Raw genomic sequence first — 57671 nt, forward strand, 5'->3', positions numbered from 1 at the left:
AAGAAACCATGAAACGCCGAACGACAGAATGACCAGCGGCAAAACGACTAAGGGGACAAACACCGCGGTCCATTGCAGAAATCCGTTGAAAATCACGAATGCCAGCAAAAGAACCACCATGCTGACAGCCGCATGAAACAAGGCAACGCAGATGCTCACCGCAGGAAGCACCTCCACCGGGAATACCACCTTCTTCACATAATTGACGTTATCAATGATCAACCGCGGCGCACGATTGAGAATTTCGGCAAAGACCCCATGAATGATCATGCCTACGAACAATATGACCGCAAACTCGGTCTTGCTATCCGACCCAGCCGTTCCCCAGCGTGATTTGAAAACCACCGCAAAGAAAAAGGTATAGACGGTGAGCATCAGCACCGGATTGAAGAAGCTCCATGCCAGTCCCAGCGCCGATCCCTTGTAACGCCCCAGGACCTCGCGCTTGGCCAACGAGTAAATGAGGCTTCTGTTGCCAACGATGGAACGCAGCGCGGACAGCGGCGATATCGGTTGTCGTGCGTGCGGGTTCATGCGTATCCTTGCGGATTGTTCATCTGCCAGCGCCAGTGGTCACGGCACATTTCGGCCAGGCCACGCGTCGCGCTCCAGTGGAGCATCTGCTGTGCCTGTGCCGTGCTCGCATAGCAGGCGGCAACATCGCCGGCGCGGCGCGGCACGATCTTGTAAGGGATGGGGCGACCGCTGGCCTCCTCGAACGCCTTGAGCACATCAAGTACGCTGTAGCCCACACCCGTGCCCAGGTTGACGGCAAAGCATTGCGCCTGGTCGAGGCTCTCCAAGGCATTGAGGTGGCCCAGCGCCAGATCGACCACATGGATGTAGTCGCGCACCCCGGTGCCATCGGCGGTGTCGTAATCGTTGCCCAGCACGCTGAGGTGCTCGCGCCGGCCCACCGCAACCTGTGCCAGATAGGGCATCAGATTGTTGGGCATGCCTTGCGGGTCTTCGCCTATCAGGCCGCTGGAGTGCGCGCCCACGGGATTGAAATAACGCAGAATGCCAATGCGCCACGAAGGTTCGGCACGGTACAGGTCGCGCAGAATATCTTCCACCATCAACTTGGTGCGGCCGTAAGGATTCGTCGTGGAAAGAGGATGGCTCTCGGTCAGCGGCAATTGTTGCGGCTCGCCATAGACTGTGGCCGATGAACTGAAAACCAAGGTCTTCACGCCCGTGGATTGCATCGCACGCAGCAGCGACAGCGTGCCGACGACATTGTTCTCGAAATAATCGAGCGGTTTCTCCACCGATTCGCCTACCGCCTTGAGGCCGGCAAAATGGATGACTGCACCGCAGGAATATTGCCTGATGGTTTCTTCCAGCGCCGCTTGGTCACGGACATCTCCCTTGACTATGGGAAAAGTCTTCTTTGTTATCTGCGATACTCGTTTCAAAGCCTCGGGATGGCTATTGGCAAAGTTATCGAAGACAACTATATCGTGCCCCGCATTGAGCAATTCAACGCAAGTATGCGAACCGATGTAACCGGCTCCACCAGTGATCAAAATATTCATGCGGCTTTCTACTCAAAAATTACCGGCCCTGCACAGAAAATTGATATTAATTTTCCGACGCAATCAGCAAGTTCGCAATTTTCAAACCGTCTGATACCGGGAAAACGCGCAGAAGCCACGCTTTGAGGGCAAATTTCAGGGGCTGCGTTGCTCGGAACCACATGTCATCGCCCGGCATGCGGAAAAACGCAGAATTTTAACATTTGCCCCAGCACGTTCTCAACACCGCAGCCTCTGGCGTGAAAAATTGAAGTGCAGCATGGACACACCTGATGACGGGCCGGCAATTTTTAGTGATGCCCGGTCTTTTCAAGCGTAGAGGGAGCTGTCGGCCTGCGGCTGCAGGCCCCCGCAAGGTCAAAGCGTTGTGCCGCGCCTGCATCGGCAGACCGCGCTCCTGCGCCTGGCGCGGCGAAATGAATTGAAGCTGCGACGCCAGGGCCGTTGCAAGGCACTGCCCGCCTCAGCCAGCGGGGCCTGTGGGTGTCAGGCGGTCACGCTTCCCGCGACATCGCGCACCACGCTGGTACCCGCCGCGCTGCTGCTGGGCGCCAATGCCGGCGTCTTGACCGCCGAGCCGGCTTCGATCTGGCCCGTGAGTTCACCGCCTTCTTCGATCACGACCTTGCCATAGCGGATCTTGCCGCTGACCTTGCCCGTGCCATAGATGACCAGTTTTTGGCGCACGATCAGCGTGCCGTCGAACACTCCGCGGATTTCAGCGACATCAATCTCGGCCGTGCCATGGAAAGCGCCTTGCTCGGCAATTTCGATCACGCGCGAATCCATCGTCGCTTCTACCGTTCCTTCGACTACCAGCGTGTCGCAATCGGTGATTTCCACGCCCTTGAGCTTGATGTTGGGGCCCACGATCAACCGGCTGCCGCCCTGGCTTTGCGCCACCGCAGCGGCGCTGGCGGGCGTCGACACCGCACTCGTGCCGGCTTGGCCAGCCGCCTGGCTGGCGCCAAAACTGCTGCTGGTCGATGCCACGCCTACGGCGGGGCTGCGGGGAGTGAAAGTGTCGCTTTCACGCTTGCCAAAAAACGGGTTCTGCACGGCCATGGTCTCTCCTTGGAAAGCGTCCATGCTAGAACGTCATCCGGGCAACAAACGCCCTCATCTCGCAAGAAAAGTAACCAATCGCCTCGAATGATGCATATGCTTGCAAGCGTTTCTTGATCACACAGGTGCGAGGGTTTTGCGGAAAAGCAACAGGCACCTTTCATCCCGACGGAAAACACATGCCGGTCGCGCAGCGCAGCCGACAACCGTCAGTGGGCGCCGGCAATGCGCCGCCATGCGCAGCGTCCTGCCAGCTCCAGGCTTCAATTGAGTCGACCGCGAATCAGCTCAAACCTTGCTGAAGTCGGGATGGCGCTTTTCCATGAATGCAGATACCGCTTCGCGCGCCGCGGGTTCGTGCAGCATGCGGCCGAAGCTCTCGCCTTCCTGGGCCATGCGCGTGCGCACCGTGGCTGCCTGGCCCGACTTCATCAAGCGTTTCGATTCCATCAGCGCCGACAGCGGCTTGGCCGCAAGCTTGCGCGCCTGGCGCTGGGCCAGTGCATTGCATTCGCTGGGCGGCACCACGCGGTTGACCAGGCCGACTTCGAGCGCGGCTTCGGCGAGGAAAGGCTCGCCCAGCAGCAGGGCTTCGGCCGCGCGGTGGTAGCCCATGAGCTGGGGCAGCAGCAGGCTGGAGCTGAACTCGGGGCACAGGCCCAGGTTGACGAAAGGCAGCGAGAACGCCGCGTTGTCGCCGGCGTAGACCAGGTCGCAATGCAGCAGCAGCGTCGTGCCAATGCCCACGGCCGGGCCGCAGACCGCGGCGATCACGGGCTTGGGGAAGTCGGCGAGCTGGAACATGAAGCGCATCACGGGCGTTTCGCCGCCGAGGCTGTTGGCCGAGGCATTGAGGAAGTCGCCCAGATCGTTGCCCGCGCTGAAGATCGCCAGATCGCCCTGGAACACCACCACGCGCACCGCGGCGTCGTCACGCGCCGCGGTCAGCGCGTCGGCCATGGCGCCATACATCGCCTGGGTGATCGAGTTCTTCTTTGCAACCCGATTGAAGGTGAGCGTGCAGACACCGTCTTCGGTGTGCACCAGGATATCGTTGGAGGTGGTAACTGTCATGGTGTCATTTTCCCTTGCGCGGCGCGCTTTTCATTCCTTGAAATAGACAATCTGGTGGCTGGTTGCAAGCAGGTAGCCGGCCTCGTTCCACAGCTGGGCTGTCTGGTCGAAAAAGCCGTTGCGAAATTCCTGGCCCCTGGCCTGGCCCAGTACATAGCCCGTGCCCGTGGTCTGCAGCTGGGCCTGGCTGGCATGAAAGTAGACCGTGATCGACACCGTGCCCGCGGGCACCTGGCGCGCGCGCCGCAACCAGACGCGGGGGAAGAATACATCCGCCAGAGCGGCCAGCGCGCAAAAATCCAGCGGCCGCGGCGGATCGTCGCGCATCCACAGCTGCGACAGGCTGGGGGCTTCGGCGCCATCCCAGTCCCGGGGCAGCGCGCCCTGCACGGGCCGCATCTCGTAGCGCGACAGCCATTCGACGCCAAAGCCCGGCGCAATGCGCTGCAGGTCGCCGGGTGCGGCCACTTCGGGCATGGGTTCGTCGGAGATGCTCCAGGTCTCGCGGCGCACCGCCGTCACTACGGTGGCCGTGGTCGTGACCACGAGCTCGCCTTCGGCATCGGTCTGCAGCACCGACAGCGTCCAGTGCTGGGTGGAACGGTTGGTGCGCACCGGTGTCACCTGCAGCGTGAACGCGCCGGCCGTGAGCGCGCCCGCGTAGTTCACCGTCAGCGACAGCGGCTCGCCCAGCCGCTGCGGGTGGTCCATCACGGCCTTGACCAAGGTCGCTGCCGTGATGCCGCCAAACGGCCCCACCATGTTCCAGTAATCGGGGCTGGTCTGCCCTTCGAGCTGCCCCGGGGATACCGGCTGCAGTTGCAATGCCAAATCAAGAGGATGGGTCATGGTCATGGAGCCAGTGTGATGTGCAAACCGCGCGAAGGCGGTCGTTTGGGTGACTTGCCACCCGCCTAGTGCCCTGGGCCCTTCGACAGGCTCAGGGCGAACGGGCGGATCACAATCTTTCGAAGATACCCGCAGCGCCCTGTCCCATGCCCACGCACATCGTCACCATGCCGTATTTGAGATTGTTGCGGCGCAGCGCATGCACCACGGTGGCGGCACGGATGGCGCCGGTCGCGCCCAGCGGATGGCCCAGCGCGATCGCGCCGCCCATGGGGTTGACCTTGGATGCATCCAGGCCCAGCGTGTTGATCACGGCCAGCGACTGCGCGGCAAAGGCTTCGTTGAGCTCGAACCAGTCGATGTCCTGCTGGTTCAGGCCGGCGTAGCGCAGCGCCGCGGGAATCGCCTCGATGGGGCCTATGCCCATGATCGCCGGCGGCACGCCCTTGCTGGCAAAGCTCACGAAGCGCGCCAGCGGCGTCAGACCGTAGCGCTTGATGGCCGATTCGCTGGCCAGGATCAGCGCGCCCGCGCCGTCGCTGGTCTGCGAGCTGTTGCCGGCCGTCACCGAGCCGCGCGCCGCAAACACCGTGCGCAGCTTGGCCAGGCCTTCAAGGCTGGTGTCGGGGCGCGCGCCTTCATCAAGCGATACCGTGCGCGTGTTGAGCGCGATTTCGCCGGTCGCCAGGTCGAGCGCGCGATCGGTGACGTCGATGGGCGTGATCTCGTCGGCAAACGCGCCCGCGGCCTGGGCCGCGAGCGCCTTCTGGTGCGAGGCCAGAGCAAACGCGTCCTGGGCCTCACGGCTCACTTTCCACTGCTGGGCAACCTTCTCGGCCGTCAGGCCCATGCCGTAGGCAATGCCCACGTCGCCCTCGCGCTCGAAGATGCTGGGCGACAGGCTGGGCGCATTGCCCATCATCGGCACCATGCTCATGCTTTCCACGCCCGCGGCAATCATCACATCGGCTTCGCCCACGCGTATGCGGTCGGCGGCCATCTGCACCGCCGACAGACCCGAGGCGCAGAAGCGGTTGACGGTGATGCCGCCGACGCTGGTCGGCAGGCCGGCAAGCACGGCCGCGATGCGCGCCACGTTGAGGCCCTGCTGGGCTTCGGGAATCGCGCAGCCGCAGATGATGTCCTCGATGCTGGCCGGGTCCAGCCCCGGCACCTGGGCCAGCGCGCTCTGCAGCGTGCGGGCCAGCAGGTCGTCGGGCCGGTAGTTGCGGAAAAAGCCCTTGTGCGAGCGGCCAATGGGCGTGCGCGTCGCGGCAACGATATAGGCGTCCTGGATCTGTTTCATGTTCTGTTCCTTCAGTTCCGCAGCGGCTTGCCGGTCGAGAGCATCCCCAGGATGCGCTCCTGGCTCTTGGGGTGGGCGATCAGCCCGCAGAACGCCTTGCGCTCGAGCTGCATCAGGTATTCCTCGCTGACCAGCGTGCCCGCGTCGACGTCGCCGCCGCAGACCACTTCGGCGATCAGCGTCGCGATGTATTGGTCGTGGTCGCTGATGAAGCCGCCGTCGCGCATGTTGACCAGCGAGCCGCGTATCGTCGCAATGCCGCTGCGCCCGGCGACCGGGAACAGCCGCTTGTGCGGCGCGCGCCAGCCGCCCGCGGCCAGCGCCCGGGCTTCATTGAGCGCGACAAACAGCACTTCGTCCTTGTGCGCGACGATAAGGTCGCTGTCGAGCAGATAGCCCAGCTGGCGCGATTCCAGCGCGCTGGTTCCCACCTTGGCCATGGCCGCGGCCGTGAAGCCTTCGGTCAGGAACGGCAGCAGGTCCTTGCCCGTGGAAGTGGCCGCGTTCTCGGCCGCGCGCCGCGCGATGTAGGTCAGGCCGCCCGCGCCCGGCACCAGGCCCACGCCGACTTCGACCAGGCCGATATAGCTTTCCATGTGCGCCACGCGGCGCGCGCAATGCACGGCCAGCTCGCAGCCACCGCCCAGCGCCATGCCGTGAATGCCCGCGACCACGGGCACCTGCGCATAGCGCAGGCGCAGCATCAACTGCTGCAGTTCCTGCTCTATGCTTTCAACGGCGTCGGCGCCACCGACCACAAAGGCCGGCATCGTTGCCTGCAGGTCGGCGCCCACGCTGAACGGCGCGTCGCCCGACCAGATGACAATGGCCGCGTATTCGGCTTCGGCGAGTTCCAGCGCTTCCATCAGCCCTTCCATCACGGCCGGGCTGATCGCGTGCATCTTGTTCTTGATGCTGGCAATCAGCACCTTGCCTTCGCCTTCGCCATCCAGCGTCCAGACGCGCAATGCATCGGTTTCGCTGAGCGTCGTGCCCGCGGTCTCGAAGCCCTCGCCGGCCTCGCCCAGCAGGCGCTCGGGAAACAGCTGGCGCGCATAGACCGGCAGCGCGCGGCGCGCGACAAAGGCCTTGCGCGCCGGGCTCCACGAACCTTCGGCGGTGTGCACGCCGCCGGCTTCGGCCACCGGACCTTCGAACACCCAGGCCGGCAGCGGCGCGCGGCTCAGCGCCTTGCCCGCATCGATGTCTTCCTGCACCATCTTCGCGACTTCAAGCCAGCCGGCTTCCTGCCACAGCTCGAACGGCCCCTGGCGCATGCCAAAGCCCCAGCGCATCGCCTGGTCGACGTCGCGCGCGCTTTCGGCAATGCTCTCGAGATGCACGGCCGCGTAGTGGAAGCTGTTGCGCAGAATGGCCCAGAGGAACTGACCGGCCGCGCCTTCGGCGTTGCGCAAGAGCTGGAGCCGCTGGGCCGCGGGTTTTTTCAGCATGCGCGCATAGACCTCGTCGGCCTTCTGCCCGCCTGGCACATAGTCTTCGCTTTCGAGCTCGAAGCGCAGGATGTCGCGGCCGACCTTCTTGTAGAAACCCGCGCCCGACTTCTGGCCCAGCTGGCCCAGCGCCAGCAGCTTCTCCAGCACCGCAGGCGTCGCATAGCTGGCATAGAACGGGTCGGTGTCGGCGTTGAGGTTGTCCTGCAGCGTCCTGACCACATGCGCCATGGTGTCCAGGCCCACCACGTCGGCCGTGCGGAACGTGCCGCTGGACGCGCGGCCCAGCTTCTTGCCCGTGAGGTCGTCGACCACGTCATAGGTCAGGCCGTAGTTCTCGACTTCCTTCATCGTTGCGAGCATGCCCGCGATGCCTATGCGGTTGGCAATGAAGTTGGGCGTGTCCTTGGCACGCACCACGCCCTTGCCCAGCGTGCTGGTCACAAAGGCTTCGAGCTGGTCGACCACGTGAGCGTCCGTGCCCGGCGTGGCGATCAGTTCCACCAGCTGCATGTAGCGCGGCGGGTTGAAGAAGTGGATGCCGCAAAAGCGCGCGCGCATGGCTTCGGGCAGGGCTTCGCTGAGCTGCGTGATCGACAGGCCCGAGGTGTTGCTGGCGACGATGGCGTGCTTGGCGACGAAAGGCGCGATCTTGTGATACAGGTCGGTCTTCCAGTCCATGCGCTCGGCAATGGCCTCGATGATCAGATCGCAGCCCTTGAGCAGCTTCATGTGCTCTTCGTAGTTCGCGGGCTGGATCAGGTCGGCGTCGGCGGCCACGCCCAGCGGCGAGGGCTTGAGCTTCTTCAGATTGGCGATGGCCTTTTCGGCAATGCCGCTCTTGGCGCCCTCCTTGGCGGGCAGGTCGAACAAAATGACCGGCACCTTGACGTTGACCAGATGGGCGGCGATCTGCGCGCCCATCACTCCGGCGCCGAGCACGGCGACTTTCTTCACAGGAAATCGTGACATCTTGGGTTCCATGTAATGCACCGGCCCGCAGCGCGGGCGGGTGGAAGCAGGTGGCTTATTGAACGCGGACCCAGGTCTGGGTACGGCCGAACGGCCCTATCGAGCCGCGCGCATCGAGCTTGCTGCCGCTGTCGGTGGGGGTGAGGCGCAGCGTGTACGACTTGCCGGATTCGGGGTCGAGGATCTTGCCGCCCTCCCACACATCCTTGCCTTCGGCCTTCGTCGCGCCGCGGATGATTTCCAGGCCGACCATGGGCTGGTCCTTGCGCTCGTCGGTGCAGGCCGTGCACAGCGCCGCGGGGTCGGCGCCCTTGCGCAGCAGCTTCTCGACGCGCCCGCTGAGCACCCCGCCCTGCTCGGTGATGCGGATCTCCGACTTGGGCTCGCCGGTCTTGTCGTCGACACTTTTCCACAGGCCCACGGGCGTCATCTGCGCCCAGGCGGGCGCGGTGATTGCCATGCAGACCATGGCGGCGAAAGCTTTGAACATAGGCACCTCCTCGAAGAAAAAGGCAAGAGTCCGCAGCGCCGCCTCAGGCCAGCGCGGCGTCGGTGTCCATCAGCACGCGGCTGCCGGCGCGCGCGGTGCGCATCAGCGTCGCGGTCTCGGGGAACAGCTTGGCGAAGTAGAAGCGCGCGGTCTGCAGCTTCGCGAGGTAGAACGGGTCGGCATTGCCCTTGGCAATTTCGCGCAGCGCGACCTGGGCCATGCGCGCGAACAGGTAGCCGAACACCAGATGGCCGGCAACGCGCAGGTAGTCGACCGAAGCCGCGCCCACTTCGTCGGGGTTCTGCATGCCCTTGAAGCCGATCTCGGTGGTGAACTTGGTCATCTGCTCGCCGAGCAGCGCGATCGGGTTGATGAATTCGGCCATCTTCTCGCTGACGCCCTCTTCCTCGACCAGCCGCCCCACGAGCTTGCCGAGTTTCTTCAGCGTCGCGCCCTGGTTGCCCAGCACCTTGCGGCCCAGCAGGTCCAGCGCCTGGATGCCGTTCGTGCCTTCATAGATCATGTTGATGCGCGCATCGCGCACGAACTGCTCCATGCCCCATTCCTTGATGAAGCCATGGCCGCCGTAGACCTGCTGGCTCAGCGTGGTCGCGGTCCAGCCGTTGTCGGTGATGAAGGCCTTGACGATGGGCGTGAGCAGCGCGACGAGTTCGGCGCTGTCCTTGCGCACTTTCTCATCGGGGTGGTGCAGCTCCTTGTCGATCAGCACCGAGCAGAAAGTGGACAGCGCGCGCCCGCCTTCGGCATAGGCCTTGGCCGTGAGCAGCATGCGGCGCACGTCGGGGTGGACGATGATGGGATCGGCGGGCTTGTCCTTGGCCTTGGTGCCCGACAGGCTGCGCATCTGCAGCCGGTCCTTGGCATAGGCCAGCGCGTTCTGGAACGCGACTTCGGTCAGGCCCAGCGACTGGTTGCCCACGCCCAGGCGCGCGGCATTCATCATCACGAACATCGCCGCCAGGCCCTTGTTGGGCTGGCCGACCATGGTGCCCACGGCGCCGTCGAGGTTGAGCTGGGCCGTGGCATTGCCATGGATGCCCATCTTGTGCTCCAGCCCGCCGCAGAAGATCGGATTGCGCTCGCCCAGGCTGCCGTCGGCGTTGACCAGGAACTTGGGTACGACGAAGAGGCTGATGCCCTTGGAGCCCACGGGCGCATCGGGCAGGCGCGCGAGCACCAGGTGCACGATGTTGCTCGTGAAGTCATGCTCGCCGGCGCTGATGAAGATCTTGTTGCCCGTGAGCTTGTAGCTGCCGTCGGGCAGGGGCTCGGCCTTGGTGCGCAGCAGGCCCAGGTCGGTGCCGCAGTGGGCTTCGGTCAGGCACATCGAGCCGGTCCACTCGCCGCTGGTCAGCTTGGGCAGGTAAAGCTGCTTTTGCGCGTCCGTGCCATGCGCATGCAGGGCTTCGTAGGCGCCATGCGACAGGCCCGGGTACATGGTCCAGGCCTGGTTGGCGCTGTTGAGCATCTCATACAGGCATTGGTTGACGACAAATGGCAGGCCCTGGCCGCCGTAGTCGGGATCGCAGCTCAGCGAGGCCCAGCCGCCTTCTACATATTGGGCATAGGCCTGCTTGAAGCCCTTGGGCGTGGTGACTTCGTGGGTGTCGCGGTTGAGCGTGCAGCCTTCTTCGTCGCCGCTGATGTTCAGCGGAAAGATCACATCGCTGGCGAACTTGCCCGCCTCTTCGAGCACCGCATTGACGGTCTCGGCGTCGACCTCGGCATGCCGGGGCATGGCCTTGAACTCCTGCGTGACCTCGAACACTTCGTGCAACAGGAACTGCATGTCACGCAGAGGCGGTTGATAGCTGGGCATGTATCGTCTCCTTTTATCGATGGTGATGTGATCGGTCCGCGACGCGCGCTTCAGGTGCTGAAGCGCGCCAGAATGTTCTCGAAGCCCTGGTGCGCACGCTGCAGCGCGCCCTGGGCGCGCAGGAAGCGGGCTTCGTAATGCAACGCCAGAATGAGCCCATGGACTTCAAAAAGCAATTGGGCTTCATCCGCATCTGCGCGTAAGTCGCCATGCTCCCGGCATTGCAAGATGGTGCGGCGCATGGCCGCATGCCAGGTGCGGACCGAGTCGGCGAGCGCGTCGCGCACCGGGCCGGTACGGTCATCGAACTCGACCGCGCCGCTGATGTAAATGCAGCCCGAGTCCAGCTCGACCGAAGTGCGTTTCATCCACAGGTCGAATAGCGCACGCAGGCGCGGCAGGCCGCGCGGCGCCTGCATCGCGGGGTAGAACACTTCCTGCTCAAAGCGCAGGTGGTATTCGCGGACCACGGAAATCTGCAATTCCTCGCGCGAGCCGAAGTGGGCAAAGACGCCCGATTTGCTCATGCCCGTGGCCGCGGCCAGCGCACCTATGGACAGCCCTTCGAGCCCGGCCTGCGACGCCAGATGCAGCGCCGCATCGAGGATATGGGCCTTGGTCTGCTGGCCTTTGTGCAGTCCGCGCACTTCGCTGCGTGCGCTGGGAGAAGGGTCCGACAGGGTGGAAGAAGAAGGCATGGAAAAAAATAAAACGAACGTTCGTACTATTTTGCACCACAATCGCCTGACCTCAATGCACCACAGGGGAAAGTACTTAGGCGCTTGACCTGGCCACCCCCTGCAGCGCTTGCCATGCCGCCGCGATGCCGACCGCAGCGGCAAGGTCAAAGCCCGGGCCCCGGTCCCATCCCATGCTGAAATATTTTCACACCATCCGGTGCACCGCCCGTATGAGCATGAAAGGAGTGCCATGACACGCCATCTTCCACTTGCCAGCCTGACTCTGGCGTTAAGCCTTTGCGCGAGCGCCTGGGGCCAATGGACCCCCATCTCGCAAAGAAACACCCCGCTCGCCAACGTCCCGGGCGCCGCCCAGGTGCAGCCGCAGATCGCGGCCACGGCCGATGGGCATTGGTGGGTCAGCTGGTTCGGACTGATTCCGCAGGGTCCCTCCCCCCAGGGCTACGATGTCTTTCTGCAGCGCCTGGGCCCGGATGGCAAGGAACAATTTCCGCACCAGGGCCTGCTGGTCGCCAATCTGGGCCTTGGCTGGACTGAAGAATATGGCCTGGCGACCGACGCGCAAGGCAATGCCCTGCTGACCTTCCAGGACGACCGCAGCAACCCGCAGGCACGCGCCATCGCCGCGACCAAGATCGACCCCGCGGGCAAACCGCTATGGCAGGCGCAGACCGCACCCTCGGGCCATGCGCCGCATATCACCACCCTGCCAGACGGCCATTCGGTCATAGGCTGGAGCATGGACAACGAAAACAGCGTGCGCCTGCGCAAGCTCGATCCCCAGGGCCAGCCGGTGTGGAAGTCCACCAGCGGTGCCGCGCTGGACTTCGTTCTGAGCGATCCCAACTACAGCTACAGCCTTGCCGACCTGAAGGCGACCAGCGACGGCAGCGTGATCGTTTCCTTCATCCGCAGCCGCGGCTTTTCGGGCGCCAAGCACCTTTATGCGAACAAGATCTCGCCCAGCGGCCAGTTGCTGTGGGGCCCCGCCCATGTGAATGTCTTCGACGCAGGTTCGCTGCAACAGGGCAACTTTCCGCACTTCGTGCTAGACGGCCAGGGCGGTGCGGTCTTTGCCTGGTACAGCATCGCTCCGCAGCTTCAGGTCCATGCCCAGCATATCCAGGCCAATGGCAGTCCGGCGTTCGCGCCCGGTGGCGTGGCGGTTTCAACCAACCTTCAGCAGGCACGCACCAATCCCTCGCTGACCTACCAACCGTCCACGGGCGAGACCACGCTTTTCTGGACCGAACTCGACAGCGCGGTGGAACAGAACCGGCGCGGCCTGTATGCGCAGAAGCTCGATGCGCGCGGCGCGCGCCAATGGGGAGAAACCGGACGCCCGATTCAGCCCTTGGGACACCAGGACATCAACAACCTGCGCAGCGTCACGTTCAACGATGGAACGCTGGCTTTCTGGGTACAGTCCATCGCCGGCCAGCACGACAGCATCCAGGCCATCAAGCTCGATGCCGCAGGCACCGCACTGTGCCCGCAGTTCGCGGTCTCCACGCGGCCATCGGCCAAGTCGCGCCTGGTCAGCCACGCGTCGGCATCGGGCAAGACGCTGATCGCCTGGGAAGACCAGAGCCAGGACCAGGGCTCCGACATCTATCTGCAAAGCGTGACGGCCGACTGCAAGCTGGGACGCTGAAACGGGCCGGCCCGGCATCAGATCATCAGCGACAGGCTCTCTTCGAGGTGCTCGGTGGGCAGGCGGCGAAAACCCGAGCGAGAGAAGCGCTGCAGCCGGCCGAGTGCAAACGAGGTCAGCACGCTGGCCGCGACCTGCGCATCGACCGTGGGCTTGGCCGAGCCGCGCGCATCGGCAACGGGACGCAGGCACTGACGCAGCGTGGATTCGATGCGATCGAAGAACTGGTTCATGCGCTGCTGCAGGCGTTCGTGTTCGAACACCAGCGCATCGCCGACCATGACGCGGGCCATGCCGGGATTGCGCTCGCCGAACTGCAGCACCAGCGCGATGACGCGCGCAGCCTGGCGCGCGCCATCGATGCTCGGCTGATCGGGATCGGCGACATCGCGGCCGACGATCTGCTGCACCAGCGTGAACACCGATTGTTCGATGAACTCGATCAGGCCTTCGAACATCTGCGCCTTGCTGGCGAAGTGCCGATACAGCGCAGCCTCGCTCACTTGCAGGTGGGCGGCGAGCGAAGCGGTGGTGATGCGTTCCGCTCCAGGCTTCTCCAGCATGGTCGCCAGCGCTTGCAGAATCTGCTCGCGCCGCTCGCCCGGCTTGGGGCGCTTGCGGGTGGCGGGCGCTGCGGCAGCGGCGGCATCGCTCTCGCCATCACTGACGACAGAGAGAAAAGAGGAGGAGAGGACTTCAGACTCAGACATAGGCAATCAGGAATTTGTAAATAATTCTCTCACAGCCACCCGCTCCCATGTCCTACTGTTTTCACGCTGAATGGTCTTGACATTTATCTTCGCGCCTGAGCAGCCTTGCCGCACGGCCGGCCCTGTGCCGGCTCGCGCGCGCGCCAACCCAGCGCTTCAAGCCGCCGCAGCGGGCTCTGGCGGAAACACCAGCAGCACGCGCAGTCCCACGCCCTCGGCGCCTTCGCCCAGCACCAGACGGGCCTGGTGCAGCTGGGCGATCTCGTCGGCAATCGCCAGTCCCAGGCCTGAGCCTTCACCGCAAGCGCCAGGCAGACGGTAAAAGCGCTGCACGATGCGCGTGCGCTCCGCTTCGGGCACGCCCGGGCCGTCATCCTCGACTTCGAGAAAGGCGCCGTCCGCACCCATGCCGCTGCGCAAGGTCACGCGCCCGCCTTCGGGGTTGTACTTGAGCGCGTTGTCGACGAGATTGCTCAACAGCTCGCGCAGCAGCCAGGCATGGCCCCAGACGCTGGCCGGCTCGACTTCGAGGCCGAAATCTATGTTCTTGGCCGCGGCCTGTTCGAAGAAGGCTTCGAGCAGACTTTCACAAAGGTCCTTGAGGTCCACGCGCTGCAGCGGCTGCGACTGCGCATGGCGCGCGTCGGCACGCGACAGCGCCAGCAGCTGGCGCGCGAGCTGCGAGGTGCGGCGCGTGGCGTCGCGCAGCTGGTGGATCTGCGTGGCGCTGAGCACCAGCGAGCGCTCGCGCGGCCGATCGGGCGACAGGTCTACCGCATCCGCGGGTGCGGGCGCCGACTGCACCATCAACGCCCAGGCTTCGACCTGGGCCTGCAGCGCCGCGAGCGGCGTGCGCAACTGGTGCGCGGCATCGGCAACGAAGCGCCGCTGCTCCTGGGCCTGGGCATCGACCAGCGCGAACAGCCGGTTGAGCGAGCGCAGCAGCGGCCGCACCTCATCGGGCGAGGCGGCTTCATCGATGGGGCTCAGGTCGCGCGGCGAGCGGCGCTCGACGGCGTCGGCCAGCGCCACCAGCGGCTCGAACGCCTGGCGCACCGACCAGTAGATCGCCAGCCCTGCGGCCGCGATCAGCAGCACGTTGGGCAGCAGCACGCGCAGCAGCAATTGCTGCGCCCATTGCTGGCGCGCATCCGAACCGTCGGCCAGCGCCACCACCATCTCGCCAGCGCCCGCGGTCTCTACGCGCAGCACGGCCACGCGGTACATGATGCCCGCGAACTCCTGGCTGTGGAATTCAGCCACGCGCGTGCTGGGCACCTCGACGCGTATCCAGGTATCGCCCGCGAGCACCCGGCCCTTGAGGTCGGCAATTGCATAGCCGGCCTCGTTCTGGCGCTGGCGCAGAAACTCTTCGACCATGGGCGGCAGCATCAATACGGGAGGTGATTGGCCGTCGAGCGAAGGCGCGAGCACGGCTTCGGCAAGCGCGGGCAAATAGCGCATCAGCCGCTGGTCGTGCTGGCCCGCGGCCGCTTCGGCCGAGCGGTAGGCGAACCACGAGCCCATCAGCGCCAGCACGCTCAGCGGCAGCACCAGCAGCAGCAGCAGCCGAAAGCGCAGATTCGAGGTCATGGCTCAGCCTGGCGCCGGGGCAGCCGCCTTCAGGCGCCGCCCGCGACCAACTCCAGCCGGTAGCCGAAGCCACGGATGGAGCGCAAGGCCACGCCATAGGGCTCGATCTTGCCGCGCAGCCGCGAAGCATAGACTTCGACCGCATTCGGCGTGATTTCCTTGTCCCAGCCCGTCAGGGCCTGCAGCAACTTGTCCTTGCTCGCCGGCTTGGGCGCGTGGATCAGCAGGTATTCCAGCACCGTCCACTCGCGCGGACCGAGATCTATGGGCTGCAGATGGCTGCCTTCGGCAGAGTCATCGGCCACCCGCGCACCGACGCTGCGCGCCGCCGTATCGAGCTCCAGAGGCCCGAATGTCAGCACTGCCGTGGTCGCGGCCTGGGAGCGGCGCGCGAGCGCGCGCAGCCGCGCGAGCAACTCCGGCAACTCGAAAGGCTTGACCATGTAGTCGTCGGCGCCCATGTCGAGCCCCTGCACGCGATCGAGCAGCGCGTCGCGCGCGGTCAGGATCAGTATGGGCATGGCGGCGCTGTCCATGCTGCTGCGGCGCAGGCGCTGCGTGAGCTCCAGGCCGCTGAGGCCAGGCAGCCCGATGTCGATCACCGCCAGGTCGAACGATTCATTCGCCAGCACTTCAAGTGCGCGCTCGGCGCTGCCGACCCAGTCGACCGCATAGCCGGCATCGCTCAGGCCGAGCTTGACGCCGCTGGCCACCATCACATCGTCTTCCACCAGCAGCAGCCGCATGTCGAATCTTCCAATGCATGGCCCCGCAGGGCCCAGGCCACGTTCAGTGGCTGCGGATCATCGTGCCGTAGGCCTGGTCCGTGAGAATTTCGAGCAGCATGACATGCGGCACGCGGCCGTCGATGATGTGCACCGCGTTCACGCCGGCCTTGGCCGCGTCGAGCGCGCCCGCGATCTTTGGCAGCATGCCGCCCGAGATCGTGCCGTCGGCAAACAGCGCGTCGATTTCACGCGCCGTGAGATCGGTCAGCAGATTGCCGGCCTTGTCGAGCACGCCGGGCGTGTTCGTCAACAGCATCAGCTTTTCGGCCTGCAGCACCGTGGCCAATTTGCTGGCCACGACATCGGCGTTGATGTTGTAGCTTTCGTTGTCTTCGCCGAAGCCGATGGGGCTGATCACCGGAATGAACGCGTCATCCTGCAAGGCCTTGACCACGCTGGGGTCGATCGCCACGATGTCGCCGACCTGGCCCAGGTCATGCTCGATGCTCGGGTCCTTGTTGTCCGCGAGCTTGAGCTTCTGCGCCCGGATCAGCCCGCCGTCCCGGCCCGTGAGGCCCACAGCCTTGCCGCCTGCCTGATTGATCAGACCGACGATGTCCTGCTGCACTTCGCCGGCCAGCACCCACTCGACCACTTCCATGGTTTCGGCGTCGGTGACGCGCATGCCCTGGATGAACTCGCCCTTCTTGCCCAGACGGTTGAGCGCGGTTTCAATCTGCGGGCCGCCACCATGCACCACCACCGGATTGATCCCGACCAGCTTGAGAAGCACCACATCCTCGGCAAAGTCGGCCTGCAGGGCCGGGTCGGTCATGGCGTTGCCGCCATACTTGATGACCATGGTTTTGCCATGAAACTTGCGGATATAGGGCAGAGCCTGGGCAAGGATTTCGGCTTTGTCGCGCGGGGCAATGGAGAGGATATCGTTCATGGTGCAGGCCGTGTGGCGGGAAGTAGTCAACAACAAGCGGGGCATTGTGCCGCAACTGCAGTGTCGCAGTGCGCTCTGGGGCCCGCCGAAACGGTAAAGCGGCTCACTTCTGCAGCCAGCCCGGCACCTTGAAGCGCACGATAGCCAGATAGGCACAGACGTAGCTGATCATAAACAGGGCGCAAAAAGCAATCAGGACCCACGTATTGCGCCAGAACAGCACGGCCGGCAGCACCGTGAGCAGCGTGAACGCCCAAAGATAGGGCGAAGTGCGATTGTTGCGCATCAGCATCTGGCGCGATTCATCATCGTGGAAGACTCCCCACACGATACGCCTGTAGACCAGTTGATGGAAATGCAGCGCATCGGCCATGCCCGGCGAGTCGCCGCGCATGAGCTTGCGATAAATGGAGAACACCGTCTCCCAGACCGGGTAGATCAGCAGCAGCATGGGAAACCAGGGCGAGACCTGCGCATGGCGCTGCACCAGCAGAATGCTCGAGAAAGCGATCACCACGCCCCAGATATAGGCGCCGCCGTCGCCGGCGAACAGCATGCCGCGCGGATAGTTCCACACCAGGAACCCGCCCGTGGCCGCTGCCGTGCTGAGCAGCAGCGCGGCCAGCGCGCGGTCTCCGACCTGCAGCGCCACATGGGCCAGCGCCAGGCAGATGATCACCGCCACCATGCCCGCGAGTCCGTTGTAACCGTCGATGATGTTGAATGCATGCGGCAGGCCGGCAATCGCCAGCAGCGCGATGCCCATGCCTATCCAGGGTGCCCAGGCCAGCACGCCATCGATCCAGGGCAGGTCCAGCCGCGGCACGCCCAGATCGAGCAGCCAGATACCGAGCACTCCGGTCAAGCCCGTGAGCAGCAGGCGGTAGCGCACCGAAAGGCGTTGCGTCAGGTCTTCTGCCAGGCCACCAATCACCGCGGGCATGATGGCCAGCATGAACCAGCCGACCCAGATCTTCATGCGCAGCGCGGACAGATCGCCGAAGAAAGCCGTTGAAATCATGCCCGCGCTCCAGCTCAGCAGCAGGGCCACCATCACGGCCAGCCCGCCTATGCGCGGAACATCACCGAAGTGAAAGCGCTGCGGCATGTCTTCGCCGTAGACCACGTGGTGATCGCCTGACCAGCGCACGATCATGCCTCCCGAGATCAGGGCGAAAAAAAATGCAATAGTTGACAACCAGATCATCAAAGCCCTAATTCTTCGTTTTCATACAACGCCATGCACACCCCATGGCGGCAGGGGCACTGCTTCACGTCATCCTGCGCCATCCACAAGGATTGCGTCTTTTCAACCAAGGCGCCGCTGTTTCTTCCACCAGGCCTGCCAGAAGACCGGCGAAGTCCACAGTCTCAAAAGACTGCTCACATGCCAGAAAAAATGCCGTGCATTGCGGTGGCTCGCCCTTTGCCCGGCATGGCCCACCGTCACAGGGGCCGCAACCAGTTTCCAGCCCAACAGGCGCAAGCGCAGACAAAAATCGACATCCTCGCAGTACATGAAATACCGCACATCAAACCCGCCGAGCGCTCGCCACACTTTGGATGGCAGCAGCAAAAAAGCGGCATTGACCCAGTCCCTGCCGGTCTCTGGTCTTCTGCGAGCGTACCGCATCAGCAACGAAAAGAAAGTAGGAATATCTCTTTCGATGTCCTGCAACTTTCCGTCTTCATCGATTTGCCGAGGATAGATACAACCGGCGCAATCCGAGGAAGCCGCATACAAAAGGCGCTCGAAGATGTCATTATCAAACAAGACCACATCCGGATTCATGATGCAAAAGAAATCTTCCCTTGCATTTTTGAGCGCCTCGTTGTGATTCGCCCCGAAACCTTGAGGAAAATCGTTTCTGACGACTTCCAATGAAAAAGACCATCCCGCGTCGGGCTCGCGCGGCATGGCCTCGGGAACGTTCTGCGTCAGAATGACCCTGGCCACATGGGGTGACGATATCTCCGACAAGCGGTGAAGCAAGGAATCTACCAACACGCCATGTTGATGACTAACAATAGATACAGCAATTCCGCTCATCGATACCGCCTAATAAAAAACCAAACCGGTAAATTCTTCCTAGGCAATATTCCCAAGGCCAGAATTTCACACCGTATCCAAGGCAGCCCTACTTCTTCCCATGACGCATTTTCATACGCAGCACTTTCAAGTGGTTTGCGAGAAAGAACACCAGGGATAGTGTCTTGCGATGGAACCAGCCCAGCTCCTTGGCGCTGTCCACGGCCGCAGTCCACTGAACCCGGCGGACGAAACTGAATATCTCACGCCGCCTTTTGTTATTGAATGGCGAAAGAAAAATCGTTGTCAACGACGGAAAATTGTTTCTCGAAAAAACTTCCCCAAAACCAAAAGCATCATGCTGAGGCGTCTGCATGAAGATCTTGGCCAAAATATTTGGCGGCGACCGCCTGAAGCCTTCCCACACTTTCATGGCACTTTCGCGCAACTCCGTTGCCGAGACCACATAGGCATTCAGATAGGGCGCCCATTGGGCACAGGAAAACAATACGCCTTGCTGGAATTTATGAGAAAACTCGAAGTAAGCGACATTTTCATCGGAAGATATCTCCCTAACGGGAAGCACCTTGCCATTTTCTCTTGAATAACCAACGACACTGCCATGGGGCGAGGAACAGACCATCTCCATCGCAGAAAACACCTCAAACAGCTTGTTGAGATCGCTTTCCACTTCTTCATGTGGACCATAGGCACTCTTGGTCACATTCAGCGGCTGGGGATTGACAAATGAGCGCAGGCCCAGATACATGCCGTGGAAATTTATCAGTGGCGCCGCGAGTGCAATATTGTCTTGAATAGTACCGCGCCAGCCGATATCGACCACTCCCACATTCATTCCATCAATGACTCCATGCTCGGCCAGCAAGTCCTTCAAAAGAAGCTTGTTCTTCTGCACCGATGCTGTCACTGCTTCATAGAAAGCGGGCTGGGCGAAAAGCGCTCGCAATCGCGCGTCGGAAGAAGGGTTCTCCACCATTTCATCGACACGCAATCCCAGCTGAGCCAGCGTCGCCGAAAAATCACTTGTTGCGACATCCAGCATCGCAAAAAGAGCGGAAACCCGCTGCACGCCAAAAATGGACCATGCACGTGATACTTCTTCGAAGTCAGCCCGTCCCAGCGAAGCGGAAAAAGTGGATATTCTGCTGACAGGAAAAATGGAAGATTCAGGCAGTCTTATGCCCGCAAACATTCCATCGGCAAAAATCTTCGAATACATCGCATGAAAGAACTCTCCTTCACGCGTCAAGAATATTATTCTGTCGAACTTTCTCAAGACCGCCTGCTCGGCAATCCAGAGTGCAAACCCCATGAAAAGTGGTGCAGCCTCTACACCTAGGAAAAATGTCTCGTCGCTGCTTGCCTTGTCCGCAAGCTCCAGGGAACTTTCCTTGCAAAGACCGTGCACATGCGAAAAAAGTGCTTGACGCGATGAGAACAGATGTTCGCGCGACATTCTCTTTTCATGCTCCACGGAAGGCAGGAATCGAACGGCTTCGATTCCGAATTTCCCTGGAGAATCCACATCGGACCACTCATTGTCACCGACATGGATATGCTTGGCACCATCGACATTCAATGTAGACTGGACATGCTTGAACAGATTACCCGACCGCTTGTTGCGATTGACATCACAGGAAGATATGCCGCCAGAAATCACGTCATCCAATTGATGTGCAGCGAGCAAACGCCCCAGCATCTTGGAGTTCATGTAGAAATCCGAAAGAAAAATGGTCCTCTCGGCCGGATATTTCGCCAGAAAATCCAGGATATCGGGATCGCGATAAGTTCGAGCAATCTCAACGCTCAACTCGTATTCAGCCAGTTCTGCCGGCAGCCGCGAATCAAAGCTGCCTTGCCAGGAAATATCGAGCCACGCTCTCAGGACATCGGTAATTTCATACTCATCGTCATCGCCACGCTGGCGCGCAGCATTTGCAATGCGTTTTTCGGCGTCAAGTCTTGCCTCATACAGACTCCACATGTCCTGGAAACCGGCCTTCAGTTCCCGCGCAGCAGTCATCGACAGGTAGCGGGCGGTCGCCAGCTTGATGCATTCCGGATGGCAGTCGCGACGCAGCAGGGTGTCCCACACGTCCACCGTTCGAAGTTCGTACATCAGTAAGTCTTTCTTCCCTGCAAGACAATCTCAGCAACGGTCTCCATCTGCTTGACCGCACGAGTGAATGCGGGCGGGAATTTTGCGGCAATGGCGCTGATTTTGTGACGTCGCACGATACCGGGGTTATTCCTCAGATGCTCTTGCTCGTCACTTACATATTCTGAAAATGCCTGCGCAGACAGAGTACGAAGTATTTCTGCATCGCCTTCTTGCTCACCAAGAACGATATTGACCCAGGCCATGAATTCCGCAGAAGCGGCTTCCCAGGAAGGCCATTTTTCGGCGGTCTGGATTGCACCTTTCTTGAGTGTCTCAAGAGCGGCTGCATCCGTCAAAAGTGTCTTCAGCGCAGCGACGACGCCGTCCGCATCGCCTCTTTTGACAACGCGTGCATTGTGCGCATCCACGATGTATTCATCATGTCCTGTGACGTCGTAGACGATGGACGTGCCGCCGCAGTGGAATATTTCCAATGGTGGGCCGAACATTCCCTCTACCGTGCTGAGCTTGACCAGGATGTCGCAGGATCGATAAATGTCTGCAGTCTCCATCATGGGAACGCGGGAAAACACCCGCGATGCACCAGGCACCCAGCGAACCGGCGACCCTGTAAGCACCCAGATATCGCGCGCACCCGCCTCGCGCGCCAGGCGCAAGGCAAGCGCGGTATTCTTGAACTTGACGCCAAAATGGCCTTCAATCAAGACGCGCGGTTGTTTCTTCGGGCGATCGCTGATTGCCGTGCCCACGGTCTTGTAGACGTCCTTGCGGATACCGTTGCGAACCAGGGCCGATGTCTTCCCATATTTTTCCCCAAGGTATTCCTTGATCCAGCCCGCTTCGGTCAGGAAATGCACAGGGAATTTGTAAGTCGCATCGACCAACGCCCGCAAAGGGACATCAGTCTCAGGATAGAACCGGGACTCGATGGACTGCACGAAATAGGCGTAGTGCTTGGCCTTGAAGTTACCGAGTTCAAACGCGGTCTTCCACCAGGTGGCAATGACCAGATCGAATTCTTCCGACTTTGCCTGTTCTATGGGTATGCAATGCAACTGGCTTGCCTGATCATGCCAGCTCAGCGTTGCAGCAGTAAAAGCCTCCTGAACTGCGAGCGTTACATCAAACCCGGCCGAACGAAGATAATTGGCATGTTGAATGATGACATAAGTTCCCCCGCTTATAGCCATCGATCCAATCAGAAAACAAATTCTTGGATTACTCATACATCTTTACCCTGCACCGTTTTCTGGATTTACCCGGCTTTGACGGATGCGAACAAACTCATAAACCGAAGCCATTCCCGGCACCGCATTGCGTCGAATCGTCAACCAAGGCCAGAATCCCAGTTGCGACGGACGACGCAGCAGCACCAGATTCCATGTGAATTTTATTTTCTTCAGAAATGGAACCGACTTCTCCTCACCACCGAAAGAGGATTCTTCAAAAACCCCGAAATTTTCGACATGGGATACAGAGAAAATCCACTCAATCTCTTTTTTCGTGGGCTTGAAAACCATTCGACCATGGCGGCTCATTGCCAGCTTGAGCAAATCACTATCTGAAAGCTTGGCGGCGCTCATAGTGACGGCAAGCTTCTTGAACTTCACCATCAAGTCCCGGGAAACAGGTCTTATAAATTCAGCGATCATCGCCGCATCGGTGACTTCGTCCTCGATGACCGACACACCCGTGGATTTGGAAAAAACATATCGGCGCGCCGACCCGTGGTCGGCATGCAAGATCACCTCATAAAGCGACCGGTTCTCATTGAAGACATGGAACCCTGGTGTGCGCCCTTCCGTGGAAGAGAAGAGCAAACCCGCCTTGGTGTTTTCAGCCGTAGTCGCCCCAGGCGCGATAAGCCCCACGTAGTATCCGTGGACTTTTGCCCCGCTACCTTTTTCCTTGGAAAACCAATGGTAGACGTTGTCTTGAATGGATCCCTTCCAGCCCACGTCAACCACATGCAGGTCTGTCGGCAATTCCGTGGCACCCAGCAAGGATTTCACGTATTCCGAGAATGCAAAGCTGCGTTCAAGGCGTTGGCTTTCATATGCGTCTTGAAAAGCCGGGAGTTGAAGCATCTTCAAGAACCGTTTGTCCGTCGGCAGATCGGAGCTGACCTCAGCCAGCGCATCGACGCCTATCCCCATCTCCCGCGCAAACAATTCTGCCGATTCGACCAGATCCAGGCTCTTGAGAAAATCCAGTATGGAAATGCGGCGATACTGCCTGAACAATACATCAAAACCTTCCTGATGCAATGGCCCAAGCGACAACAGAAAAGTCGAACGACGGGAAACCTTCAGGTAATGTGATTTTATTCTTTTCTCAACAATCAGTGTCGATTGATAAAAATCAAACATTTCCTTCAACAACTGGCCTTCGCGCGCGAAAAAGAAAACATCTTCAGCCTTGCGCTGAATCAATATCTTATAAAGCCTATCCACAAACAGATAGAGACCGTAAAAAATATCAATGAAAGGTACTTCTCCGTCCTTTTTCTTCACCAATTCATTCACAGCAACTTTCCTGTTCTCATTTAAATTCCGCGGCATTCACGAAGGCCAGGGTATACCCGGTCAGCCGTTGAAAATGCACGCGCGAACAGCGCAGGACATCTTGACAACCATGGCGTTCATTCGAATACCTCGGCGTCCGCCCAGGCCGATGCCAAGGCATCCTTGCCCGAAAGGCTGGGTGGCTCGCTCAAAGGCCATTCGATCGCGAGCTGCGGGTCGTTCCAGGCGATGCAGCGCTCGTGCCCGGGAGCGTAGTAACTGGTGGTCTTGTAGAGGAAATCCGCGGTATCGGTGAGCACCACGAAGCCGTGCGCAAAGCCCGGCGGCACCCACAGCTGCTTGTGGTTCTCCGCGCTGAGTTCCGCGCCGACCCACTGCCCGAACGTGGGCGAACGGCGCCGGACATCGACGGCGACATCGAACACCGCGCCCTGCACCACGCGCACCAGCTTGCCCTGTGCATGCGGCGGCAACTGATAATGCAGGCCGCGTAACACGCCCTTGGTGCTGCGGCTGTGGTTGTCCTGCACAAATTCGTATTGACCGCCCGTGGCGGCGTCGAACAGCTTCTTGTTGAAGCTCTCGAAGAAAAAGCCGCGTGCGTCGCCAAACACCTTGGGCTCGAACAGGATGACGTCCGGGATCGCCAGTGGAGTCGCGTTCATGCACTCACCTTCTCTTTCAGCAAGCGCAGCAGATACTGGCCGTAGCCGTTCTTGGCCATTGCCTGGCCCAGGCTCTCGAGTTGCTTGGCATCTATCCATCCCTGGCGGAACGCAAGTTCCTCGGGGCAGGCCACCTTGAGGCCCTGGCGGTTTTCGAGCGTGGCGATGAACTGCCCGGCTTCCAGCAGGCTTTCATGCGTGCCGGTATCGAGCCAGGCATAGCCACGGCCCATGATCTCCACCTGCAGCTGACCCTGTTCCAGGTACATGCGGTTGAGGTCGGTGATCTCGAGTTCGCCGCGCGCCGAAGGCTGCAGGCGCTTGGCCATTTCGACCACCTGGCCGTCGTAGAAGTACAGGCCGGTCACCGCATAGTTGCTCTTGGGCACGGCGGGCTTTTCTTCGAGCGTCAGCACCTTGCCCGAAGCATCGAAATCGGCGACGCCGTAACGCTCGGGATCCTGCACGTGGTAGGCAAAGACGCTCGCGCCTTCGTCACGCACGCTGGCGCGCGCCAGCAGATGCTGGAAGTCGTGGCCGTAGAAAATGTTGTCGCCCAGCACCAGCGCGCTGGGCGCGCCGCCCAGGAACTGCTCGCCGATGATGAACGCCTGGGCCAGCCCGTCGGGACTGGGCTGCACCGCGTAATCGAGGCGCAGCCCCCACTGGCTGCCGTCACCGAGCAACTGCTCGAAACGCGGCGTGTCCTGGGGCGTGCTGATGATCAGGATTTCGCGTATGCCCGCGAGCATCAGTGTGCTCAGCGGGTAATAGATCATCGGCTTGTCGTAAACCGGCAGCAGTTGCTTGCTGATGGCCAGCGTGGCCGGATGCAAGCGGGTGCCCGAGCCGCCGGCCAGGATGATGCCCTTGCGTTGTGTCATGTTTATTTACAAAGTTTCGTCGAGCATGCGGACCACGCCCTGCTGCCAGTCAGGCAGTCGCAGGTCGAAGCGTGCCTGCAGGCGCGACGTGTCCAATCGGGAGTTCAGCGGCCGCTGCGCAGGGGTGGGGAAGGCACTGGTGGGTATGGGCGCGATCTCGCTGACGCGCAGCGGCAACTCCGGGCGCAGGCTGCGCGCGGTCTCGATCACGAACCGGGCGTAGGCATGCCAACAGGTCTGGCCCGAAGCCACGAGATTGTACAGGCCCAGGTCCTGCGGCGAATGGCCCACATGCCGTATCGCATGGGCGGTGACATCAGCGATCAGATCGGCGCCCGTGGGCGCGCCCCATTGGTCATCGATGACCGTGAGGCGTTCACGCTCTCCCGCCAGGCGCAGCATGGTCTTGGCGAAATTGCCGCCGCGCGCCGCGTAGACCCAGCTGGTGCGGAAAATCAGGTGCCGGCAGCCGGACGCGACAATCGCCTGCTCGCCTTCGAGCTTGGTGCGGCCATAGACCGACAGCGGAGCTGTGGGGGCATCCTCGGAGCGTGCCTCGCTGCCGCTGCCGTCGAACACATAGTCGGTGCTGTAGTGCACCAGCAACGCGCCCAGCGCCTGCGCTTCGCGCGCCAGCAAGCCGGGCGTGGTCGCATTGAGCAGGCGCGCGAGCTCCGGCTCGGCCTCGGCCTTGTCGACAGCCGTGTGCGCGGCCGCATTGACGATCACGTCGGGGCGCAGTGCACGCACGCTGCGCGCCACGCTTTCGGGATCGGCGAAATCGACCGCGGGCGTGCCCTGGCGGCTCAGGGGAATGACTTCGCCAAGCACGGCCAGGCTGCGCTGCAGTTCCCAGCCGACCTGGCCCGTGGAGCCCAGAAGAACGATTTTCATGCGCTGGCGTATTGAGTCTGCACCCAGTCCCGGTAGGAACCGCTTTGCACCTGCGCCACCCATTCGGGATTGTCCAGGTACCACTGCACCGTCTTGCGGATACCGGTCTCGAAGGTCTCGGCCGGCTTCCAGCCCAGCTCGCGCTCGAGCTTGCGGGCGTCGATCGCGTAGCGGCGGTCGTGGCCGGGCCGGTCCTTGACATAGCTGATCTGCGCGCGGTACGACTGGCCGTCGGCACGCGGGCGCAGCTCATCGAGCAAGGCACAGACCTTGTTGACGATCTCGACGTTGGGCATTTCGTTCCAGCCGCCGACGTTGTAGGTCTCTCCCAGACGGCCGGCCTCGAGCACGCGGCGAATGGCGCTGCAGTGGTCCTTGACGTAAAGCCAGTCGCGCACCTGCATGCCGTCGCCATAGATGGGCAGCGGCTTGCCGGCCAGGGCATTGACGATCATCAGCGGAATGAGCTTTTCCGGGAAATGCAGCGGACCGTAGTTGTTGCTGCAATTGGTGGTCAGGACCGGCAGACCATAGGTATGGTGCCAGGCGCGCACCAGATGGTCGCTCGCGGCCTTGCTCGCCGAGTACGGGCTGTTGGGCTCATAGTTGTGCGACTCGGTGAACGCCGGGGCATCGGGCGCCAGGCTGCCGTAGACCTCGTCCGTGGATACATGCAGGAAGCGGAATGCGGTCTTGGCTTCGCCTTCGAGCTCGCTCCAATAGGCGCGCACCGCCTCGAGCAGGCGGAAGCTGCCGACGATGTTGGTCTGGATGAAATCCTCGGGACCATGGATGGAACGGTCCACATGGCTTTCCGCGGCGAAGTTGACCACGGCGCGCGGCCGGTGCTTGCGCAGCAGCTCGGACACCAGGGCGCTGTCGCCAATGTCGCCCTGCACGAACACATGGCGGTCATCACCCTGCAGGCTCGCAAGGTTGTGCACATTGCCCGCATAGGTCAGTTTGTCGAGGTTGACGACCGGCTCGTCATGCACCGACAGCCAGTCAAGTACGAAATTGGCACCGATAAAGCCTGCGCCGCCTGTGATCAGAATCATGGGTGGTGTATATAAATGCCTCTCGGCGAAGCTTTCAATTATCTCATTGACGCATTAATGTGTGCACCAATGCGAGTCACCAGCGGTAATCCGTGCAGCGCGATGAATCCGTGCGGCATGCCCGGGCCCTGGCCGCCCGCGATCGCCGCACGCAAGGTCCGATGGCGCCAAGCCGTCAAGCAGCGGGTTCATGCTCCTGGGCCCAGCCTGCGCAGACATGCCCGCTCAGGACAAATCCTCACAAACTCGCCAGAGTCAGCGCCAGTTCAGGCAGTCCAGCGCTGCGCGGCAATCACCAGCAGGCCATCGAAGATCAGGTTGTCTGTCAGCTCGAACGGACGCGACATGCTGGGCGCCATTTTCCAGCCCGCGCCACCGGCCATGATGCAGGCCGGCGCTTCGCCGCAGCGTGCGCTCAGATGCTGGTAGATGCGCTCCACGGCACCGGCGATCGCATAGGTGCCGCCACTGGTGAGCGCATCGCTGGTATTGGTCGGGAACAGCGTGACCTCGCCCGTGGGCACATGCAGGCCTGCGGTACCGGTCTCGAGCGCGCGCAGCATGATGCCGTGGCCGGGAAGAATCAGTCCGCCTAGGAAGTGGCCTTCGGCGTCCAGCGCATCGACCGTCACCGCCGTGCCCACCATCACCACGACCAGCGGCCGAGGCGGGCCCTGGCGCAGCACCTGGTGGCGCGCGCCTATCATCGCCACCCAGCGGTCGGCGCCCAGGCGTGTCGGGTGGTCGTAGCCGTTGATCACGCCGGCTTCGGCCACCGAAGGCACGACCCACTGCGGCACGACATCCCAATCCGCCATCTGCTCGATCTGCTGCTGCACGCGGCGCATGACCGCATCGCCCGCGACCACGCAACCGAGCATGCGATCGGGCGCGGGCAGGCCCGCCCAACCGGTTTCCGCCAGTTGATCGATGTGTTCGAGGAATTCGGCGCCATGCGCCAGCAGGTTGGCGCCAGGGTGCGCCGCGTCGTACATCGCCCATTTGAGACGGGTGTTGCCAACGTCGATGGCCAGAAATGTCATGCGGCGAATTATGCGGAGTTTTGCCCCGGCCGGGGGATTCGCGCGGCCGCGCGTCGTCTTATTGGCGTCGGACGCAAATGTATTGAAATGTCTTGACAAGTCGTTATCCGACGCCGCGATGGCCGAACTCAGGCTAGAGTGGGACCTCTTTGCTTTTCACAGGAGTCATCCCATGGGTCTTTTCTCTTTCATCAAGGAAGCTGGCGAGAAGTTGTTTGGCGGCAAGGATGCCCAGGCGGCGCCCGTGCCAGGCGCATCGCAGGACGACCTGAACATCAAGGCCGCCAGCGCGATCGAAGCCTACATCGCCAGCCAGAATCTGGGCGCGAGCAATGTCAAGGTGACATTCGACGGCACGCAAGGCAAGGTCACTGTGACGGGCGACGCCCCCACCCAGGCCGCGAAGGAAAAGATCACGCTGTGCTGCGGCAATGTCGCCAGCGTGACTTCGGTCGACAATCAGATGAAGGTCACCAACCCCGAGCCTGAAGCCCAGTACCACGATGTGGTGCGCGGCGACACGCTGTCGGCAATCGCCAAGAAGTACTACGGCGATGCCAACAAGTACCCGGCGATCTTCGAAGCCAACAAGCCCATGCTGAGCCATCCCGACAAGATCTATCCCGGCCAGAAGCTGCGCATTCCTGCGCAATAAGCGCTGGTATGCCGCGCCGCTAAACCAGTGGCGCGGTTGTTTTGCCGCCGGGCCGCCCCAAGGCAAAACAGCCCCCCCTGGGGGCAGCGGCTACGCGCAGCGAGCAAGCGTGGGGGTTCGTTTTTGCCGCCGGGCCGCCCCAAGGCAAAACAGCCCCCTTGGGGGGCAGCGGCTACGCGCAGCGAGCAAGCGTGGGGGTTCGTTATTGTCGCCATGGAAGGCCCGCGCGGCGCCAGCCGCCCACATGGCCGCGCTGGCCGCTGGCATCGGCATCGCCTTCGAAGCCTTCGAGAATGTTGTACGCCTCCAGACCCAGCGTCGCCGCGCGCTGCGCGGCCGCGACCGAGCGCACGCCGCTGCGGCACAGCAGCACCACTTTCATGCCCTCGGGCACGGCAGCGCGCAGCTGGGTGTCGAAGTCGGCATTCGCCGCCATGCCCGGCCATTGCTTCCATGCCACGGCCTGGGCTCCGGGCACGCGCCCTACCCATTCGCGCTCGGCGTCGGTGCGCACGTCGACCAGCACCGCCTGCCCCTGCTGCACCCATTGCCAGGCCAGCGCCGCGGGCAGATCGCCTGCATAGCCCTGGGCGGGACGAACGCCAGGGGTCGAAGAATCGGAAGTCAGGGAATCAGTCATTCCGCCAGTCTCGCAGAACTGCGCGCGCGTTTCCAGCGACGGCCTGGCGCGCATCACGGGCTTTGACCCATCAATCGTCCGCATCGCTCCAGAGCGGAGCCGGCTGATCGCGCAGGCGCTGGCGCAGCGCCCGGTAGTCGGGCAGCACGCCGGCGACCGTGGCCCAGAAGCGCGCGCTGTGGTCCATGTGCCGCAGATGGGACAGCTCATGCACCACGACATAGTCGATGACTTCGGGCGCGTAATGCATCAACCGCCAGTTCAGCCGGATCGCGCCGTCGCTGCGCGCGCTGCCCCAGCGCGTGCGCGCGCTCGACAGCCGCAGGCTGCGCCACTGCACGCCCAGTTGCGGCGCGAAATGGTCCAGGCGCGCGGTGAAATGACTGCGCGCCATCTGCAACCACCAGGCATGCACACGGCTGCGCACCAGCTCGGGCGGCGCATCGGCGGCCAGCGCCAGCTGCAAGGCGCCGAGCGCGGGCTGCAGCTGCGCCGCGGGCCTGCCGGGCAGCGCAGCGCCGCAGGTCACGCGCAGCGTACCGCCCAGGTACGGCAACACGGTCTGCGCGCCCCATTGCAGGCGCGCGCTCTGCGCCTCCAGGCCGCGCTCTCTTTGTTCGGCCAGCTTGCGCACTATCCAGTCGGCCTTGTCCTGCAACACGCGTTCCACGGCGCCCAGGCCCACGCGCAGCGGCGCACGCACGCGCAGGCCGTCGCTGCCCACGGTCATGCCTACGCTGCGCCGCTGGCTGCGTTCCAGCAGGTAGCCTACGCGTATGCCCGCCAGCTGCAGATGGTGGCTCGCCTGGGGATGGACAAAGTCCACGACAGGCGCGCTGCACGGTGGGGGCAATTCAGGTTGAGGCGAGGGCTCAGGTGCGCACAGCGGAACCAGTTCCATTTGCAGCGGCGCGGCCGGGGCCGCAGCCGCGGGCGGCGCGGCCCCGCGCCGTGGGCGCTTGACCAATTGCCCGTCGACCAGCGGCACCTCTGGCGGCGCCAGCCAATCCCAGGCACGCTGCAGCAGGCCGGTCATCGTCCGCTCAGCGTGCGTAGGCCTCGGGGTCCAGGCGCCGCATTTCGCTTTCGATCCATGTCTCGGCTTCGAGCATCAGCTCATCATGCTTGCGGCCCGTGGTCGGAATCTGCGGGCCCACGCTCACGTCGACGATGCCCGGACGCTTGATGAAGGCCTTGCGCGGCCAGCATTTGGCCGAGGTCACGGCAATGGGCACCACGGGCACGCCGGCCATGATGGCCAGGCGCGTCGCGCCCGACTTGTAGACGCCCTTCTCGCCGCGCGGCACGCGCGTGCCTTCGGGAAACATGATCACCCAGGTGCCCTGGGCCAGCAGCCGCTTGCCCTGTTCGACCACCTTGTGGAAGGCGCGCGAACCGTCGGAGCGGTCGATGTAGATCATGTCCAGGCTGCCTATCGACCAGCCGAAGAACGGCAGGCGCAGCAGCTCGCGCTTGAACACATAGGCCAGCGGGCGCGGCATGATCGCCGGCATCAGGAAAGTCTCGTAGGTCGACTGGTGCTTGACCAGCAGCACCACGCCCTGCTGCGGGTCGGTCGGCAGATGCTCCATGCCCTGCGTGCGGTACTTCACGCCCGCAAACCAGCCGGCACTGTCGACGCTCAGCTTGAGCCAGGCGCGCGCGATGCGGTAGCGCGTGCGCGGCGAGGCGCCGAACAATCGCACGATCAGAATGGCCAGCGTATAGGGAATGCAGGTCACAGCCATCCAGAGCATGTGAATCACGGAGCGGATCAGTGGCATGGCGAAATCAGTCCAATCAATTAATCAGCGGGGCGCGGAGGCGCTCATGGGTGCAGGGGCCCGGCTCCCGGGAACTCAGCCTGGCGGCGAAGGCGGCGGCAGCGGCTCGGCGGGCAGCAGGCTCGCGACCAGTTCGGCCAGGCTCGCGTGCGCGCGCACCTGCGGCGGAAATTCGGGCGACAGCGGCCCACCGCCCGCGGTGCGGGCGCAGACCAGATGCAGGTGGGCGCCCAGATGCGCGCCGGCCTGCAGGTGCTCGGCGCAGCTGCCTATTACCCAGGTCTCATGCGACTCGGCGCCATAGCGTTCGGCGATCTGCCGCATCAGCCCGGGCGCGGGCGCACGGCAGCCGCAGCCCTCGCCCGGCGCATGCGGGCAATAGAACACCGCCTCGATGCGCGCGCCGGCCGCAGCCAGCGCGCGGTGTATTCTGGCGTGCAGGGCATTGAGCTCGCCCATGCCGACCTCACCCAGGCCCAGCCCGGGCTGGTTGGTGGCCAGCACCACATGCCAGCCGCCGCGGTTGAGCCTGGCCACGGCTTCGAGCGCGCCGGGCAGCGCGACCCAGCTTTCGGGGGCCTGCAGGAACGACTCGCCCGCCCCATTGAGCGTGCCGTCGCGGTCGAGGATGGCGAGCTTCATGGCGCGGCAGCCTTGCGGATCAGGCCGCGAGGCGCGACAGGTCGGCGACGCGGTTCATGGCCTCGTGCAGCGTCGCCAGCAGTCCCAGGCGATTGGCCTTGAGCGCCGGGTCCTCGGCATTGACCATCACCTTGTCGAAGAACGCGTCCACGGGAGCGCGCAGCACCGCGAGGGTCTGCAGGCTGGCCGTGTAGTCGCCTTCGGCGAACTGGGCGTCGGCGCGCGGCACGGTGGTCTGCAGCGCCTGGTTCAGCTCCTGTTCTGCGGTTTCCTGCAGCAGGCTCGCATCGACGCGCGCCTGCACGGCGGTTTCGGCCTTCTTCAGGATATTACCCACGCGCTTGTTGGCCGCGGCCAGCGCCGGCGCCTCGGGCAGCGCGGCAAACGCGCGCACGGCTTCGAGGCGCTTTTGCACGTCGGCCAGGCGCTGCGGACGCAGCGCCAGCACGGCATCGACCTGCTGAGCGCTGAAGCCCTGCTCGCGCAGGTTGCCGGCCAGGCGGTCATAGATGAAGTCGAGCAGCGCGGGCGTGGCGTCGGTGATCTTGTCGCCGAACGCGGGCAGCGTGCTGACCAGCAGCGTCTCCAGGTCCAGCGCCAGGTCCTTCTCGACCAGCATGCGGACCACGCCCAGCGCATGGCGACGCAGCGCGAACGGATCGCGGTCGCCCGTGGGCAGGTTGCCTATGCCGAACATGCCGACCAGAGTTTCGAGCTTGTCGGCCAGCGCGACGATCACGCCCACGTCATTGCGTGGCAGTTCGTCGCCCGCGAAGCGCGGCTTGTAGTGGTCTTCGATCGCATCGGCGACCGCGACATCGAGGCCGTCGTTGAGCGCGTAGTAGCGGCCCATCGTGCCCTGGAGTTCGGGGAACTCGCCGACCATGTCGGTCACCAGATCGGTCTTGGCGAGCTGCGCGGCCAGATCGGCCTGGCGCGCGAGCGCGCTGTCGCCCAGCTGCTGGCCTATTGACTTGGCGATCGCACGCACGCGGTCCACGCGTTCACCTTGCGTGCCCAGCTTGTTGTGATAGACCACCTTGCCCAGGCCTTCGACGCGCGAAGCCAGCGTCTTCTTGCGGTCCTGGTCGAAGAAGAACTTGGCATCGGCCAGGCGCGGGCGCACCACGCGCTCGTTGCCGCCAATGACCGCGCTCGCATCGGCGGGGCGGATGTTGCTCACCACCAGGAACTGGTGCGTGAGCTTGCCGTCGGCGGCCAGCAGCGGGAAGTACTTCTGGTTGGCCTTCATCGTCAAAATCAGGCATTCCTGGGGCACGCCGAGGAATTCCTTCTCGAATTCGCAGATCAGCACATGCGGGCGCTCGACCAGCGCCGTGACTTCGTCGAGCAGCGCTTCGTCCTCGATGGGGCGCACGCCGCCACCGACCTTTTCAGCCGCGGCCTGCAGCTGGCGCGCGATATCGGCGCGGCGCTCGGCAAAGCTGGCGATCACCGCGCCCTGCTCGGCCAGTTGCTGCGCATAGCTGTCGGCGCTTTCGATGACCACCGGGTCCACGGCGGCCTCGAAGCGGTGGCCGTGGGTGGCGGAGCCGGCCGTCAGGCCCAGCGCCTTGACGCCGATCAGCACCTGCGTGCCGTGCAGCGCGACCAGGCCATGGGCCGGGCGCACGAAGTTGACGCTGGTCCAGCCGTCCTGCAGCTGGTAGCGCATGACCTTGGGGATGGGCAGCTTGGCGATCGCTTCGTCGAGCGCCTTCTGCAGGCCTTCGGTCAGCTGCGCGCCGCGCGCCGTGCTTTCGAAATACAGCACGTCGGCCTTGCCGTCGTGCACGCGCTGCAGGCCGGCGACGGCCGAGGCATCGGCGCCCAGCGCGGCGAGCTTCTTGAGCAGCGCGGGCGTGGCCTGGCCATCGGCCGTGAGCCCCACGGTGGCGGGCATGAGCTTTTGCGACACGGCCTTGTCGGCGGCCTGGGGCGCGACTTCGGTGATGTGCGCGGCCAGGCGGCGCGGCGAGGCATAGGCCGTGAGGCGCGAGCCGGTGCTGGTCAGGCCCTGGGCCGCGAGCTGGTCGAACAGCACGCCGGCAAACGCGTCGCCGAGCTTTTGCAGGACCTTGGGGGGCAGTTCTTCAACGAACAGTTCAACAAGAAGATTCGAGTGGTTCATGGTGTTATCTCTGTCGCAGCGGCTCAGGCGGTCTTCTTGGCGGCGGCGGATTGCTCGGCCTTGGCCAGGTCGGCCAGCACTTCCTCTGCCCAGGCCTTGGGCGCCATCGGGAAGCCCAGGCGCGCGCGGCTGTCGAGGTAGGCCTTGGCGACGGTGCGCGCCAGATTGCGGATGCGGCCGATATAGGCGGCGCGCTCGGTCACCGAAATGGCGCCGCGCGCATCCAGCAGATTGAAGCTGTGCGCGGCCTTGAGCACCTGCTCGTAGGCGGGCAGCGACAGCGACTGCTCGATCAGGTTCTGCGCCTGCTTTTCATGCGCGGCGAAGGCCGTGAACAGGAAGTCGGCGTCGGCGTGCTCGAAGTTGTAGGTCGACTGTTCGACTTCGTTCTGGTGGTAGACATCGCCATAGGTCAGCGTGTCGGTCCACTGCAGGTTGTAGACGTTGTCCACGCCCTGCAGGTACATCGCCAGGCGTTCGAGGCCGTAGGTGATCTCGCCGGTCGCGGGCTTGCAGTCGATGCCACCGACCTGCTGGAAATAGGTGAACTGCGTCACTTCCATGCCGTTGAGCCAGACTTCCCAGCCCAGGCCCCAGGCGCCCAGCGTCGGGTTTTCCCAGTCGTCCTCGACGAAGCGGATGTCGTTCTGCTTCAGATCGAAGCCCAGGGCTTCAAGCGAGCCCAGATAGAGCTCGAGAATGTTGTCGGGCGCGGGCTTGAGCACGACCTGGAACTGGTAGTAGTGCTGCAGGCGGTTCGGGTTCTCGCCGTAGCGGCCATCCTTGGGACGGCGGCTGGGCTGCACATAGGCGGCTTTCCACGGCTCGGGGCCGAGGGCGCGCAAGAAGGTCGCGGTGTGCGAGGTACCAGCACCCACTTCCATGTCATAGGGCTGCAACAGGGCGCAGCCCTGGGCGTCCCAGTACGACTGCAATTTCAGAATGATTTGTTGGAATGTCAGCATGACTTTTTGAGCTTGCGGCAGGCCGGTCCTGCGCTTCGATAAGGGCGCGCGCTGCGCGCGTAAACCGTGATTTTATGTCGGCGCCCGGGTTTGCCGCCCGCGCCTGCCCCCATGGGCATGCTCGGGGCATGGGTCGCCCTACAATGTGCTGCACGTTTTCCACTCCGCCAAGGCCAGTCATGAGTCTGTTGAACATCATCACCAAGCAACTGATCGAAGTCATCGAATGGACCGATGATTCGCGCGACACGCTGTCGTACCGCTGGCCTGACGAGGACAAGGAAATCAAGAACGGCGCGCAGCTGATCGTGCGCGAATCGCAGCAGGTGCAGTTCGTCTCGGCCGGCCAGTTCGCCGATCTGTTCCAGCCCGGCAAGCACACGCTGAGCACGCAGAACATTCCCATCCTGTCGACGCTGCAGGGCTGGAAATATGGCTTCCAGTCGCCGTTCAAGTGCGACGTCTACTACCTCAACACGCGGCTGTTCACCGGCAACAAATGGGGCACGGCCAACCCGGTGATGATGCGCGACAAGGACTTCGGCGTGGTCCGCATCCGCGCCTTCGGCTCCTACGACTTCCGCATCGTCGAAGCGCCCAAGTTCCTCAAGGAAGTCGCGGGCACCGACCAGAACTTCCGCCTCGACGAATTCGCCGACACCATGCGCTCGCGCATCGTGAGCGTGTTCACCGAGGCGCTGGCCAAGGCCCAGGTTCCGGTGCTCGATGTCGCCACGCGCTACAGCGACCTGGGCGACGCGCTGCTGCAGCTGATCAACCCCGCGATGCGCGAGAAGTACGGCCTGGAGATCAGCAGCTTCATCCTGGAGAACGTGTCGGTGCCGCCCGAAGTCGAGCAGGCCATCGACAAGCGCTCGAGCATGGGCGCGATCGGCAACCTCAACGACTATGTGAAGTACCAGATGGGCCAGGCCATGGCGGCCGGCGGCGAAGGCAGCGCCGCGGCGACCATGCCCGCGACCATGGCCATGGGCTTTGGCATGGCGCAGGAAATGATGCGCAGCATGCAGTCGGCGCCCGCCGGAACGGCGGGCGTGGGAACGCCCTCCCCGGCGGACCCGTTCTCCCCCGCAGCGGCCCAGTCGGCACAGACGCCGGCGGCCGCTCCCGCGGCGCTGCAGGTGCTCACGCCCGAGCAGGCCGCGCAGGTGCTGGGCGTGGAGCTGGCCGACGTGATGGCTGAAATCGACGCTGGCCACCTCAAGGCACGCAAGATCGGCGCCAACTGGCGCATCGCGCAAAGCGCCCTGGACGAATACCTGCGCGGCTGAAACCAGCGCCTCTCCTGCTTATCGACGACCGGCGCCCTTGCGGCGCCAAGGTGGCTTGGCCGTGACCCCAGAACCCTCCCGCTCTCCCGATGCCGGCTATTCGGCCGTGGCCGAAGCACCGCCTCCAGCCATGGTCGGCAAGCATCCCTGCCCCGAATGCGGCGCCAACCTCGAATGGAACGCCAAGGCCCAGGCCCTGCGCTGCCCTTACTGTGGCACCGTCGTTCCCTGGAGCGAAGCCCAGCAACAGGAACTGGGCAATGCCGTGGTCGAGCAGGACCTGGCCGCGGCGCTGCAGAACCCGCAAGCGGGCCGCGGCTGGGGTCAGCAGCGGCGCGAAGTGCAATGCCAGAACTGCCGCGCGATCTCGGTGTTCGTCGACGGACGCACGGCCCAGCGCTGCGACTTCTGCGGCTCGCCGGCCATCGTCGCGCACGAGGAGCGCAACGACGCGATCACGCCACAGAGCATCCTGCCGTTCAAGATCAGCGACGGCCAGATCCGCGACGCGATCCGCAAATGGTATGGCTCGCGCTGGTTCGCGCCCAACAAGCTCAAGAACGCCGCGCTGACCGACACGCTCAAGGGCCTGTACCTGCCCTACTGGACTTTCGACGCCCATGTGCAGGCCGCATGGCAGGCCGACGCCGGCTTCTACTACTACACGACCGAAACCTACCGCGACGCCAACGGCAACACCCAGACGCGCCAGGTGCAGCATGTGCGCTGGGAGCCCGCGTCCGGACAGCTCGCGCACTTCTTCGACGATGCGCTGGTGCCGGGCACCGTGGGCGTGCACGCGGCGCTGCTGCGCAAGATCGAGCCTTTCCCAACCACGACCGACCTCAAGCCCTATACGCCCGAGTTCGTGCGCGGCTGGACCGTGGAACGCTACCAGGTCGACCTGGGCAAGGCGGCCGAACTCAACCGGCAGGACATGGATGACGCGGTGCGCCAGATGTGCTCGCGCCAGGTGCCGGGCGACACCCAGCGCAACCTGCGCGTGCAAAGCCGCTACCAGGGCCGCACGTTCAAGCACACGCTGATGCCGGTCTGGCTCGTGGGCTACACCTACGGCCGCAAGAGCTACCAGATCGTCGCCAACGGCTACACCGGACAGATCGCCGGCGAGCAGCCTTATAGCTGGGTCAAGATCACGCTGGCGGTGATCCTTGCGCTGCTGGTGGTGCTGGTGCTGGTATCGATGAGCCAATAAGCGGGGACCGGGTGCCGATGGGAGAATGCCTCCCGCAAAGCCCGCCCTATCGAAGCCATTCAATGTCCACCCCGTCCCCAGCGCGCAACCGGAATCTCGACCTGATTCGACTGATCGCCGCCATCCTGGTGATGTTCAGCCACTCCTATCCGCTGGCCGGACGGGCGATAGAGGAACCTTTTCTCTGGACTTTCGGGCATACCGGCGGCGACATCGCGCTGTGTACTTTCTTTGTGATCAGCGGATATCTGATTTCCGCCTCGTATATCCGCAGCCGCAGCGCGCTCGACTATGCATGGAAAAGATGCCTGCGCATTTTCCCTGCATTGTTCTTTGCGGTGCTTTTCTCCATTGTGCTGGGCGCATTCCTGACCCCGTTTGATTTTCGCGACTACATAGCCCACGAGCAGACGCGAGCCTACCTGGGCAATATTGCCCTGAGCATTCAATACAATCTGCCGCTGGTCTTCGCGGAAAATCTCTTTCCGCACGCAGTCAACGGCTCGCTCTGGACCCTGCCCGTCGAGGTTTTCATGTACGCCATGGTCCTGGTCATGGGCCTGGCGGGCATTCTTTCGGCCACGTTCTCGGCACTGGCGGCGGTCCTGTGCATCCTGGCTGTATTCGCCCTGCGCAATTTCGACCTGGGCGGCCCTTACATCGTTCTGGGCGCGGCCGAACTCTCGGTCGCCTTGCGGCTTGCGGCCTGCTTTTTCATTGGCGCAACGCTGTATTTTCATAAGGACAGGATCCGCTACCACGGCGGCATTGCGCTGATATTCCTGGCCATCATTTTCCTCGCGAAATTCACGCCGCCATCCCTTTATCTCTATACACTGCTGCTGCCTTACATAATCCTTTATGTGGCGCAAGTCGACATTCCATGGACTGACAAAATCACCCGGCATGGCGATTTCTCCTATGGAATCTACATATATGCATTCCCCATTCAGCAGCTGGTGGTTCACTGGTTCCAGAACGACATTTCCGTGAGCCAGCTTTTCATGCTCAGCTTCGCGATCACGCTGCCCATTGCCATGCTGTCGTGGAAGCTGGTCGAGGAACCGGCATTGCGCCGATTCAAGCCCCGGCTGCGCCTCTCCAGCGCCTAGGCCAACCGCCGCTACACCACGCATTCTGCCCCGCCGACTGCCGCGGGCGCTTCCAATGACAGACCACAATTTTCACCCCAGGTACAGACCCGACATCGACGGTCTGCGCGCGCTGGCCATTCTTCCTGTCGTGGCCTTCCACGCCTTCCCACGCTATGCGCCCGGAGGATTCATCGGGGTCGACATCTTCTTTGTCATCTCGGGCTATCTGATTTCGCTGATCATCTTCAAGAGCCTGGCAAACGACAGCTTCTCGTTCGGCGAGTTCTGCGCCCATCGGATCAAGCGCCTGTTTCCGGCACTGCTGCTGGTGACGGCGGCCTGCTATCTATTCGGCTGGTTCACGCTGCTGCCCGAGGAGTTCAAGCAACTGGGAAAACACATTGCCGCCGGACTGGGCTTCGTGCAGAACTTCGTGCTGTGGAAAGAAGCCGGTTATTTCGACGTGGCCTCCGAACTCAAGCCGCTGATGCACCTATGGTCGCTGGCGGTGGAAGAGCAGTTCTATCTGACCTACCCGCTTTTCCTCTGGTTGATCTGGAAGTCAAGAGCCCCTCTTCTGGCCTCCATCGCCGTGCTGAGCATTGCGTCCTTTGTGCTGAGCGCCAAGGGAGTGAGCGAAGATTCCACGAAGGCCTTCTTTTCACCGCAAACCCGTTTCTGGGAACTGCTGGCCGGCTCCATCCTTGCCTATGTGCAATCTTTTGGCGCATGGAAGCCTTCTTTCACGCGCGCGCTGCACCGGTGCCTTTTCGATCGCCTCGCATTTCGCGCGCCGGCGGCGCAGGAAGATCGACAAGCCTTGCTCGCGAGCATGCTGTCGGTCATGGGATTGCTGCTGATCGCCTGCTCCGTGGCCATCTACAGCCCAGCCATGGCCTTCCCCGGGCCCAGAGCGCTGCTACCCGTGGCAGGCGCGCTGCTGCTGATCATTGCGGGCCCCCAGGCATGGGTCAATCGCCGCATCCTGTCCCGCAGGGCCGTGGTCTGGACAGGGCTGATCAGCTATCCGCTTTATCTGTGGCATTGGCCGCTGCTGTCCTTCGCGCGCATCATCGAGGCGCAGACCCCCTCGCGCACCATCCGCATCGCGGCGGTGGCGGCCAGTTTCCTGCTGGCCGCCTTCACCTATTACTTCGTGGAGAAGAAAGTCCGCCGCGCACGCTCGAGCGGCATGAAGGTCACCTTGCTGTGCGTGCTGGCCGTGCTCATCGGCTATGCCGGCTACAACGCCTACAGCAGGCATGGCTACCCCTTCAGGGTCAAGCAGCACACATTGGTCGCAGAAGGCATTGGCGACTGGAGCTATCCCGCCGGACTGCAAACCCGGCAATTCCAGGACCTGACGATACACACCAACTCGTACCAGCCTCCCGAGGTGCTGCTGTTCGGCGATTCACATATCGAGCAGTATGGTCCGCGCGTGGTCCAACTGACGGCCGCCGGACGCGCCAGACCCGTCACCTTCATGACCCGTGGCGGCTGCCCGCCGATACCATTCGTCGACGAACACAACCAGAATGTGTGCGCGAGCTTCTTCGACAAATTCTGGCCGTACCTTGAGCAACACCCGTCGATCAAGAGCATCGTCATTTCCGGCTGCTTCAATTGCTATTTCATCTTTCAGGTCGAGCCGCTGCGCTCGGCTGCGGACAGATTGAGCTATTACTTCCGCAAGAACTCCGTCACTGAAGACTTCAGAGGAGGCAACGGCAAGAATGCGGCCATGCAGGAGCTGGTCGACTTCACCCAGGAAATCGTCTCCCGGGGCTACCAGGTCCATTTCCTGATGGACAACCCCAGGGATGACAGGTTTGACCCGGCCAATGTCATCAAGTCGGAAAACGGCGGGCGGCCGGTCTTTCTCACGGCGTCGCTGGCAAATTACGCGGCATCGTTCCCGTCGGACAAAAAGCAGGTGGCGCTGGAGAGCGAAATGACGGCGCGCCTGAAAGATACGGGCGCAACCATCCTGAAGCCTGCGGACCTGGTGTGCCCACAAGGCATCTGCGCGCCGCTCGATGCCTCGGGCCGGCCCATCTACAAGGACTCGCACCATATGCGCGCGTTCTTCATCCGGGAAAAAATGGACATCCTGGACCCCGTCATTTCGCGGTAGAGCGGCGGGCAAGGCCTGCGTCCACGGCGCAGCGGGCCGCTGAGGCGGTTGTCTCTTTTTTGTCCTATATGAACTTCATATAGGAGATCGCCGTATACTCCGCAACTGTATGCATTCCTTGATCCGTGTTCCTTTGCAGGCAGCGCCCGACCAGCTCGAGCGCCTGCAGGCCTTGCAGCTGGGCTTTGCCCAGCTGTGCAATGCATTGGCGCCGCTGGTGCAGAGCACGCGGGTGTGGAACCGTGTCGCACTGCACCACCTGGCTTACCGCCAGTTACGCGAACAGTTTCCCAGCATGGGTTCTCAAATGGTGTGCAATGCGATCTACTCCGTGTCGCGCACCTGCCGCATGGTGTTCCAGCACCAGGGCAGTCCCCTGCATCTGGACAAGCTGGGCGACAAGCCGCTGCCGCTGCTGCGCTTTGCAGACAGCTGTCCCGTGTATTTCGACCGCCATACGCTGAGCCTGAAGAACGGACTGCTGTCGATGTTCACGCTCGACGGGCGCATGCGCTTCCAGCTGTCGCTGGCAAGCGAGATCGAGGAACGCTTTCAAACGCAGAAGCTGCATGAGGTCGTGCTTTCGCGCCAGGCCAACGGTACGTTTATGTTGTCTTTCTCGCTGGTGGACCAGGCCAAGCCTGCGGCAACCACGGTTTCCGGTGGGGTGTTGGAGCTGCCAGAACCTGGCGAGCTTCCCGAATATGTGATGGTTGACGAGGCCTTATGAAAACCAGCCAGGTTCCTTCCGAAATGCGCGCGGCGTTGACCGACTTGCGCCCTTTCTTCGTGCGCGCCGCATGGTTCAGCGTGATTGCCAGCCTGCTGGTGCTTGCACCTTCGGGCTACATGCTCGAAGTCTATGGACGCGTGGTCAACAGCCGCAACCATGAGACGCTGGTCTGGCTCACGGTGCTGGTGCTGGGCGCCTACCTGCTGATGGAAGTCCTCGAATGGGCACGCAGCGAAATCATGCGCTCGGCGGCCGAGGCGCTCGACAAGAAGATGCACATGCGCATCTTCAACGCGATGTTCGAAGCCAATGTGCGCCGCGTTCCCGGCGGCCAGGTGAACACGCTCTCTGACTTCAAGCGCGTCTGCGAATTCCTCTACTCGCCCGCCTTGCTGGCCATCATGGAAGCGCCTATCGCGCTGGTCATGATGGTGCTGCTGTTCCTGATCAGCCCCGTGCTGGGCTGGTCGGCCGTGGTGTTCGGCCTGCTGCAGGTCGGAATCACCTGGATGAACGAGCGCCGCACCAAGCCGCCGCTGATGGCCGCCAACCGCGAATCCATGGAAGCGCAGCGCTATGCGGACGATACGCTGAACAACGCGGAAGTGCTCGAAGCCATGGGCATGCTCAAGAACACGCACCGCCGCTGGATCGCCAAGCAGCGCAAGTTCCTGCAGCTGCAGGCCGTGGCTTCGGACAGCGCCGGCGGCTTTCAGGCGCTGAGCAAGCTGGTGCAGAACATCCTGAGCTCGCTGCTGCTGGGCCTGGCCTGCTGGCTGCTGCTGCACAACGAGCTCAACGGCGGCGGCGGCATGATGGTCGTCGCGTCCATTCTCGGCGGCCGCATGCTCGCGCCGCTGGTGCAGGTGATAGGCCAGTGGCAGACAGTGATCAATGCGCGCGATTCCTGGAACCGCATCGAGGCGCTGCTGGCCGCCGTGCCCGCCGACCCCGCAGCGATGTCGCTGCCGCCGCCACAAGGACGCGTGCAGGTCGAACAGCTGATGGCCGGCGCTCCGGGCACGCCCGGCACCATCCTGCGCGGCATCAACCTGGCGCTGCAGCCCGGCGACGTGCTGGCGGTGGTCGGCCCCTCGGCATCGGGCAAGACGACGCTGGCGCGGCTGCTGGTGGGCCTGTGGCCGGCCGCGATGGGCAAGGTGCGCCTCGATGGCGCCGACGTCCAGGCCTGGAACAAGCAGGAGCTCGGTCCCCACATCGGCTATCTGCCCCAGGGCGTGGCCTTGTTCGACGGCACGCTGGCGGAAAACATCGCACGCTTCGGCAAGGTCGACATGGACAAGGTCGAAGCCGCGGCCCGCACCGTGGGCCTGCATGAGCTGATCAGCACGCTGCCCCAAGGCTATGACACGCTGGTCGGCCCCGGCGGCGTGCGTCTGTCGGGCGGCCAGCGCCAGCGCGTGGGCCTGGCCCGGGCGTTCTACGGCGATCCGGTGTATGTGGTGCTCGACGAGCCCAACTCCAGCCTGGACGATGAAGGCGATATCGCGCTGTCCCAGGCCATCAAGCAGGCCAGCGCGCGCGGCGCGACCGTGGTGGTGATCACCCACCGCACCAGCGTGCTGACCGTGACCAACAAGATGCTGGTGCTGCGCGACGGCCAGCAACAGGCCTTCGGCCCGCGCGATGAAGTGCTGGCGGCGCTCAAGCAGGCCGCCCGCCAGGCGCAGATGCCCGCGCCCACCGCACAGGTGACGGCATGAGTGCGGTCCGCGAAACAATTGATACGAGTCCAACAATGAAGACTTCCGGTTTTTTCGAGCGCAGCGAGCTGACGCGCGCGCTCTGGGCATTTCGCCGCGAGTTCTATGTGGTCGGCGTGTTCAGCATGGTGGCCAACGTGCTGCTGCTCGCACCCACGCTGTACATGCTGCAGGTGTTCGACCGCGTGATGCTCAGCCGCAGCGAACTGACCCTGCTGGTGGTCTCGCTGATCACCTTGTTCCTGTTCTGCGTGGGCGCGTTCTCCGAGTGGATGCGCTCGCGCGTGCTGGTGCGCGCCGGCCTGCGCCTTGACGAATTGCTCAGCACCCGCGTCTTCAACGCCAGCTTCGAGATGAACCTCAAGCAGTTGGGCTCGGGAACGGCCAAGGCCTTTGGCGATCTGGTGCAGGTGCGCCAGTTCCTGACCGGCAACGGCATGTTTGCGCTGTTCGACGCGCCCTGGTCGCTGGTCTACCTCACGGTGGTGTTCCTGCTGCACCCGTTTCTCGGCTATGTGGCGCTGGTGTTTGCCGCCATCCAGCTGGCGCTGGTGTGGTTCGGCCACCGCAAGACCGTGGCCCCGGCCGAGCGCGCTTCGGCCGCAGCTTCCCAGGAAGTCCAGAGCCTGCAAGGCAAGCTGCAGCAACTGGAAACGCTGGAACCCATGGGCATGGTGCACAACCTGGGCCGCGTGTGGCGCGGCAAGCACCGCGAAGTGATGCAGTTGCAAGGCAGCTCGCAGGCGCTGTCGCACAAGATCATGGCCTGGAGCAAGTTCCTGCGCTATTCGCAGCAGTCGCTGGCGCTGGGCGCGGGCGCGCTGCTGGTGATCGACGGCCAGCTGTCGGCCGGTGCGATGATTGCCGCCAACATCCTGATGACGCGCACGCTGACGCCCATCGACATGCTGGTGGGCACCTGGCGCGGTTTCATCAATGCGCGTGCGGCATTCCGGCGCCTCGAAGCCTTGCTCGATGCCCATCCCGAGCGCGATGAATCACTCACGCGCATGCCGCCCACAGGCGCGCTGTCGCTGCGCAATCTGGTCGCCGTGGCGCCCGGACGCGCCGAGCCCATTCTGAAGAACATCAGTTTCGAAGTCCCCCAGGGCACCGTCGTGGTGGTCCTGGGCCCCTCGGGCTCGGGCAAGTCGACGCTGGCGCGTTGCATGATCGGCATCTGGCCCCACATGGGCGGTGAAGTGCTGCTCGACGAGCGCCCCATCACCGGCTGGAGCCGCGACGACCTGGGACCGCACCTGGGCTATCTGCCGCAGGACATCGAACTGTTCGAAGGCTCGATCGCCGAGAACATCGCGCGCTTCGGCGATGTCGATTCCAGCCAGGTCATCGAAGCCGCGCGCAGCGCGGGCCTGCACGACATGATCCTGCGCTTCCCCAAGGGCTACGACACCTCGATAGGCGAGGCCGGCGGCCTGCTGTCGGGCGGACAACGCCAGCGCATCGGTCTGGCGCGCGCCCTTTACGGCAAGCCCAAGCTGGTGGTGCTCGATGAGCCCAATGCCAACCTGGACGACGTGGGTGAAGCCGCGCTGGTGCAGGCCGTGCAGATCCTCAAGCGCCAGGGCAGCACCGTGGTGCTGGTCACGCACCGCCCCGGCATCCTGGCCGCGGCCGACCGCGTGGTGATCCTGAAAAACGGCGTGCTGCAGGCCGACGGCCCGCGCGATGCGGTCGTCGCGGCACTGCGCGAGGCGCAGCAGGTGCCGCTGCCCGCAGCCTGATCATGAACCGCTTCCTGCCGCTCCATTGCGCACAACTAATTTCCGGTGAGTTCCGACATGACTAAATCTTTGCCTTCCGACGCTCAAAAAAATCCATTGGCCAAAATGTCCGGCGGCGCGTTGACGACTTCGCCCCAGGGCGATGTAGAACCCGGCGACCTGGGCCGCTCGGCGCGCTGGGGCCTTTGGGCCCTGGCCCTGGGCTTTGGCGGCTTCCTGCTGTGGGCGGCGCTCGCGCCGCTGGATGAAGGCGTGCCCAGCACCGGCATGGTCGCAATCGACACCAAGCGCAACACCGTGCAGCATCTGAACGGCGGCATCATCCAGAAGGTGCTGGTGCGCGAAGGCGACGAAGTGACCGAAGGCCAGCTGCTGGTGCAGCTCGACTCCGCCGTCGCGCGTGCCAACTACGAGTCGGCGCGCCAGAGCTATCTGGGCCTGCTGGCCATGCAGGGCCGCCTGGTCGCCGAGAAGAACGGCAAGCCGACCATCACCTGGGCCGAAGACCTGAAGGCCGCGTCCAGCGACCCGCTGATCCAGCAACAGATCCTGAACCAGGAACAGCTGTTCCATACGCGCCGCAATCTGCTGCGTTCGGACCTGCAGTCGATGGAAGAAAACATCCGCGGCCAGCAAAGCACCATTGAGACCTACAAGGGCATGATGGCCAGCCGCAAGAGCCAGCACGAGATGCTCAATGAGGAGCTGGGACATCTGCGCGAACTGGTCAAGGAAGGCTATGCGCCGCGCAATCGCCAGCTGGAGCTGCAGCGCTCGGTGGCCGACATCAACACCTCGATGGCGGACATGCAGGGCAACATCCTGCGCGCGCAAAGCTCGATTGCCGATCTGCGCCAGCGCATGAACTCGCGCAAACAGGAAGACCAGAAGGAAATCGAGACCCAGCTCGCCGAAGTGGGCCGCCAGGTGCTGGTCGACCAGGAAAAATACCAGGCCGTCAAGGCCGAGCTGGCGCGCATGGAAGTGCGCTCGCCCGCGCAGGGCCAGGTGGTGGGCCTGATGACCCAGACCGTGGGCGGCGTGATCCAGTCGGGCCAGAAGCTCATGGACATCGTCCCCAAGGGCGCGTCCCTGATGCTCGAAGCCCAGGTGCCGCCGCACCTGATCGACCGCGTCCACATGGGAATGCCCGTGGACGCGCGCTTCTCCTCGTTCGCCAACTCGCCCCAGCTGGTGGTGCATGGCACGGTCGATTCGATATCCGGCGACCTGCTGACCGACCCCCATACCAACGCGAGCTACTACCTTGCGCGTGTCAAGGTCTCGGACGACGGACTCAAGGTCCTGGGTTCGCGCCAGCTGCGCCCCGGCATGCCCGTGGAAGTCGTCTTCCTCGGCGGCGAACGCAGCATGCTGACCTATCTTCTGCATCCGCTGACCAAGCGTCTGGCTGCATCCATGACGGAGGAATAAGACCATGCTTCATTTGCCCGCATTTCGCATCAAGGCCCGCAGCACGGGCGCGGCCCGCACGGGCGTGGCCCTCGCGGCCGCCCTTCTGCTCACGCCCGCCTGGGCGCTCGATCTGCGCCAGGCCTATGAGGCCGCCGAGCAGAACGACGCCACCATACGCTCGTCGCGCGCTGGCGCCGAAGCCATGCGTGAGAAGCTGCCCCAGGCCCGCGCCCAGCGCCGGCCCAACATCAGCTTCAACGCCGGTGCCAACCGCAATTCGCTCAAGTCCACCACGGAAACCATCCTCGGCCCGCGTGACTCCAAAAATGCGTACAACAGCAACAACCAGGCATTCCAGCTGCGTCAGCCGCTTTACCGGCCTTTCCTGACCGCCCAGGAAAAGCAGGCCGAGGCCCAGGTCGAAGGCGCAAACGCCATGCTGGATCAGGACGAACAAGGCCTGGTGCTGCGCGTCGCGGAAGCGTATTTCGATGCCTTGCTGGCGCGCACCCAGCTGGGCCTGGTGGCCGCGCAGAAGCTGACCTATACCTCGCAGCTTGATGCTGCCACGAAGGGCTTCCAGGCCGGCTCGGGCATGCGCACCGACATCGACGAAGCCCAGGCGCGCGTCGACATGTCGCTGGCCCAGGAGCTCGAAGCGAAGCAGAACGTGGAGTTCACGCGCCGCCGCCTCGAAGTGCTGATAGGCAAGCCGTTCGACACGCTGGCCGACCTCGACGCCGCGAGCTTCCGCCCGCAGGCGCCCGTGCCCGCGTCGCTGGCCGAATGGACCGCCCAAGCGGAGTCCGCCAGCCCCGAATTGCGCTCGCTGCAGGCCCAGGTCGATGCCGCGGCCCAGGAAATCAACAAGGCCAAGGCCGGCCACAAGCCCACGCTGGACGCGGTCGCCTCGGTATCGCGCTCCGACAGCGACTCGGTGACCAGCGTGAACACGGTCTACAACCAGAAGTACGTGGGCCTGCAGTTGAGCGTGCCCCTGTATGCGGGCGGCTATGTGAGCTCGCAGGTGCGCCAGGCCGTTGCCGACCAGGAGCGCACGCGCGAAGCCCTCGAGGCCGCGCGCCGCGATCTGGGTTCACGCGTCTACGAGCAATACCGCGCAATGACCGAAGGCGTGCTGCGCATAGGCGCGCTCGAGCAGGCCGTGCGCTCCGCCGAGGTCGCGCTGGAGTCCAGCCGCAAGTCGCTCAAGGCCGGCGTGCGCACCACGGTCGACGTGCTCAACGCCGAACAACAGCGCACGCTGACGGCGCGCGATCTGGCCCAGGCGCGGTATATGTATCTGCTGTCGCGCATTCGCCTGCAATCCCTGGCCGGCCATGACCGCTGGGTCAATGTCGAGCAGGCGAATGCAAATCTGATCAACCCCTGAGCCGCGCCGCCGCCGGCGGCCGCGCCCACCCTAGAATCCCGCAACGAAACGGAGTTATTGACATGACCAAGACAACGCCCACCCCCAAGAAGACCGCCGCTGTTGCCAAAGACAAGAGCAAGGCAGCCGCCGAGCAGCAGACCAGCACCCTGCCCGCGCCCACGCTGGACCCCGAGCAGGCGCGCAAGGACATCGCGGCCATGATCGCCAAGGCTTCCGCCGCCGCGCGCGCCAAGGCCAACTGAGAACCGGGTTTCTTCCCTCAGGCGCCGGCATCGCTCAAAAGCAGAGCGTGCCGCGCGCCGCATCAATGCAGCACGGCGGATACCGGCTGGTCCTGACCGGGCGTGGCGCGCAATGCCATCCACTGCGGCCAGATCTCCAGCGGCCACTGCGCAGTTTCATAGTGGCGGTACACAATGCCCAGCCACTGGCGCAGCCCCGTGGGCGCGAACGCCACGCTGAATTCCAGCGCCGGCTCCTGCTCCACGCGCAGCACAAGGTGCAGGCGTGCACCCACCGTTTCGAGCTTCACGATCTGCACCAGGCCGTTGAAGGCGTCGGGCTGCGCCTGCACGGGCGCCTGCTTCTGGGCCTGCAGCGCGCCCTGGGCCGCCTGCTGGGCAATATGGTGAACCTGTTCGCGCTCCACCGCCATGGCGGGCACACGCGCGCCCGACATGCCAGGCACAGGCTGCTTCTCGAGCCAAGCGCACAGATGCGGCACCAGCCGGCGCAGCAGCCGCTGGGTCAGCCAAAGCACCACCTGCTGACCGCCTTCGACCTCGCCGCTCAGGCGCAACCGGTCTTCTTCAGGAATGAACTCGGTGGTGAATTTCTGCAGGGGGGTGCTCATGGCAATAGCAGGAACTGCGCTTCGAACTCATTGGCGTCGGCCACGCCCACGATATCGATGGTGGCCGCGCCCGCATAGGCATCTGCATCGCCTTGGCAATACACCCCCGGCGCCAGCTCGGCCCAGGCCGAGGCCGGCACATCCACCAAGGCTGGCGCGGCGGCAAGGTCTGCATTGCCAAGAATCAAGGTATCGGACATCAGTAACGCCTTTGGCTAGGAAAGTGAAGCGCTTGGCTTACTTGGTATCGAAACTGAACGTGCCATTGCCGTTCAGGAATTCCAGATCGAGCTCGCCGCTGGACTTGTTTACCAGGGATTGCGCGCCATTTTTCTTTTCCTGCTCGGTCAGGGCGCGCGCCAGATTGGCAACGCCGATCAGATGCTGCATAGACAGCAGTTGCATGTAGGCAATCGCCAATGCACCCGAACGTTGCAGCGCCTGCAGCGCGGAGCCGCCCAACTGGTTCAACGCCTCTTCATCGATGCGCAGCAGACCCTGGATGGTCTTTTCCTTGCCGTCTTCGGTCTGCACCTTGATGGGCCAGGGCTGAAGCAGCTTGTGGTCGGCCAGCGACTGACAAAGAAGTTGAGTCAGCTTGCGGTTTTGCTCGACATGGTTCAAAAAGCTCAGAATATTCTTGGTTGTCTGCGTGGGCTGGCCCTCGCCGTCAAACAAGGCCTCGCCTTCAGCTTTATTGAGCATCTGGCTATCTTCATCGAAGCAAAGCGCGAGTTTTCCGTTTTGATCCGGCAACAGCGCAAAAGGATAAGTCCGGTAAATCGCGGGAATATAGTTGCCCAGCCATTTGCCATTAGGTGCCACGCGCAGATTCTTGCCCGGTTCAAAGCCTTGCACCGCCATGGGTGCAAAAGACTCGCCGATTTGCACGAAGGCAATCGGCAACTGTGTGCAGGCCTTGGCCATCTCTTGCTGCACCAGCGGGGCAAGTGCCTCGCTGCTGGCAAAGGCATAGCTGTTGTTGCCCTTGAGGCGCTGACCCGCATGGGCTTTCTTGTTAAGGGCTTGATAGGTAGACATGTGCAATCTTGTAAACGGTTGGGCAAAACGCAAGACACTCTCTCCGACGTACGGGATATCGCATTGAGCGCCCGAACACGGCATCAGCGTCGCCATTGATTTTGCGGCCCTTGTGGCTCATATCTGCGTTCTTTACAGACTGAATCGCAAAAAAGGAAACCCCCACCCCGTTGCCGGAATGGGGGTTTGTGAGTCAGAGGCATCTGCTAGCAGATGCCAGACGACTTAGCTTCAGATGATGAAGGTAGCGTCGTTGGTGAAGGCTTGCGTCGAACCGAAGTCCAGCACGCCGATCAGCTGAACGGTGTCACCGGCACCGCCGAGGGCGCCAGCTTCGGTCCATTCTTGAACGGTGTACGAACCGGGGTTGGTAGAGCTTTCGATCAGCGTGATGTACTTGTCGCCCAGAGCAACAGGAGCAGCACCTTCGAACAGCGCACCACCCGAGTACACGCCAGCAACGCTCACCGAGCCACCCACGTATACAGCAACAGCGCCGTAGCTGCTGAAGTCGATGAAGTCACCGTTGCCGGTCACAGTTGTCGTCACCGCCGAGAAGTCAGTAGCAACTGCGTCAGCTGGGTTACCAGGCAACACTGCGACGAAGGTCACGACGGAGCCGTTTGCTGTAGCAGTCCAGTTAGTAGAGGTGAAGCCGTCAAACGCCGCAGCAATGCTTGCAGGAGTAGCACCAGCAGCCACGTTCACCGTCACGCCGTCAAAAGTGTAAGCGGTAGCACCGGCCTCAGGAGTGAAGACAGCTTCGAACTCTTCTTGAACAGCGACGTCACCTTGGACAGTAACGTCGATAGCAACGTTTGCAGCAGCAGGTGCGCCAACGACAGGAGGAGCGATCGTAGCCGTGAAGTTCACGATCGAATCGGTACCATTGCCGTAGCCGGTGTACACCAGAGTGTCGTTGCTTGCCAGGCCAGTGCCCAGAACCAGAACGTCGTTACCCAGACCACCAGTGATGGTGTTATCGGACGTGTGGGTGCTGATGCTGCCTTCAACATCGGTGCCACCGCTCGTTGCCAGCTGCTTCAGGTAAGTCGTGTTAGCGACGTTATTGAAAGCATCTGCAGCAACTGCGTTGGTAGCAACGCTGGCGTTGCTAATACCATACCAGGTGTTCAGTTGAGCCAGCTCACCAGACGTCAGCGTCGTAGGAGCAACCAACGACAAGCCCAGGTCAGCAGCCGTCAGAGGCGCGCCGTCGATCAGCGAAGTGATCACCAGGGTGTTGGCAGGACCGTCTTCAGCAACCAGCAGCTTGTTCAGGACAGCGTTGTCGTTGATGGCCTTCTTGATGGCTTGGTTGATCGACAGATCGGTGATCACGCCATTGCGGTCAGCGATCACAGCTTGTGCTTCGAAGCCCTTGAACGTAACGCGTGCTTCGCCCTTGAACAAGTTGTACGAATTGTTTGCGCTGGACTGGATGTCAGCCAGGTCAACTTGACCCAAGGTTGCGTTCAGCACCCAGGCAGCCTTGCCACCCGTGTTGTCAGCGTAAACAGTGTCGTCACCCGAACCAGCGTCGATGATGACATTGCCCGAACCAGGGGTACGGATGATGTCATTGCCTTCGCCAGCGTTGATACGCAGGTTGGCGTTCAGAACCTGGTTGACATACCAGTTGCTGGTACCACCGGCAGAGCTAGCAGCTTGGTCGGAATTGCCTTGCACAACGGTCAGGATGATTTCGTCGTTGCCTGCGCCGCCGACGAGGTTCACGCTGAAGTCTTCACGAGTAGCCGTGCCATTGAATGCGAAGTTCTCAGCAGTCACTTGCAGATCGATGGTGTCGTTGCCGGTACCGCCGGTGTAAACAAAGGCTGCGTTGTCGGCAGCGGCTTCAGCAGGCGACTGGTCCTTCAGATCCAAGTACTTGGCCACAACTTCGCTGGTCAGCGCAGCTTGCAGGCTCAGGTCGCCCTTGAAGCCCGATGCGTCGAACGTCTGCACGTCCTTCAGCGAGTTGACATAGCTACCATCAGGAGTGGACGTGTTGTCGTTGCCGATGGTCAGATTGGCGAAAGTGCCGGTCTGAGCAGCGTCGGTCTTGACAGTCACAACCTTCAGCTGGTTGTTGGTAGAACGCAGTTCGGACAGCGAGCTGGACTTGTCTGCATTGCCCTTGACGGTCACGTAGAACTCGTTGATGCCGTTGGTGGTCTTGGCAACCGTGGTGTTGGTTGTGTCCCAGATATTGTCGTCGTCAGCCTTGTTCATGCTGCCGATCACCAACGCACCGCCGTCACCGGCCAGGCCAACCTTTTCCAGTTCGACATTGATGCCCAGCTTGGAGCCTTCCAGGGGAGGCGTAGCGTCGGCGATTTCGTAACGGTTGTTGTTAGGCACGGTGGCTTGACCGGCACGTGCAACTTCCAGATCGGTCGAATCGACGTACAGGGTGTTGGCAACGCCGTTGGTCTGGCCGTCGGCCGTCAGGCGGATGGCAGTACCTTCACGCAGTTCCAGGGTGACTGGGTTCACGTCGGTCGTGAACTGGCGGCCGAAGCTGGCTTGCACGCTTTGCAGAGCAGCGTTTTCGGGGTGGTCTGCCTTCAGGGCAACCAGACCGGCGGTCACTGCATCCAGGAAGTCCTGGTACGTGTTGATTTCGTCACCAGCGCCGGTGGCGTCTTCGCCCAGGTAGGCAGCCAGGTTGTACTCAACGCCGTTCAGCGTGAAGTTCAGGGTACGGAAGAACACGCCGGTCAGTGGGTTTTCGCCATTGGACGCGTCGTAGTTGTCTTCGTTCATCGCCAGGAAGTCGACGGTGGCCGTGCCCAGGGTGGTTTCGGGAGTCAGGTAATCCTGATCGAACAGCACCTTGAAGTTGGATTCGTCCCAAGCCGAGTCAGCATTGCCGGTGTACGACATGTTGACCGTCAGGTCGGACAGCTGAGCCGAACCCTTGGTGGTCAGGTTCATGATCGTCAGGCTGGCGTCGGAGTAGTTCGACGAGATGGTCTTCACGCCGACCATGTCCTTGGCGTTGACATAGACCTGGTCTTTGCCATTGTCTTGTGCATTGACGTCAGCCAGAACAGCTTGCAGCTTGATGTATTCAATGCTGTTGGTTTCAGGCTGGATAGGCTGGCTGATCGAGCCGCCAACGAACGAGCCGTTGGTGATCTTGGCGTCGAGCGTGTCGAAACCAGCGCCGCCTTCGAGGATGTCGCCCGAACCCAGCGTGTTGACCTGTTGGCCCAGAGCGTTTTGCGAAACGTTGGCCTTGAAGGTGTCGTCTGCGCCGCTGCCGGCCAGGTTGTCTTGACCAACGGTCAGGATGATGTTGGAGTTGCCGGGAACGCCTTCACCCGTTTGGGTCGTGCCGTTGGCAGGGTTCGTGGAGTAGTTGTAAGCAGCCAGAACTTCTGCGTTCCATGCCTTGGCAGCGTTGCCGAAGGTCACGTCGTTTTCCAGACCGGAGATGATCTGGCCGAATTGCAGGGCGATGATGCCGATGTTTTGCGTGCCGTGGAAGGCGATGTAGTCCGTGCCAGCAGCCAGCAGGATGTCATACGACTCTGCGGGGATGGTCGTGGCGCTGATGCCGACGTTGGCCAGGATCATTTCAGCCAGTTCGGCAGGAGTCTTGCCCACAGCGTAGGAAGCGCCCAGCTGGCCAGCGAAAGCGTATTCCGACGAAGCGGACACGCCAGCGTTGGAAACCTGGTTCAGGTACACATTGTGTGCTGGCGAAGAATTGGACAACGCGCGGTTGACAATGCTGACAGCAGCTTGTGCGCCAAAAATTGGGAGAGCCATTTGGTTTTCCTTGGAGGACTGTTGAAAAAAAACTCGTTACATACAGGGCAGGCACCTGAGCGCCCTATCCATACAAATTTGTCCAATGTTTGTTTGCCTGCCCCGACCAAAAACTATGCTCGGCAAGCCACTGATCCAAATCTGCGCCCATCTTAGGATTGGTCGAGACAATTAATTGGTGATCCGGATCACACGTTTTCGCAGTGCGTTGACCTGCGGCTTTTAAGCAACGCCGTCACCATTGCGTGCGCAGCGCCATATAGGCGCCCTTGTTGCGCTGCTGGAAAAGCACCAGATTGGCGCGCTGGCGCTGCCATTCGAGGCCCAGAGCCAGCTGCCAGACCTGCGCGCCCGCTTCCGTCAGAGGAAAGCTGTATTCGGCGCGCAGCGCCTGACGGCTGATGCGGCGGCGCGAAGCGTCCTCCAGCAGGGGACTGTAACCCGTTGTGTCGGTTTGTAAGTATACCTCTCCATCGACCAGCCACTGGTCGCGTGGACGCAGACCCTGCCCCACCGCAACCAGGCGCAGCATGGCTTGCTGCTGCGGGCCGCCCGCGCGTTCGGACTGGTCCGGGCGGTCCTCGCCCAAGCGCAGGCTGGCCTGCAGAAACTGCATTCCCAGCGGCCAGGCATTGCCGCCGCGCGCCTCGCAGGTGTGCTGCACCAGCGCGCCTACATAGCGGCCCGACAGAATGCGGTTGTCCAGCAGGCTGCGCTGCTGCAGCTCCATGCCGGTGCGCAGCGCGCAGTTGTCGCGCCCCCACTGCAGCCCGCCTGCAAGCCCCGCGGTGCGAAAGCGGGTGCCGACATCGCTGCTGAAGGCCGCGAGGTTGCCGCTCACATAGTGCGAGGCCGCGGAATACTCGGCCAGCCCCTGCACCTGGCGCAGGCCCGCCTGCGCCTGCGAGCGCAGGCCTTCGCGCGCGCCCAGGCTCGCGGAGAGCAGCCAGGGGCCGTTGCGCGCGGTCCAGCCCAGGTCGGTGCGCGCATAGTTGCCCGGCTGGCGCGCATAGCTCGCATCCAGCGGCAGCTGCACGATCTGTCCCTGTATGGTCAGCGCCAGGCTCGAAAGGTCGGGCGTGCCCAGCAGATTGGTGTCATGGCCCAGCTTGGCGACTACATAGCCGCGGTGGCGCCAGCCTTGCGGCGCTTCGGGCGGGTTGGTCCAGCGCGCGACCTCCTGCGTCAGCGTGGCGCGCAGCGGCGCGGGCAGCATGGGCTCCTGCAGCAGGCTTTGCATCAGCTGGATGGAAGCCATGCCGTCACCGCTGCCCGCTAGCGCAATTGCATAATCCATCTGCACGCGCAAGGGCTCGGCATCGAGCATCAGCGAGCGCTCGAGGTAGTCGACGGCCTCGGCGTAGCGGCCGGTCTGGTTCAGCGCCCAGCCCACCCAGGCCAGCCAGGCGCTGTCTTGCTGGCATTCGGACAGCTTGCGCAGCTCCTGCGGCAGCACGCCGCGCAGTTGTTCGGGAGTGGTCGCGGCCCGGGCCTGGGCCGCGGGCGCGCAGGCTTGGGGCTGGGCGGCCAGCGCCGAGCCTGCGCCGGCCCAGAGCAGGAGTGCGCCAACCAATGCCCGCGTGGGCAGCATGCGGCGCTGCTTAATTTTCATGCACCGAGTCGTTGTCCGACTCTTCGGGAGTCAGAGGATAGGCGCAGATGTGGTGCGGCACGCGCATGCCGTCGAGCATGAACGTGCCCATGGGCTCGAGGCGCGACGCCCCGACCTGGGCGGCCATGCCCTCGCCCACCAGGATGGGATGGGAAAGATCCATGGTCATGGCCACCAGGCGGTTGGCAATGGTCACGGTGTTGCCCAGCACCATGTGCGTGCGGCGGCTGGCGCGGCCGAACGAACCCACCATCGCGGGACCGCACTCCAGGCCTATGCCCAGCGCCAACGGCTCGAGACCGGCGGGTGCGGGGTCGGGCAGCACGCCTTTCATGCCCGCGCTCAGCCGCACCGCGGCGCGCAGTGCGCTTTGCGCATGCGAAGGATTGCCGGCTGCGCCGTCATACCAGACGGCGAGCACGGCGTCGCCCTGGAACGCTTCAATCACCCCGCCTTCGGCTTCGACGATATCGGTGGCGCGCGAGAAGAACGCATGCAGCACGGCCGCAGCTTCCTCGGGGGGCCGGCCTTCGCAATAGGCAGAGAAGTTGCGGATATCGGCAAACATCACGCTGACCTGGCGGATCGAGGCCTTGATGGCGCTCGAAGGCGGCTGCAGCGCGAGCGCCGCGGCCACGGGCTGGGGCAGATAGCTCGAGAGATGCGAATACAGGCGATCACGGTCCTTGCGGCTGCGCGCATGCTCGAGCCCGGCCCACAGCAGCGCCCCGCCCAGCACGGCGACCGCGGCAGGCAGCCATGCCACCCAGAGATTGCCGCACAGCAGCAGCACCGCATGGGTCAGCAGCAGCAGCACGATCCAGCCCGCGGCGGCCAGGGGCAGCCATTGGGCGGAAAAAACCGAACGCCGACCCGGGCTCGCCTGCGGCGCGCTGCGGCGGCGCAGCTGCAGCGCGGTGAGCAGGCACATTCCCAGCAGCACGGCGCAGGACTGCAGCAGCAGATGGCCCTTGGGCGTGTAAGGGACGCGGCCATCCATCGCGGCGAGCATCAGTTGGGCATGGGCCTGCATGCCTGCGGCGGCGCTGCTGAAAGGCGTGGCAATGCGGTCATTGAGCCCGAACGCGCTGCTGCCCACGAGCACCCAGGCGTTGTTCAGCAGATTGGGCGGCACGCGATCGGCGAGGATGTCCGCGGCCGAGATGCTCACGAAGCTGTCGGGCGCGAGGCGCCAGGGAAGGCGCACATCGCCGTTGGCCTGCAGCGGCACCGGCGGGAAGCCGCCCTGCGCGCCCTGCAGCAACCATTGCGGGTCCAGCCAGCCGCTACCGCGCACCAGCGCGAGCTTGTCTTCACCTCCGGCCTGCATGAGGGCGGCCAGCGCCAGCGCGCCGTAGGCGCGGCCGGCGAAGCACAGCACCGCGGGCTGGTAGCGCACGATGCCGTCGTTCGACAGGCGCGGCGTGATGTGGCCGACCATGGCGCCGGCCTCGGTCAATTCCTGATGATTGCCCAGATAGCCGCTCGCAGTCTCGAAGGGCGCGGGGCACGAAGGCCAGTCCAGCGCGCCAGCCAGCTGCCCGCCCTGGATGTCGTCACCCTGACCGGGAAGCGCGAAGATTTGCGAAAGTATGGGCTTGCTCTGCTCGATCTGCGCCTTGAGCACCGAAACGCCGTGGCGTTCGTCGGCAAATACGATGTCCCAGATTTGCTGGTCGGCACCGCGCTCGGAGAGCTTTTGCATCAGCTGCGCGGTGCGCTCGCGCTCCCAGGGCCAGGCACCGAGCTCCTTGAGGCTCAACTCGTCAATGTCCACGAGCACCAGGCGGCGCTCTTCGGCATGCACTCCCCCCACACGCCACACGAGATCGGTGGCGCGCTCCTGCAACGGCTGCACCCAGGCCGCGCCCCAGATGGCGAGCAGCGCCCAAAGGCAAAGCGCGAACAACCAGGCCAGCACCGGAATCAGTGGCCGCAAAAACTTCGCTTGCTTCATCACACTTCAACTGTCCATGACACATTGAACTGCTGTGGTCCATCGCACGGGCGACGACAGCCGCTCAGGGAATGCTTCATTTCAGCGTCCCCACACGGTAATGCCCTGCAATGTCCCCGAAGGTATGCCTTTTTGGAAGAGATAGCCAGCTTCGCGACCATCGGCGCTCAGGCCGCCCTGCACTATGCTGTTGCCGCCGACCGACCGCATCAGGCCGGTGCTTGAAATGGTGCCGGACGCCTGGATCACATCCTTGCCCAGTTGCGCACCCTGTACATCCAGACGTGTGGAGAAGGTGCTGTTGTCGAAGTTCACGCCCAGGCTTGCGGCAGTGACGCTCACATGCTCGAGCGTAGTGGCCAGGCCGTTGCGCAGAACGCTCGCGGAGGCGCCTTCCAGGCGGAATTGCGCCGAGCCCGAACCCGGGGCAAAGGCAATGGGCTTGCCGTCTTCGAGCGGTCGCAGCAGCGCATACGAGCCGTTGCTGGCCAGGCGCTCGGAAGCCTGGAGCATGGCGACACTGATTTCCTTGCTGAATGTGTCACCCGTGAGCAGTTGGCCGTACGTATAGCGGCCCCAGCTGAGGGTCTTGGGCGGCGGCGGCTCCGTAGGCAGCGTAGGGACCGTGGGCACCGTGGGCACCGTGGGCTCCTGCGGCTGGGTAGGCTTGAGCGTATTGACCGCGGCGGCTACC

General features: G+C 63.1%; 49 protein-coding genes (2 of these 49 running past the window's edge). 12 read left to right on the top strand and 37 right to left on the bottom strand.

Annotated elements, in window-relative coordinates:
- The 10 genes from ACSVDO_RS18450 to ACSVDO_RS18495 all read right to left on the bottom strand — a co-directional run.
- A protein-coding gene (locus ACSVDO_RS18450; protein WP_332548368.1) for an ABC transporter permease crosses the window boundary here: on the bottom strand, positions 1-534 show its 5' portion. It extends 297 nt beyond the left edge of the window; only the first 534 of its 831 coding nucleotides appear in the window; its start codon is at positions 532-534; its stop codon lies off the left edge, out of view.
- On the bottom strand, positions 531-1538 hold the full coding sequence (gene galE, locus ACSVDO_RS18455; RefSeq protein WP_489593894.1) for a UDP-glucose 4-epimerase GalE: 1008 nt from the start codon (positions 1536-1538) through the stop codon (positions 531-533). The genes ACSVDO_RS18450 and galE overlap by 4 nt, the downstream gene beginning before the upstream one ends.
- Before the next feature lie 486 nt (positions 1539-2024).
- Complete coding sequence (locus tag ACSVDO_RS18460; protein ID WP_489593896.1) at positions 2025-2603, bottom strand: bactofilin family protein; 579 nt, start codon at positions 2601-2603, stop codon at positions 2025-2027.
- Positions 2604-2891: 288 nt separating this feature from the next.
- The gene (locus tag ACSVDO_RS18465; protein WP_489593898.1) at positions 2892-3677 is read right to left on the bottom strand and encodes an enoyl-CoA hydratase; all 786 of its coding nucleotides are present in this window, start codon (positions 3675-3677) and stop codon (positions 2892-2894) included.
- A gap of 30 nt (positions 3678-3707) precedes the next feature.
- Complete coding sequence (locus ACSVDO_RS18470) at positions 3708-4532, bottom strand: acyl-CoA thioesterase (protein WP_489593900.1); 825 nt, start codon at positions 4530-4532, stop codon at positions 3708-3710.
- A 103-nt stretch (positions 4533-4635) separates the two neighbouring features.
- Positions 4636-5832, bottom strand: a complete 1197-nt coding sequence (locus ACSVDO_RS18475) for an acetyl-CoA C-acyltransferase (protein WP_489593901.1) — start codon at positions 5830-5832, stop codon at positions 4636-4638.
- A gap of 11 nt (positions 5833-5843) precedes the next feature.
- Entirely contained in the window at positions 5844-8255 is a 2412-nt protein-coding gene (locus ACSVDO_RS18480) for a 3-hydroxyacyl-CoA dehydrogenase/enoyl-CoA hydratase family protein (RefSeq protein WP_489593903.1), read from the bottom strand.
- A 55-nt stretch (positions 8256-8310) separates the two neighbouring features.
- The gene (locus tag ACSVDO_RS18485; protein WP_489593905.1) at positions 8311-8745 is read right to left on the bottom strand and encodes a DUF2147 domain-containing protein; all 435 of its coding nucleotides are present in this window, start codon (positions 8743-8745) and stop codon (positions 8311-8313) included.
- A 43-nt stretch (positions 8746-8788) separates the two neighbouring features.
- A complete protein-coding gene (locus tag ACSVDO_RS18490; RefSeq protein ID WP_489593907.1) occupies positions 8789-10585 on the bottom strand; it encodes an acyl-CoA dehydrogenase C-terminal domain-containing protein in 1797 nt (598 codons plus the stop codon).
- Between the two features lie 50 nt (positions 10586-10635).
- Complete coding sequence (locus tag ACSVDO_RS18495) at positions 10636-11283, bottom strand: TetR/AcrR family transcriptional regulator (protein ID WP_489593909.1); 648 nt, start codon at positions 11281-11283, stop codon at positions 10636-10638.
- Between the two features lie 232 nt (positions 11284-11515).
- Between ACSVDO_RS18495 and ACSVDO_RS18500 the strand changes: the two genes are divergently transcribed.
- On the top strand, positions 11516-12940 hold the full coding sequence (locus ACSVDO_RS18500) for a hypothetical protein (RefSeq protein ID WP_489593910.1): 1425 nt from the start codon (positions 11516-11518) through the stop codon (positions 12938-12940).
- Positions 12941-12957: 17 nt separating this feature from the next.
- Here ACSVDO_RS18500 and slmA read toward each other — a convergent pair whose 3' ends face one another.
- From slmA to ACSVDO_RS18570, 14 genes are all read right to left on the bottom strand, one after another.
- Positions 12958-13650: a nucleoid occlusion factor SlmA gene (gene slmA / locus ACSVDO_RS18505; protein WP_332538747.1), complete on the bottom strand. Its 693-nt coding sequence runs from the start codon at positions 13648-13650 to the stop codon at positions 12958-12960.
- A gap of 156 nt (positions 13651-13806) precedes the next feature.
- Complete coding sequence (locus ACSVDO_RS18510; protein WP_489593913.1) at positions 13807-15243, bottom strand: sensor histidine kinase; 1437 nt, start codon at positions 15241-15243, stop codon at positions 13807-13809.
- 29 nt (positions 15244-15272) lie between these two features.
- On the bottom strand, positions 15273-15989 hold the full coding sequence (locus tag ACSVDO_RS18515; protein ID WP_332538744.1) for a response regulator transcription factor: 717 nt from the start codon (positions 15987-15989) through the stop codon (positions 15273-15275).
- Between the two features lie 43 nt (positions 15990-16032).
- Positions 16033-16923, bottom strand: a complete 891-nt coding sequence (gene argB / locus ACSVDO_RS18520) for an acetylglutamate kinase (RefSeq protein WP_213294358.1) — start codon at positions 16921-16923, stop codon at positions 16033-16035.
- Between the two features lie 103 nt (positions 16924-17026).
- Entirely contained in the window at positions 17027-18130 is a 1104-nt protein-coding gene (locus ACSVDO_RS18525) for an MraY family glycosyltransferase (protein ID WP_489593916.1), read from the bottom strand.
- 102 nt (positions 18131-18232) lie between these two features.
- A complete protein-coding gene (locus ACSVDO_RS18530) occupies positions 18233-18973 on the bottom strand; it encodes a glycosyltransferase family 2 protein (RefSeq protein WP_489593918.1) in 741 nt (246 codons plus the stop codon).
- 88 nt (positions 18974-19061) lie between these two features.
- Complete coding sequence (locus tag ACSVDO_RS18535; protein ID WP_489593920.1) at positions 19062-21092, bottom strand: hypothetical protein; 2031 nt, start codon at positions 21090-21092, stop codon at positions 19062-19064.
- On the bottom strand, positions 21092-22321 hold the full coding sequence (locus tag ACSVDO_RS18540) for a glycosyltransferase (RefSeq protein WP_489593922.1): 1230 nt from the start codon (positions 22319-22321) through the stop codon (positions 21092-21094). Before ACSVDO_RS18540 ends, ACSVDO_RS18535 begins: the two co-directional genes overlap by 1 nt.
- A gap of 6 nt (positions 22322-22327) precedes the next feature.
- Positions 22328-23620, bottom strand: a complete 1293-nt coding sequence (locus ACSVDO_RS18545) for a hypothetical protein (protein ID WP_489593924.1) — start codon at positions 23618-23620, stop codon at positions 22328-22330.
- A gap of 116 nt (positions 23621-23736) precedes the next feature.
- A complete protein-coding gene (gene rfbC / locus ACSVDO_RS18550) occupies positions 23737-24285 on the bottom strand; it encodes a dTDP-4-dehydrorhamnose 3,5-epimerase (protein WP_489593926.1) in 549 nt (182 codons plus the stop codon).
- The gene (gene rfbA, locus ACSVDO_RS18555; RefSeq protein ID WP_489593928.1) at positions 24282-25169 is read right to left on the bottom strand and encodes a glucose-1-phosphate thymidylyltransferase RfbA; all 888 of its coding nucleotides are present in this window, start codon (positions 25167-25169) and stop codon (positions 24282-24284) included. Before rfbA ends, rfbC begins: the two co-directional genes overlap by 4 nt.
- A 6-nt stretch (positions 25170-25175) precedes the next feature.
- Entirely contained in the window at positions 25176-26063 is an 888-nt protein-coding gene (gene rfbD / locus ACSVDO_RS18560; protein WP_489593930.1) for a dTDP-4-dehydrorhamnose reductase, read from the bottom strand.
- Positions 26060-27121: a dTDP-glucose 4,6-dehydratase gene (rfbB, locus tag ACSVDO_RS18565; RefSeq protein WP_332548372.1), complete on the bottom strand. Its 1062-nt coding sequence runs from the start codon at positions 27119-27121 to the stop codon at positions 26060-26062. The genes rfbD and rfbB overlap by 4 nt, the downstream gene beginning before the upstream one ends.
- Positions 27122-27387: 266 nt before the next feature.
- Positions 27388-28164: a type III pantothenate kinase gene (locus tag ACSVDO_RS18570; RefSeq protein WP_332538979.1), complete on the bottom strand. Its 777-nt coding sequence runs from the start codon at positions 28162-28164 to the stop codon at positions 27388-27390.
- A gap of 172 nt (positions 28165-28336) precedes the next feature.
- Here ACSVDO_RS18570 and lysM point away from each other — a divergent pair, with 172 nt between their 5' ends.
- Positions 28337-28819 (top strand): peptidoglycan-binding protein LysM, encoded by a 483-nt coding sequence (gene lysM / locus ACSVDO_RS18575; RefSeq protein ID WP_489593933.1) that lies wholly within the window; start codon positions 28337-28339, stop codon positions 28817-28819.
- Positions 28820-29021: 202 nt separating this feature from the next.
- Here lysM and ACSVDO_RS18580 read toward each other — a convergent pair whose 3' ends face one another.
- From ACSVDO_RS18580 to glyQ, 6 genes are all read right to left on the bottom strand, one after another.
- Positions 29022-29459 (bottom strand): rhodanese-like domain-containing protein, encoded by a 438-nt coding sequence (locus ACSVDO_RS18580; protein ID WP_489593935.1) that lies wholly within the window; start codon positions 29457-29459, stop codon positions 29022-29024.
- Positions 29460-29529: 70 nt separating this feature from the next.
- Positions 29530-30495: a M48 family metallopeptidase gene (locus tag ACSVDO_RS18585; RefSeq protein ID WP_489593937.1), complete on the bottom strand. Its 966-nt coding sequence runs from the start codon at positions 30493-30495 to the stop codon at positions 29530-29532.
- Positions 30496-30502: 7 nt separating this feature from the next.
- Positions 30503-31243 carry a lysophospholipid acyltransferase family protein gene (locus tag ACSVDO_RS18590; protein WP_332538974.1) on the bottom strand — a complete coding sequence of 247 codons (741 nt, stop codon included), beginning with the start codon at positions 31241-31243 and terminating at the stop codon, positions 30503-30505.
- A 75-nt stretch (positions 31244-31318) separates the two neighbouring features.
- A complete protein-coding gene (locus ACSVDO_RS18595; RefSeq protein WP_332538972.1) occupies positions 31319-31885 on the bottom strand; it encodes a D-glycero-alpha-D-manno-heptose-1,7-bisphosphate 7-phosphatase in 567 nt (188 codons plus the stop codon).
- Between the two features lie 19 nt (positions 31886-31904).
- Positions 31905-34016: a glycine--tRNA ligase subunit beta gene (glyS, locus tag ACSVDO_RS18600; RefSeq protein WP_489593939.1), complete on the bottom strand. Its 2112-nt coding sequence runs from the start codon at positions 34014-34016 to the stop codon at positions 31905-31907.
- 23 nt (positions 34017-34039) lie between these two features.
- The gene (gene glyQ, locus ACSVDO_RS18605) at positions 34040-34981 is read right to left on the bottom strand and encodes a glycine--tRNA ligase subunit alpha (protein WP_332538970.1); all 942 of its coding nucleotides are present in this window, start codon (positions 34979-34981) and stop codon (positions 34040-34042) included.
- A 179-nt stretch (positions 34982-35160) separates the two neighbouring features.
- On the opposite strand from glyQ, the gene ACSVDO_RS18610 reads away from it, so the two are divergent.
- The 10 genes from ACSVDO_RS18610 to ACSVDO_RS18655 all read left to right on the top strand — a co-directional run bounded on the left by ACSVDO_RS18610 (position 35161) and on the right by ACSVDO_RS18655 (position 47976).
- Entirely contained in the window at positions 35161-36273 is a 1113-nt protein-coding gene (locus ACSVDO_RS18610; protein ID WP_489593940.1) for an SPFH domain-containing protein, read from the top strand.
- A gap of 130 nt (positions 36274-36403) precedes the next feature.
- Positions 36404-37489 (top strand): TFIIB-type zinc ribbon-containing protein, encoded by a 1086-nt coding sequence (locus ACSVDO_RS18615; RefSeq protein ID WP_332538996.1) that lies wholly within the window; start codon positions 36404-36406, stop codon positions 37487-37489.
- Positions 37490-37551: 62 nt separating this feature from the next.
- Positions 37552-38601, top strand: coding sequence for an acyltransferase family protein (locus tag ACSVDO_RS18620; protein WP_489593942.1), 1050 nt, complete (start codon positions 37552-37554; stop codon positions 38599-38601).
- Positions 38522-40720, top strand: a complete 2199-nt coding sequence (locus ACSVDO_RS18625; protein WP_489593943.1) for an acyltransferase family protein — start codon at positions 38522-38524, stop codon at positions 40718-40720. Before ACSVDO_RS18620 ends, ACSVDO_RS18625 begins: the two co-directional genes overlap by 80 nt.
- 109 nt (positions 40721-40829) lie before the next feature.
- Positions 40830-41450, top strand: a complete 621-nt coding sequence (locus ACSVDO_RS18630; RefSeq protein WP_489593945.1) for a hypothetical protein — start codon at positions 40830-40832, stop codon at positions 41448-41450.
- Complete coding sequence (locus ACSVDO_RS18635; RefSeq protein WP_489593946.1) at positions 41447-43177, top strand: type I secretion system permease/ATPase; 1731 nt, start codon at positions 41447-41449, stop codon at positions 43175-43177. Before ACSVDO_RS18630 ends, ACSVDO_RS18635 begins: the two co-directional genes overlap by 4 nt.
- 35 nt (positions 43178-43212) lie before the next feature.
- Positions 43213-44922 (top strand): type I secretion system permease/ATPase, encoded by a 1710-nt coding sequence (locus ACSVDO_RS18640; protein ID WP_489593948.1) that lies wholly within the window; start codon positions 43213-43215, stop codon positions 44920-44922.
- A gap of 105 nt (positions 44923-45027) precedes the next feature.
- Positions 45028-46356 (top strand): HlyD family type I secretion periplasmic adaptor subunit, encoded by a 1329-nt coding sequence (locus ACSVDO_RS18645; RefSeq protein WP_489596437.1) that lies wholly within the window; start codon positions 45028-45030, stop codon positions 46354-46356.
- A gap of 4 nt (positions 46357-46360) precedes the next feature.
- On the top strand, positions 46361-47731 hold the full coding sequence (locus tag ACSVDO_RS18650) for a TolC family outer membrane protein (protein ID WP_489593950.1): 1371 nt from the start codon (positions 46361-46363) through the stop codon (positions 47729-47731).
- Positions 47732-47793: 62 nt separating this feature from the next.
- The gene (locus ACSVDO_RS18655) at positions 47794-47976 is read left to right on the top strand and encodes a hypothetical protein (protein WP_489593952.1); all 183 of its coding nucleotides are present in this window, start codon (positions 47794-47796) and stop codon (positions 47974-47976) included.
- Between the two features lie 62 nt (positions 47977-48038).
- Here ACSVDO_RS18655 and ACSVDO_RS18660 read toward each other — a convergent pair whose 3' ends face one another.
- The 7 genes from ACSVDO_RS18660 to ACSVDO_RS18690 form a co-directional block, all read right to left on the bottom strand.
- Positions 48039-48587: a hypothetical protein gene (locus ACSVDO_RS18660; RefSeq protein ID WP_489593954.1), complete on the bottom strand. Its 549-nt coding sequence runs from the start codon at positions 48585-48587 to the stop codon at positions 48039-48041.
- Positions 48584-48787 (bottom strand): hypothetical protein, encoded by a 204-nt coding sequence (locus tag ACSVDO_RS18665; protein ID WP_489593956.1) that lies wholly within the window; start codon positions 48785-48787, stop codon positions 48584-48586. The genes ACSVDO_RS18660 and ACSVDO_RS18665 overlap by 4 nt, the downstream gene beginning before the upstream one ends.
- Before the next feature lie 37 nt (positions 48788-48824).
- Positions 48825-49628 (bottom strand): SapC family protein, encoded by an 804-nt coding sequence (locus ACSVDO_RS18670; RefSeq protein WP_489593958.1) that lies wholly within the window; start codon positions 49626-49628, stop codon positions 48825-48827.
- 231 nt (positions 49629-49859) lie between these two features.
- On the bottom strand, positions 49860-53408 hold the full coding sequence (locus ACSVDO_RS18675; protein WP_489593959.1) for a beta strand repeat-containing protein: 3549 nt from the start codon (positions 53406-53408) through the stop codon (positions 49860-49862).
- Positions 53409-53643: 235 nt separating this feature from the next.
- Positions 53644-55020 carry a tetratricopeptide repeat protein gene (locus tag ACSVDO_RS18680; protein ID WP_489593961.1) on the bottom strand — a complete coding sequence of 459 codons (1377 nt, stop codon included), beginning with the start codon at positions 55018-55020 and terminating at the stop codon, positions 53644-53646.
- A complete protein-coding gene (locus ACSVDO_RS18685) occupies positions 55010-56977 on the bottom strand; it encodes a CHASE2 domain-containing protein (protein WP_489593963.1) in 1968 nt (655 codons plus the stop codon). The genes ACSVDO_RS18680 and ACSVDO_RS18685 overlap by 11 nt, the downstream gene beginning before the upstream one ends.
- Positions 56978-57058: 81 nt before the next feature.
- Positions 57059-57671, bottom strand: the 3' end of a protein-coding gene (locus ACSVDO_RS18690) for a FecR family protein (RefSeq protein ID WP_489593965.1). 674 nt of this gene lie beyond the right edge of the window; the window shows 613 of its 1287 coding nt (coding positions 675-1287); its start codon lies beyond the right edge, outside the window; its stop codon occupies positions 57059-57061.

The sequence above is a fragment of the Comamonas sp. DB36 genome (genome assembly GCF_057914905.1).

Bases quoted from the DNA above. Each gene is read 5' to 3' on its own strand.
- ACSVDO_RS18500 (WP_489593910.1), top strand. From the start codon at position 11,516: ATGACACGCCATCTTCCACTTGCCAGCCTGACTCTGGCGTTAAGCCTT.
- ACSVDO_RS18490 (WP_489593907.1), bottom strand. From the start codon at position 10,585: ATGCCCAGCTATCAACCGCCTCTGCGTGACATGCAGTTCCTGTTGCAC.
- ACSVDO_RS18610 (WP_489593940.1), top strand. From the start codon at position 35,161: ATGAGTCTGTTGAACATCATCACCAAGCAACTGATCGAAGTCATCGAA.
- ACSVDO_RS18470 (WP_489593900.1), bottom strand. From the start codon at position 4,532: ATGACCATGACCCATCCTCTTGATTTGGCATTGCAACTGCAGCCGGTA.
- ACSVDO_RS18615 (WP_332538996.1), top strand. From the start codon at position 36,404: ATGGTCGGCAAGCATCCCTGCCCCGAATGCGGCGCCAACCTCGAATGG.
- slmA (WP_332538747.1), bottom strand. From the start codon at position 13,650: ATGTCTGAGTCTGAAGTCCTCTCCTCCTCTTTTCTCTCTGTCGTCAGT.
- argB (WP_213294358.1), bottom strand. From the start codon at position 16,923: ATGAACGATATCCTCTCCATTGCCCCGCGCGACAAAGCCGAAATCCTT.
- ACSVDO_RS18640 (WP_489593948.1), top strand. From the start codon at position 43,213: ATGAAGACTTCCGGTTTTTTCGAGCGCAGCGAGCTGACGCGCGCGCTC.
- ACSVDO_RS18495 (WP_489593909.1), bottom strand. From the start codon at position 11,283: ATGCCTTCTTCTTCCACCCTGTCGGACCCTTCTCCCAGCGCACGCAGC.
- ACSVDO_RS18595 (WP_332538972.1), bottom strand. From the start codon at position 31,885: ATGAAGCTCGCCATCCTCGACCGCGACGGCACGCTCAATGGGGCGGGC.
- ACSVDO_RS18535 (WP_489593920.1), bottom strand. From the start codon at position 21,092: ATGTACGAACTTCGAACGGTGGACGTGTGGGACACCCTGCTGCGTCGC.
- rfbD (WP_489593930.1), bottom strand. From the start codon at position 26,063: ATGAAAATCGTTCTTCTGGGCTCCACGGGCCAGGTCGGCTGGGAACTG.
- rfbB (WP_332548372.1), bottom strand. From the start codon at position 27,121: ATGATTCTGATCACAGGCGGCGCAGGCTTTATCGGTGCCAATTTCGTA.
- ACSVDO_RS18460 (WP_489593896.1), bottom strand. From the start codon at position 2,603: ATGGCCGTGCAGAACCCGTTTTTTGGCAAGCGTGAAAGCGACACTTTC.
- ACSVDO_RS18530 (WP_489593918.1), bottom strand. From the start codon at position 18,973: ATGAGCGGAATTGCTGTATCTATTGTTAGTCATCAACATGGCGTGTTG.
- ACSVDO_RS18510 (WP_489593913.1), bottom strand. From the start codon at position 15,243: ATGACCTCGAATCTGCGCTTTCGGCTGCTGCTGCTGCTGGTGCTGCCG.
- ACSVDO_RS18580 (WP_489593935.1), bottom strand. From the start codon at position 29,459: ATGACTGATTCCCTGACTTCCGATTCTTCGACCCCTGGCGTTCGTCCC.
- glyS (WP_489593939.1), bottom strand. From the start codon at position 34,016: ATGAACCACTCGAATCTTCTTGTTGAACTGTTCGTTGAAGAACTGCCC.
- ACSVDO_RS18660 (WP_489593954.1), bottom strand. From the start codon at position 48,587: ATGAGCACCCCCCTGCAGAAATTCACCACCGAGTTCATTCCTGAAGAA.
- ACSVDO_RS18650 (WP_489593950.1), top strand. From the start codon at position 46,361: ATGCTTCATTTGCCCGCATTTCGCATCAAGGCCCGCAGCACGGGCGCG.
- ACSVDO_RS18540 (WP_489593922.1), bottom strand. From the start codon at position 22,321: ATGAGTAATCCAAGAATTTGTTTTCTGATTGGATCGATGGCTATAAGC.
- ACSVDO_RS18480 (WP_489593903.1), bottom strand. From the start codon at position 8,255: ATGTCACGATTTCCTGTGAAGAAAGTCGCCGTGCTCGGCGCCGGAGTG.
- ACSVDO_RS18685 (WP_489593963.1), bottom strand. From the start codon at position 56,977: ATGAAGCAAGCGAAGTTTTTGCGGCCACTGATTCCGGTGCTGGCCTGG.
- rfbC (WP_489593926.1), bottom strand. From the start codon at position 24,285: ATGAACGCGACTCCACTGGCGATCCCGGACGTCATCCTGTTCGAGCCC.
- lysM (WP_489593933.1), top strand. From the start codon at position 28,337: ATGGGTCTTTTCTCTTTCATCAAGGAAGCTGGCGAGAAGTTGTTTGGC.
- ACSVDO_RS18680 (WP_489593961.1), bottom strand. From the start codon at position 55,020: ATGAAAATTAAGCAGCGCCGCATGCTGCCCACGCGGGCATTGGTTGGC.
- ACSVDO_RS18590 (WP_332538974.1), bottom strand. From the start codon at position 31,243: ATGCCACTGATCCGCTCCGTGATTCACATGCTCTGGATGGCTGTGACC.
- ACSVDO_RS18485 (WP_489593905.1), bottom strand. From the start codon at position 8,745: ATGTTCAAAGCTTTCGCCGCCATGGTCTGCATGGCAATCACCGCGCCC.
- ACSVDO_RS18655 (WP_489593952.1), top strand. From the start codon at position 47,794: ATGACCAAGACAACGCCCACCCCCAAGAAGACCGCCGCTGTTGCCAAA.
- ACSVDO_RS18665 (WP_489593956.1), bottom strand. From the start codon at position 48,787: ATGTCCGATACCTTGATTCTTGGCAATGCAGACCTTGCCGCCGCGCCA.
- ACSVDO_RS18465 (WP_489593898.1), bottom strand. From the start codon at position 3,677: ATGACAGTTACCACCTCCAACGATATCCTGGTGCACACCGAAGACGGT.
- ACSVDO_RS18630 (WP_489593945.1), top strand. From the start codon at position 40,830: ATGCATTCCTTGATCCGTGTTCCTTTGCAGGCAGCGCCCGACCAGCTC.
- ACSVDO_RS18585 (WP_489593937.1), bottom strand. From the start codon at position 30,495: ATGACCGGCCTGCTGCAGCGTGCCTGGGATTGGCTGGCGCCGCCAGAG.
- galE (WP_489593894.1), bottom strand. From the start codon at position 1,538: ATGAATATTTTGATCACTGGTGGAGCCGGTTACATCGGTTCGCATACT.
- ACSVDO_RS18515 (WP_332538744.1), bottom strand. From the start codon at position 15,989: ATGCGGCTGCTGCTGGTGGAAGACGATGTGATGGTGGCCAGCGGCGTC.
- ACSVDO_RS18475 (WP_489593901.1), bottom strand. From the start codon at position 5,832: ATGAAACAGATCCAGGACGCCTATATCGTTGCCGCGACGCGCACGCCC.
- rfbA (WP_489593928.1), bottom strand. From the start codon at position 25,169: ATGACACAACGCAAGGGCATCATCCTGGCCGGCGGCTCGGGCACCCGC.
- ACSVDO_RS18645 (WP_489596437.1), top strand. From the start codon at position 45,028: ATGTCCGGCGGCGCGTTGACGACTTCGCCCCAGGGCGATGTAGAACCC.
- glyQ (WP_332538970.1), bottom strand. From the start codon at position 34,981: ATGCTGACATTCCAACAAATCATTCTGAAATTGCAGTCGTACTGGGAC.
- ACSVDO_RS18525 (WP_489593916.1), bottom strand. From the start codon at position 18,130: ATGATCTGGTTGTCAACTATTGCATTTTTTTTCGCCCTGATCTCGGGA.
- ACSVDO_RS18620 (WP_489593942.1), top strand. From the start codon at position 37,552: ATGTCCACCCCGTCCCCAGCGCGCAACCGGAATCTCGACCTGATTCGA.
- ACSVDO_RS18570 (WP_332538979.1), bottom strand. From the start codon at position 28,164: ATGACATTTCTGGCCATCGACGTTGGCAACACCCGTCTCAAATGGGCG.
- ACSVDO_RS18670 (WP_489593958.1), bottom strand. From the start codon at position 49,628: ATGTCTACCTATCAAGCCCTTAACAAGAAAGCCCATGCGGGTCAGCGC.
- ACSVDO_RS18675 (WP_489593959.1), bottom strand. From the start codon at position 53,408: ATGGCTCTCCCAATTTTTGGCGCACAAGCTGCTGTCAGCATTGTCAAC.
- ACSVDO_RS18635 (WP_489593946.1), top strand. From the start codon at position 41,447: ATGAAAACCAGCCAGGTTCCTTCCGAAATGCGCGCGGCGTTGACCGAC.